This is a genomic window from Pseudomonas sp. F-14 TE3623, from assembly GCF_053629015.1.
In genome coordinates this window covers 571,904-628,597 of the sequence record NZ_JBRJHM010000001.1, presented here as the reverse complement: position 1 = coordinate 628,597, position 56,694 = coordinate 571,904, and the positions used below count along the sequence as shown (strand labels likewise).

Below are 56,694 nucleotides of genomic sequence, written 5' to 3'. Positions count from 1 at the left end.
AAGGAAATCGACCAGCGTCGCCGCGCTGAAGACGAATTACGTGAAACTCAGGTCGATCTCGAAAACCGGGTCGCACAACGCAGTCTGGAACTGGACGCCGCCAATCAGGCCTTGAGCAAGAGCGAAGCGCGGCTGGCGCTGGCGTTGAAGGCGAGCGAACTCGGGCTGTGGGACTGGAACCTGCAGACAGACGAAGTCCATCACACCCAACTCCAGGAGCTGTTTGGCCTGGAGCCGGAATTCGTGACAGCGATGCTCCGCCACCTCAAGCCCAGGCTGCACCCCGACGACTTGCCATCGCTCAGGCGTGCGCTGGTCGAGCATTTGAAGGGTCGCAGCGAGGATTATCAGATCGAGTATCGGGTAAGGCATGGCGATGGCCATTGGATCTGGATCGAGGACCGTGGTCGAGCGGTGGAGCGCGCCGAGAACGGCCGGGTGATCCGCATGGTCGGCACCCGCCGCGATATCAGCGCCAGCAAGGGCCTGGAAGAACAGCGTCAACTGGCGGCGACAGTGTTCGAGGCGGCCAGCGAAGGCATTGTGATTTTCGACCCGAATTACGCGCTGATTGCCGTCAATCAGGCCTTCAGCCGAGTGACCGGCTACGACATCGACGACATGCTCGGGCGTAACGTAGTCGATTTGCCCTGCAGCCGCGATGCCCGCCGGCATTACACCGCGATTCATCAGGCGCTGGAACTGCACGGCACCTGGCAAGGCGAATTGGTCGAAACACGCAAGAATGGCGAGTTGTATCCGCAATGGCTGCAATTGAATGCCGTGCGCGATGCGCGGGGAAATGTGAGTCATATTGTCGGCTTCTTCGCCGATCTGTCCGCGCGGCGTGAATCCGAAGAGCGCATGCGCTACCTCACCCATTACGACGAACTCACAGGATTGGCCAACCGTTCGTTGTTCCGCGAACGGCTGCGCGAGGCTCATCAGCGGGTGCGTCAGGGCGGTCGGCGTAGCTTGGCGTTGCTGCACATCAATTTGGACCGTTTCAAGCTGCTCAACGATAGCCTCGGCCACGAAATCGCCGATCAACTGTTGCAGAAAATGTCCCGGCGCCTGGTCAATGCGCTGCCGGAAGCGGACACCATTGCCCGTTTGTCCGGCGATGAATTTGCGGTGCTGTTCGATGCCTATGGCAACCTGTCGAGCCTGGCGCGCGTAGCGACCCGATTGTCGGCCAAGCTGCGTTTGCCGATCACCGTCGAGGGGCATGAATTGGTGATGAGCGCGTCAATGGGCATCAGCCTGTTGCCGGACACCGCGCGGGAGATTACCGCGCTGGTCAGCCAGTCGAACATGGCCATGCAGCATGCCAAACACTTGGGCGGCAACAACTTCCAGTTCTATACAGACAGCCTGCAAGCCAGCACGCTCGAGCGTTTGCAGCTCGAGAACCAGTTGCGCAAAGCCATCGAAGAAAAGCAGTTGAAAGTGTTTTATCAACCGAAACTCTGCCTCCCCACCGGCCGGCTGAATGCCGCCGAGGCGTTGGTACGCTGGAATCACCCGACCCTGGGCCAGGTACCGCCGGGGGATTTCATCGGCCTGGCCGAGGAAACCGGGCTGATCAGCGCTATCGGCGAGTTCGTTTTGCGTCAGGCCTGCTGGCAAGCGTGTGAGTGGCAGCGTCAGGGCCTGGAGCCGATTCGAGTGTCGGTCAACCTGTCGGTGCATCAACTGCGTCAGGGAAAATTGGTCAGCCTGGTGCGCCAGGTGCTGGAGGAAACCGGTCTGGCGCCGCATTACCTGGAACTGGAACTCACCGAAAGCCAGTTGCTGGACAGCGTCGAGCACATCATTGCGACCTTCCAGCAGTTGCGCGACCTTGGGGTGAAACTGGCCATCGACGATTTTGGCACTGGCTATTCCTCGCTGAGTTATCTGAAGCGGATTCCTGTGGATTACGTGAAAATCGATCAGGCATTTATCCGTGGTCTGGGGGAGAGCAGTGAGGATGCGGCGATCACCCGGGCGATCATCGCCATGGCCCACGGCCTGTCACTGAAAGTGGTGGCTGAAGGTGTTGAGCGGCCGGAGCAGCTGGAGTTTCTGAAAACCGAGCGTTGCGATGAAGTGCAGGGGTATTGGGTCAGCCGTCCGGTCGAGGCCGCCGACCTGGCCGAGCTTTTACGTCGCGACGCCAACCCTTTGTAGCTGCAGGCTTCGCCAGCTGCTACAAAGGCCGAAAGGGCTACATGGAGCGTATGTCGCATGAAATGGGGACATTGAGTTACGCATTGAGCAGGCAAAAAGCCGATTCATGTAGTATAACTACAAGCGTGCTACATCCCCGGCACCTGCCAATAACAAAGAGTCCGCCCCTTTGAATCTGCTGCAACACATCGCCCAGTCACGCCACCTGTTACGCAAGTCGGAGCTCAAGGTCGCCGACCACGTGCTGCTTGACCCTGCGGCGGTGATGCACAGTTCCATGGCCGACCTGGCCCACAGCGTGGGCATCAGCGAGCCGACCATCGTGCGGTTTTGCCGCGCCATCGGTTGCTCCGGGTTTCAGGATTTGAAGTTGAAACTGGCGCAGAGCCTGGCGGCCGGCGCGAGTTTCGGGCAGTTCGCGATCCATGAAGATGATTCGGTCGCCGACTACAGCCTGAAGATCTTCGACACCACCCTGCACACCCTGATGGAGGTTCGCGAGAAACTCGATCCGGTGGAGTTGCAGAGGGCGGTGTCGCTGATGTCTCAGGCCCAGCGTGTCGAGTTCTATGGCTTCGGTGCTTCGGGCGCCGTGGCGGCGGATGCCCAGCACAAATTTTTCCGTTTACTGCTGACCGCGGCGGCGTATTCCGACCCGCACATGCAGGCGATGTCGGCGGTTACCTTGAAGCCGAGCGACGTGGCGATCTGCATTTCCCAGTCGGGGCGTTCCAAGGACCTGTTGATCACGGCCAACCTGGTGCGCGAAAGCGGCGCTTCGCTGATCACCCTGTGCCCGAGCCAGACCCCGTTGGCCGAGCTATCGACTGTCAACCTGGCGATCGATGTGCACGAAGACACAGAAATCTATACGCCGCTGACGTCGCGCATTGCGCACCTGGTGGTGATCGATGTGCTGGCGATGGGCGTGGCCATGGCCCGCGGTCCGAGCCTGGTCAATCACCTCAAGAGCGTCAAACGCAGCCTTCGCAGCTTGCGGCTGTCGCCAAAATCGGTGAAAGCGCTGGACGATTGATTCTTCTGTAAGGTCGTTCCGACCTTAATCGCGAGCAGGCTCGCTCCCACATTGATCATCGGTGTTGCACGAATTGTGTGTGCACCATGGAACCTGTGGGAGCGAGCCTGCTCGCGATGGCGTTCTCGAATACGGCAATTTTCATCTCTCTGTAACCCTCCCGCCGCCAAACCGTCATCCCCCGCACCTATCTTGTAACTCCCGTACTCGCCTTGGGAGACTCGAAATGGCTCAGCCCTACGAAGAACGCAACAGCGCCGTCAAAACCCGTCGTCAGCAAGAAGACCAGCGCCGCATGGAATTTCGCCGCGCGATCGAAGATCGCAGCGAACGCCGCCAGCTTCTGGCCGAAATTGGCGAATTTCCTGACGATCTGGAACTCAATTACTGGCAGGCGGCTCCCGCAATTTCCCGTCGAAACGCTCAACCAGCGCGCTGATCTGCATCCGCTCGCTGCGGATAAACGCAAGGAATGCGTGGGCCACCGGCGATAGCCGTTTGGCCTTGGCCTGCACCAGGCACCAACTGCGGTACAGCGGCAGCTCTTCGACTGGCAACTCGATCAATCCGCCGGTTGCCAATTCAAGGTTCAGGGCATGGCGCGTCAATAGCGCCAGGCCCAGACCCGCCAATACGCATTCACGCTGAGCTTCGGCCGAGGCCACCTCCTGGGTCTGGGTGAAATGCACGCGCTTCTCTTTGAAGTACTCTTCGCACGCGAGTCGCGTACCGGAGCCAGGTTCGCGCAACAGCAGCGTGTAGGGTTCCAGATCCTGCAAGCGCAACGGCCCCATGTGGCACAGCGGATGATCCGGCGGTGCTACAGCGACGATCGGATTGTTGAGGAACGGCAGGAATTCCAGCCCCATGTCCTGTGGGACCATCGACATGATCACCAAGTCATCACGGTTATCCGACAGGCGCCGGATGACCTGGCCACGGTTGACCACGGTCAAGTGCAGGTTCACTTCGGGATGCTGGCGTTTGAAGGCGGCAAACAGGTGCGGCACGAAATACTTGGCGCTGGATTCCACCGCCAGTTTCAGCTGACCCTGCAATGAGCCTTGCATGTCCGACAGCTGCATATCGAGGTTTTCCAGGCGCCCGAAAATGTCCCGGCTGGCGCGCTGCAGCGCTTCGGCCGCCTCGGTCATGTAGAGTTTTTTGCCGACGTAATCGAATAAAGGTTGGCCGATCAGCTCTTCGAGTTGACGGATCTGTAGGCTCACGGCAGGTTGTGTGAGAGACATTTCGTCGGCAGCGCGGCTGTAGGACCTTAAGTCGCACACCTCATTGAAGATCTGCAATTGACGCAACGTCATACGCATCAATGACTTACGCATTTTCTAGAGACCCTGAGCGGAGGCTGATGCCTCAACTATAAGTCTTTGCTTATGTGTAACCCAATTATTATTCATTTTTGTTAATCCTTTGCGAAGGCTAGTGTGGAGCTGCGACTGAATTGAAACATTTGGTCACGCGTCGACCTGGTTTGACAGGTCGTGAGTACCACCGGCTCAAGGGAACCTCCAAGTGATAAAAAAGATCCTGATCGCCAACCGTGGTGAGATTGCCGTACGAATCGTGCGTGCCTGCGCCGAAATGGGCATTCGCTCGGTCGCGATCTATTCCGACGCCGACCGCCATGCCTTGCATGTGAAGCGTGCGGACGAGGCCCACAGCATTGGTGCCGAGCCACTGGCCGGTTACCTGAACCCGCGCAAGCTGGTGAACCTGGCGGTGGAAACCGGTTGCGATGCGTTGCACCCCGGCTACGGCTTCCTGTCGGAAAATGCCGAGCTGGCAGACATCTGCGCCGAGCGCGGTATCAAATTCATTGGTCCATCGGCTGAAGTGATTCGCCGTATGGGCGACAAGACCGAAGCGCGCCGCAGCATGATCAAGGCTGGCGTACCGGTCACTCCCGGCACCGAAGGCAACGTGTCGGGCATCGAAGAAGCCCTGACCGAAGGTGACCGCATCGGTTACCCGGTGATGCTCAAGGCCACATCCGGTGGTGGCGGTCGCGGCATTCGTCGCTGCAACAGTCGCGAAGAACTCGAACAAGCCTTTCCACGGGTCATTTCCGAAGCCACCAAGGCTTTCGGTTCGGCAGAAGTGTTCCTGGAAAAATGCATCGTCAATCCGAAACACATCGAAGCCCAGATTCTCGGCGACAGCTTTGGCAACGTGGTGCACCTGTTCGAGCGTGATTGCTCGATCCAGCGTCGCAACCAGAAGCTGATCGAGATCGCTCCGAGCCCGCAACTGACCCCGGAACAGCGCGCCTACATCGGCGACCTGTCGGTGCGTGCGGCCAAGGCCGTGGGTTACGAGAACGCAGGCACCGTGGAGTTCCTGCTCGCCGAGGGCGAGGTGTACTTCATGGAGATGAACACGCGAGTGCAGGTGGAACACACCATCACCGAAGAAATCACTGGCATCGACATCGTTCGCGAGCAGATTCGCATTGCGTCCGGTTTGCCGCTCTCGGTGAAACAGGAAGACATCCAGCACCGCGGTTTCGCGTTGCAGTTCCGGATCAACGCCGAAGACCCGAAAAACAACTTCCTGCCGAGCTTCGGCAAGATCACCCGTTACTACGCGCCCGGTGGTCCCGGCGTGCGCACCGACACAGCGATCTATACCGGCTACACCATTCCGCCGTTCTACGATTCCATGTGTCTGAAACTGGTGGTCTGGGCGCTGACTTGGGAAGAAGCGATGGACCGTGGCTTGCGAGCTCTGGACGACATGCGTCTGCAAGGGGTCAAGACCACCGCCGCGTATTACCAGGAAATCCTGCGTAACCCGGAATTCCGTAGCGGTCAGTTCAACACCAGCTTCGTTGAAAGCCACCCTGAACTGACCAACTACTCGATCAAGCGCAAACCCGAAGAGCTGGCCCTGGCCATCGCCGCCGCCATCGCCGCCCACGCAGGCCTGTGAGGAATATTCCAATGTCCAAGAAAATCCACGTTACCGACACAATCCTGCGCGACGCCCACCAATCGCTGCTCGCCACCCGCATGCGCACCGAAGACATGCTGCCGATCTGCGACAAGCTCGACAAAGTCGGCTACTGGTCGCTGGAATGCTGGGGCGGCGCGACCTTCGACGCCTGCGTCCGCTTCCTGAAAGAAGACCCGTGGGAGCGTCTGCGCCAACTGCGCGCGGCATTGCCTAACACGCGTCTGCAAATGCTCCTGCGTGGCCAGAACCTGCTGGGCTACCGCCACTACAGCGACGACGTGGTCAAAGCCTTCGTCGCCAAGGCTGCGGTTAACGGCATCGACGTGTTCCGCATTTTCGACGCGATGAACGACGTGCGTAACCTGCGAGTTGCCATCGAAGCGGTGAAGGCTGCCGGCAAACACGCTCAGGGCACCATCGCCTACACCACTAGCCCAGTGCACACCATTGACGCGTTCGTGGCGCAAGCCAGGCAAATGGAAGCCATGGGATGTGATTCCGTGGCGATCAAAGACATGGCCGGCCTGTTGACCCCGTACGCCACTGGCGAACTGGTCAAGGCATTGAAATCCGAGCAATCGCTGCCTGTGTTCATTCACTCGCACGACACCGCCGGCATGGCCACGATGTGCCAACTCAAGGCCATCGAAAACGGTGCCGATCACATTGACACCGCGATCTCCAGCTTCGCTTCCGGTACCAGCCATCCAGGCACCGAATCGATGGTCGCTGCTCTTAAAGGCAGCGAGTACGACACCGGCCTGAACCTGGAGCTGTTGCAGGAAATCGGCTTGTACTTCTACGCCGTGCGCAAGAAGTACCACCAGTTCGAAAGCGAATTCACCGCCGTCGATACCCGCGTGCAAGTCAACCAGGTACCGGGCGGGATGATTTCCAACCTGGCCAACCAGTTGAAAGAGCAGGGCGCCCTGAACCGCATGAGCGAAGTGCTGGCGGAAATCCCGCGTGTTCGCGAAGACCTCGGCTTCCCGCCACTGGTGACACCGACCTCGCAGATTGTTGGCACCCAGGCGTTTTTCAACGTGCTGGCTGGCGAGCGCTACAAGACCATCACCAACGAAGTGAAGCTCTACCTGCAAGGCGGCTACGGCAAAGCGCCGGGCACCGTGAATGAAAAACTGCGTCGTCAGGCGATCGGCAGCGAAGAGGTCATCGACGTGCGTCCGGCCGATCTGCTCAAGCCGGAAATGACCAAGCTGCGTGCCGAAATCGGTGCCGTGGCCAAGTCTGAAGAAGACGTGCTGACCTACGCCATGTTCCCGGACATCGGCCGCAAGTTCCTTGAAGAACGCGCAGCCGGCACCCTCACGCCAGAAGTGCTGTTGCCGATTCCGGAAGTGGGCGGCGTGGCGTCGGCCGGCGGCGAAGGCGTGCCGACCGAGTTCGTCATCGATGTTCACGGCGAAACCTACCGCGTCGACATCACCGGTGTCGGCGTCAAGGCGGAAGGCAAACGCCACTTCTACCTGTCCATCGACGGCATGCCGGAAGAAGTGGTGTTCGAACCACTCAACGAATTCGTCAGCGGCGGTAGCAGCAAGCGCAAGCAAGCCACTGCACCGGGCCACGTCAGCACCACCATGCCGGGCAACATCGTCGATGTGCTGGTCAAGGAAGGCGACACCGTGAAGGCCGGCCAGGCCGTGCTGATCACCGAAGCGATGAAGATGGAGACCGAAGTCCAATCGGCCATCGCTGGCAAAGTCACCGCCATCCACGTGGCCAAGGGCGACCGGGTGAACCCGGGTGAGATTCTGATCGAGATCGAAGGCTGAGTTAACAGCCTCGATATACCGCTTTAAACCTCGGGGGGGCATGTGCTCCCCTTTTTTTTCGCCCGATATTCAACCTGCCAAATGTGGGAGCGACCTGTGACGAGGGGGCTCGCCCCCGTTCGGCTGCGAAGCAGTCGTAAACCCGTTAAATGCGGTTCAACTTTAAAATGCGGGGGACCCGACGGGGGCAAGCCCCCTCGCCACATAGGCTCGCTCCCACAGGTTCTGCATCAAGTTAGTGAGAGTGGGGCGGCTTTATCAGAATGCCATCCGCCACTGCCCCATTACGCCATGACTGCGATTGTCATTGCCGATCTCGCCGTTGTAACCGACACCCAACGTATGCCGTGTCGAAACTGCCAGTTCCAGCCCTGCATCAAGCATCAGGCTGTCGCGCTCCAGAGCGGCGCCCTCGACGATGTAATTTTTTCCGCCGGTAGCCAGTCGCTGTTGAGTCTTGCTGTCGACATCACCATAGGTGTGTTTCCAGCCCGCGCTGAATCGCGGCGTCAGTTGCATGCCATTATCCAGCGTATTGAGCTGTGCAAGACGCAGGCCGAAGGTGCTGCTGAAGTTGTTCTGCGTTTGCCCATGGACCTGCAGTGCCGCCGCACCGCCTTTTTCTATATAGCTGTCGCGCTGATACCGCTGGAAGCCAAGATTGGCAAAGGGCTCGGCGCTGATAGTGCCGCTGCCGAGGTTGTAACCGATCTCTGTAAAGGCTTGTTGAGTGCTGGCGTCGTAACTGCCTTTTGGGCGATCGCTGAAACCGTTGAAAGCTACCCGACGTTTGGTGCTGCCATCATGGTTGCTGTGAGTCGCGCCCAGACGCAATGCCAGCGGACCACTTTGGCGCAGGGCGTAAGCGCCCAGATGCCAACTTTCCAGATCGCCGTCCAATTGGCTGCCGTCCAGACGCGTCTGCGATTTACCGCCTATGACGCCCACACGCCATTGCTCATCGAGCGCCCAATCCGCGCCCAGCACCAAACCTTTGGTGGAGTGTTGCAAGGTGCTTCGGCCATGACTGCGATCCAGTGTGCCGCCGTGGCCCAGTGCTTGTAACCAGACCCTGCCAGTGGCTTCACCACCCGCCGCCAGACGCGGGGTTCCGCTCTGTCCGTTGAGGTTGCTGCTATCCAGTTGGCGCATGGCCGACAGCATGCTGCTGCTCACCGGATTGGCGCTGCTCAGGGTGGCATTGGCGAGATTGGCATTGCTACCGCCGGCCAGTTGTTCAATAGCTCGGGCAGCAGTGGTTTTGTTGGAGCCGAGCAGGGCGGTGACAGCGGCATTTACGGTAAGGGATGGCGGCTGCGCCGCCGGGCTGGCTTTGGGCTCTTCAATGCTGTGAGCGACTTCCCGACCGTTTTTGCTTGTCGCAAATCTCTCGATTGGCACTTCGTTACGTGCGTAGGTCAGGCCAACGCTCTTTTCGTCGTCGTAGTCCGGGGTAGCCGTCATGAACGCGAGATTATTTTCGATATTGCCGAAGCGTCCATCAACCTTGGCGGCCTCGATAATGGTGTACCGGCTGGTTTGCGGATAGTCACCCGGCGCCGCGACGATTTTCAGGGTCGCACCGCCGAGGCTGGCGGTACCACCGACTTTGATCGTTTCGCCACGACCATCGGTGTTGACCGCATAGGCCAGTACGGCCGTTTTGGAGAGTTCCATATTTCTCGTAATCGTTGGCGCCCCTTGAGTCTGGTTGGCAAAAAAATGCCCCTTCACGTTCAGGGCGCCGACAGTGCCATTGCCAGAAAAGATACCCCCCTGAAGAACTTCAACGTCCCCATCAATGGTTCCCGAATTTTTCAGGACACCACCGGAGAACACGGTTACCCCGGCTCCGATTCCACCATTGTTGATCAGTGTACCGTGGGCCAATGCACCGCCATGAATGCGACCGTCATTGGTAAGTGTTGCCTCGGGGCGAACCAAGGCCCCAACACTGAAATCCCCGGGCCCGGTGAGCGTCCAAGTGCCCTGTTTGACTTCGAGCCCCATCAATTTGCGACTTTTGCCTATCTGGCCACCGTTCGCGGAATCGAGTTGCAGTACGTTTTTACCGCCACCACCGTCGACAATCCCGCTGACACTTCCCCCTGGAAGCATGATGATCAGCTCATCGACATTTTTCCCTTGGACGGCAACGCCGTTTTTCTTTGCTTTGGTTTCCTTGTTGACGTTGATCCTGGCGGTAGTGGGGTCATTGATGAACGCATCGAGCATCTCCATCAATTCAGCGGGCGTCTGTGTGGCGAGTAGGTCAGGCTCGGCTGCTGTCTGGGCTAGTGCAGCGTTGGTGTAGCCCACTGCTAGAGCGATCGCTAAGGCCAGGTGTTGTGGTCGGAATCTGTATTGAACGGGCATCGAATTCGGCCTCTTTTGAATGGAGGCCAAACTCTAAGAGAGAGGCTATAGGTGCCGATGTCAGCTGCTTCCGACGGGCTTGCGGGGAGTGTCAGATGGTTGTGTAGAAAATGGCCAGCCGCTTGATACCGGCTGATTTTATCTGTTCGCGCTGATGCTTTTTCTTACATCGAATCAAGATACGGGGGCTATCGCATTGCCAAAAACGTATCTGCTGCACATTAAAGATAAAAAGGTCTCAGCCTTCGGCAGGTCCTACGGGGTGCGAGTCGGCCCAATGCAGGAGCTGCCGAAGGCTGCGATCTTTTGGCTTTTAACCTAGCTACGGCTCAAATACGCCTTCCCGTAATGCCGCTCCATCCGCGCCTGAATCAGTTCCAGCCCGATCGACATCAACCAATAAATAATCGCTGCCGTCGTGAGCATCTCGATATAGCGATAGCTCGAGCGCCCATACGATTGCGCCAGGAACATCACTTCCCAAACCCCCATCACCGAAATCAGTGATGAGTCTTTGAGCATGGAGATGAACTGGTTGGTGGTGGGCGGGATGATGGTGCGCATGGCCTGGGGCAGGGTGACGCGCCAAAAGATCACGGTTTCGCGCATGCCCAGAGCCAGCGACGCTTCGCGTTGGCCGTGGGGAACGCCGAGGATGCCGGCGCGGAAGATTTCGCTCAGGTAGGCGCCGTAGTTCAGCGACAGGGCGATGATGCCGGCGGCAATGGCGCCTGGCACGATGCCGAGTTGTGGCAGGCCGAGGTAGATCAGCAGGATCTGAATCAGCAGCGGTGTGCCGCGAAAGAACGAGGCATAGAAGCTCGCGATACCGAACGCCACCGCACTTTTCGACAGTCGAGCCAAAGCCGTGATGAAGCCGAGCAGCGATGACGTCACGATTGAGCACAGGCACAAGAACAACGTCAGCGCTGCGCCTTGCAGAAAGCCGTTGGGCGCCAGGTGCAGGCCGATCAGGTTCGGCAGTTTGTCGAGGATGATCGAGAACTTCAGGTCGAAGCTCAGGAAGAAACTCGCGAACAAGCCGAACATCGCCGCCCAGGTCAGATACAGCCGAGTACGGAAGCCGAAGACCCGTTGCAGTAATGACTCAGCCACTGGTTGCGGCGGCTGAGGTGGTTTGGGGAAAGAAGTCATTTGCTGATGTCGGCGCCGATCCATTTTTGCGACAGCTTGCTCAAGGTGCCGTCCTGTTTCAGCTGGGCAAACACATCACGTACTTTGGCGTCCCACTGGGCGTCGCCTTTTTCGATGGCCACCGAGTTCGGCTCCGAGTACAGCGGCTCACCGGCGAGCTTGAAGCGCTTGTCTTCGTTCAGGCGTGGTTGCGCGGTCACCAGGTTGGTGAGAATCGCATCCAGACGTACGCCAGCGCCCAGGCCCAAATCCTGGAACGCGACGTTGTCGGTGTCATACGGGGCGATCTGCACATTCTCGAACGGGTACTGCAGTTGAGTGTCTTCGGCGCCTTCGATCACCAGGTTTTTGTTCAGATAGCTTTCATAGCTGGAGGCGCTGGTGAGGCCGACTTTCTTGCCGCTCAGGTCCTTGGCGCTGTGAATGCTGTCGTCCTTGGCGTTGACCACAATCACGGCAGGGGAGGCGTAGTACTCGACCGGGAAATCGAAGACTTCGGCGCGGGCTTTGCTCGGGGTCATGGAGCAGATGCAGATGTCGTAACGCCCGCTCCAGCGACCGGCGGCGATCACATCCCAGGACGGCGTTTCGAGGCGCAGCTTGACGCCCAGTTTGTCCGCCACGGCCTTCGCCACGTCGACGTCGAAACCGTCGAGCTGGTTTTGATCGTTGAGGAACGAGAAGGGCGGATAGCTTTCCATCAACACACCCACCAGTTCTTTCTTTTGCTCGATGCGATCCAGAGTAGCGCCCGCAAAGGCTTGGGTAGAGGCAGCCAAAATCGACAGGCCCAGGGCCAGCAGCGGTTGAAATTTCACAGTTGATCCCTGAAAAAAAAGAGGTTGTTATTAACCGGGTGGTGCGTATTAAATAGTTATAAGAACGACTCTGATAGTGAGTTATTTTCATAAGCTTATGAGTGAAAAGCATATGGGCGCAGGGACGGTAATTCTGGATGGTGGGATGGGTCGTGAGCTGCAGCGCCGAGGGGCGCCGTTCAGGCAGCCTGAATGGTCCGCGCTAGCTTTAAGCGAAGCGCCGCAAGCTGTGGAGGCCGTGCACGCGGCTTATATCGAAAGCGGTGCCAACGTGATCACCAGCAACAGTTACGCGGTGGTGCCGTTCCATATTGGCGAAGAGCGTTTTGCCGCTGAGGGCCAGGCGCTCGCGGCATTGGCCGGTGAACTGGCCCGGCGTGCAGTCGATGCGGCGGGAAAACCGGTGCGCGTGGCCGGTTCATTGCCGCCGTTATTCGGCTCCTATCGCCCGGACCTGTTTGACGGCGCGCGGGTGACTGCACTGTTGGCGCCTCTGGTCAACGGCTTGGCGCCTCATGTCGACCTGTGGCTGGCCGAAACCCAGAGCTCGATTATCGAGGCACGGGCGATCCATGCCGGACTGCCGAAGGACGGCAAGCCGTTCTGGTTGTCGTTTACCTTGAAGGATGAAGACACTGACGAAGTGCCGCGTCTGCGTTCCGGTGAGCCGGTGGCTGAGGCTGCTGCGGTGGCGGCTGAGTTGGGCGTCGAGACGTTGCTGTTCAACTGCAGCCAGCCAGAAGTGATCGGCGCTGCGATTGATGCGGCGCGGGAAACCTTCGAACGCTTGGGGGTGAAGATTCACATCGGCGCGTACGCCAATGCCTTCCCGCCGCAGCCGAAAGAGGCCACGGCCAATGACGGTCTGGACCCGTTGCGCGACGATCTCGACCCACCGGGTTATCTGCAATGGGCGGTCGATTGGCAGAAGCGCGGTGCAAGTCATTTGGGCGGTTGCTGCGGGATTGGGCCGGAGCATATTGCGGTGTTGGCCCAGAAGTTAGCGTGATGCCATTCGCGGGCAAGCCTCTCAGTTAAGGCGCGGAACCTGTGGGAGCGGGCTTGCTCGCGAAAGCGGTGTATCAGGCGACATCAATGTTGACTGTGCCGCCGTCTTCGCGAGCAAGCCCGCTCCCACATGGATTGCTAACTGACTGGCATTGAGGCTTGCCCGCGAAGGCGTCCGTCCGGGCGCCGAAGATTACTGGCGGCACTCAACCAGAGTTTTCACCTGCCCCGATTCCGTTTGGTTCTCATCGGACAGCCACCGCTCGAACCCTGCGCCAATCGCTGGCCACTCCGAATCCAGAATCGAATACCACGCCGTGTCACGGTTCTGACCCTTGACCACCATGTGCTGACGGAACACCCCTTCAAAACTGAACCCCAACCGCTCTGCCGCATATTTGGAGCGGGCATTGCCGTTGTTGCATTTCCATTCCAGACGCCGATAACCCAAGGCAAAGGATTCCCTGGCCAGCAGGTAAACCGCTTCGGTGCTCTTTGGCGAACGCTGCATCGGTGCGCCGAAGGTCACATGGCCGATCTCGATGCGGCCCTGGGAAGGGACAATCGACATCAGGCTGAGAATACCCTGCACGTCGCCGCTGGCGCGGTCGATCACCGTGAAGAAATACGGGTCGCTGTTAGCCGCGTGGTTGTTCAGCCAATCGTTGAACGCACTGCGCTCCTGGAAAGGACCATAAGGCAAATAGTCCCAGAGTTTCGGATCTGAGCCCGGGCCTTCGAGGGCTTTCCACAAGCCGTCGGCGTGACGCGCCGGGTCAAGTTTTTCCAGGCGAATGAAACGTCCTTCGATCAATTGAACCGAGGGCGGCGGAACGCCTTTCCAGTCCGCGAGTGAAGTCGACATGCTGCTCTCCTTGAACCTTATAGGGCGTGGCGAAACTGGATGAAACCGGGACGCTCGGCGATGCGCTCATAGAGCTGGATCGCGGTGGCGTTGGTTTCGTGGGTCAGCCAATGGACCTTGCAGCACCCGTCGGCCTTGGCTGTGGTGTAGACGAATTCAATCAGTTGCCGACCGACACCAGTGCCGCGGGTTTCTGGCGTCACCAGCAAGTCTTGCAGGTAGCAGGAGTTTTCGATGCTCCAGTTCGAGCGGTGGTAGATGAAATGCACCATGCCCACCGCTTTGCCATCGGCCCAGGCCAGCGCCCCATGGGTCGGCTCGCTCGGGTCGAGCAGGCGCTGCCAGGTGCTCTGGGTGACTGCGTCGGGCAATTCGGTGTTGTAGAAGCGCAAGTAGGCTTGCCACAACGGCAGCCAGGCAGCGTGATCGTCGGCGGTGACCTGGCGGATGTCGATCTGACTCATGTGGGTTCCTTAACGCATCAAGTGGGCGAGGGCCTGGTCGTGCACATCAGGGCTGGCGGCCAGCCCCTCGCGCACACCGGCGATGTCTGCAGCATTGCGGTTCTGGCTGAGCTTGCGTTTGCCCTCCAGACGCTGGATCGGCAAGGCAAAACCGACGATGGCCTTGAGCATGCCATCAATGTAGTCGGTGGGGGCGTCGGCGACTTTCCATGGATGGGTGCGACCCGCTTCATGACGATCAGTCAGAGCGCTGACCAGATTGCGCAGGCGATCGGCGTCGGTGAACACTTCGGCCATGCCATAGGCGTGTACGGCGACGTAGTTCCAGGTCGGCACGACTTTGCCGTGCTCGGCTTTGCTCGGGTAAAACCCCGGGCTGACGTAAGCATCGGCACCGGCAAAAATCACCAGCGCCTCGGCGCCGTTCTGCAATTCCCGCCATTGTGGATTGGCCCGGGCGAAGTGCCCGTAGAGGGTGCCATTCGGGCCGTGGTCGACATTCAGCAGCAGCGGCAGATGACTGGCTTGCAGGCCCTGTTCACCCTGAGTGACCAAGACAGCAAGACGGGTGCCGAGTATCTGCTGGTGCAGTTCATTCAAATCATCGATGGCGAAATTGCTGGGCGTGTACATGGAAATTTTCCTTGGCGAATGCCTGCATCCTAGGCAGGCTATTGGTCTGTTGTAAGAGCCATTAATGACCAATTTCATAGGTCCATTACCATGTCGAATCCGCCGCTTCCCTCGTCGTTCAATCCCGCAGGTATCGAACTCGACCGCCGTCAGGGCCTGAGTCGTCAGCTTTATCAGGCGTTACGGGTGCGAGTGCTCGACGGACGACTGGCCAGCGGCACACGACTGCCGGCCAGTCGCGATCTGGCGGCGGCGTTATCGATTTCCCGTAACAGCGTGGTCCGTGCCTACGATCAGCTTTACGCTGAGGGCTTCATCGAGGGGCGTGTTGGCGACGGGACTTATGTCGCGCAATTGCCTCAAGCCGCGGTGTCGGTGAAAAAATTATCCACAAAAGTATCCACAGGGTTTTCAACAGGGTTACCCACAGCCTTATCCACAAATTGGCTGGATTTACCTGTGGTTTCATCCAGTAAAGTTATCCACAGCGGTGCTTTGGACCGGGTTGAAAAGAACCATTTGACCTTGCCTCCCAGTGGTCCACCTCGGGCATTTCGTGTCGGCGTTCCGGCCTTTGATCTATTTCCTTTCGAGGTCTGGGCCAAGCTGAACGCGGCTTTCTGGCGTAAGCCGGATTTAGAGCAACTGTGTTACGGCGACCCAGCGGGTGATGCACGATTGCGAGGGCTGATTGCTGCGTATTTGCGCAGTTCGAGGGGCATGCAGTGCTCCGCTGAGCAAATAGTGATCACCAGTGGCGCACAACAAGGGATTAGCCTTTGTGCACAGTTGCTGGTGGAGCCTGGCGACGGGGTGGGCATTGAAAATCCGGGGTATCGAGCGGCGGGTCATGCGTTCGCTGTTGCCGGCGCGCGATTGCACGGGATAGCGGTGGACAGTGAGGGCATTGATTGCACCGAATTGGCGGCGCTCAGCGATTGTCGATTGGCTTATGTCACGCCGTCGCATCAGTACCCGACCGGGGTGGTCATGAGTCTGGCGCGACGTCTTGAATTGTTGGCCTGGGCCGAACGCACCCAAGGCTGGATCGTCGAGGATGACTACGATGGCGAATACCGTTACAGCGGCGCGCCGCTCGCGCCGTTGGCTGCGCTCGATCGGCAGGGGCGAGTGCTGTATGTCGGAACCTTCGGCAAGGTCGCATTCCCGGCATTAAGACTGGGTTACCTGGTGTTGCCGCCCGGATTGGTTGAGGCGTTCTCCCAGCGTCGTGCGGTGGACGTGCGGCATTCGGAGGTCAGCACTCAAGCGGTAATGGCTGAGTTCATGGCGGCCGGGCACTTCCAGCGACACATCCGGCGTATGCGCCGTGCTGCCTTGAGTAGGCGTAACGTCTTGCTCAATGGCTGGCCTGTGGATATCCCGGGCGTCGGTAAGCTGCCTAGTGTGGCGGCTGGTTTGCACCTGACGGTACGTGTCGACAGCGTGGCTCGTGAGCGCGAATTGATCGAACAAGCCACCAGCGTCGGGGTGGAGGTCAATGGACTGAGCAGTTATTGGCTGCCAGACACGACGCTCCCCGAGGACCAGCGAGCGGGGCTGGTCCTGGGGTTCGCCGCAGTGCCGGAGACGGCTATCGAAATGGCATTGGCGAGGCTCAAAGAGGTCTGGAGCCCGGAGTGAGTCGCGCTCGCCCGGATCAGGTCCCGGACTTGATCTTGGTCCAGGCGCGGGTCCGTGCCCGTTCGGCATCACGAGGCAACGGTTGCAGGGTGTAGAGCGTGCTCATCGCCGCTTCGGTCGGGTACAGGTTCGGGTTGTTGCGAATCGCCGGGTCGACCATTTCCGTGGCGTCCTTGTTCGGGTTCGGGTAGCCGACGAAATCGCTGACCGGTGCGATGACCTGGGGTTGCAGCAAGTAGTTGATGAAGGTGTAGGCGTCTTCCGGGTTTTTCGCGCCTTTGGGGATCGCCAGCATGTCGAACCAGATCGGCGCGCCTTCTTTGGGCAGGCGCATGTCGACGATCACGCCATTCTTGGCTTCCTTGGCACGGTTGGCGGCCTGGGAGAAGCTGCCGGAGTAACCGACCGCTACGCAGATGTCACCGTTGGCAATGTCGGCCATGTACTTGGACGAATGGAAGTAGGTGATGTACGGACGAATCTTCATCAGCAGCGCTTCAGCCTTGGCGTAGTCCGCCGGCTTCTTGCTGTTGGGGTCCAGGCCCAGGTGTTGCAGGGCCAGCGGCAGGATCTCCGACGGCGAGTCGAGCAGGGCCACGCCGCACTGCTTGAGCTTGCTGATGTTCTCTTCCTTGAAGATCAGGTCCCAGCTGTCCACCGGTGCGTTATCGCCCAAAGCCGCCTTGATCTTGTCCGGGTTGAAGCCGATCAGGATGGTCCCGTACATGTACGGCACGGCGAATTTGTTGCCCGGGTCGTTGGCTTCGATCAACTTCATCAGCTTCGGATCGAGGTGGTTCCAGTTCGGCAGTTTGCTGCGGTCCAGCGGTTGGAACACCCCGGCTTCGATCTGTTTGGCGAGGAACACGTTGGACGGCACCACCACGTCGTAGCCGGAGTTGCCGGTCAGCAACTTGGCCTCCAGCGCTTCATTGGTGTCGAAGATGTCGTAGACCAGTTTGGTCTGGGTGTTCTGGGTCTTGAAATCTTCCAGCGCTTTGGGGGTGATGTAGTCGAACCAGTTGTATACCCGCAATGTGCGTTCTTCAGCGTGAACGGCACCACTGACTATCATGGCGCACAGGGTTGGAACGATCAGACGCTTGAGTCGATTCATTTGTTCTAATTCCTCATTGGGCGCTTTCAAAACCTTCGAGAACGTTCACGGCATTGATGCCGATTTCTTCTACCGCGTAACCGCCTTCCATCACGAACAGCGTCGGCTTGCCGAGGCCCGCGATGCGCGCGCCCATCGCCAGGTAATCCGGGCTGTCGAGTTTGAATTGGGAGATCGGGTCGTCCTTGAACGTATCGACGCCCAAGGACACGACGACGATGTCGGCGCCGTACTTTTCGATCTCTTTGCAGGCCTGCTCCAGCGCCGCGCTCCAACGGTCCCAGCCTGAACCGGCGGGCAAAGGGTAGTTGAAGTTGAACCCTTCGCCTGCGCCTTCACCGTGTTCGTCTTCGTAGCCGAGGAAGAACGGAAACTCGGCTTCCGGATGGCCATGGATCGAGGTGAACAGCACGTCGCTGCGCTCATAGAAAATCGATTGGGTGCCATTGCCGTGGTGGTAATCGACATCGAGGATCGCGACCTTTTTGTGGCCTTGATCGAGGAATGCCTGAGCGGCGATGGCGGCGTTGTTGAGGTAGCAATAACCGCCCATCAAATCGCTGGCGGCATGGTGCCCCGGTGGGCGGCACAAGGCGAAAGCACTGCGCGCTCCGCGCTGGATCACCGCTTGGGCCGTGAGGGCAACTTGCGCCGCGCTATACGCCGCTTGCCAAGTGCCGGCGGTAATCGGTGCGCCGCCGTCGAAGCTGTAATAGCCGAGCTGGCCGTGCAGGCTGGTGGGCATGATCCGGCGCAAGGTACGGGCCGGCCAGGTGTAGGGCAGCAAGTCGCCGTCGGTATTGAATTGGGTCCAGCGCGCCCAGGCCCCTTTGAAGAAGTCGAGGTAATCGCGGCTGTGGATGCGCTCGATCGGCCCGAGACCGAAATCCTGCGGCGCCTCGACCGGGCCCAGGCGGCGGTACTGCACGCGTGCCAGCACATGGTCGGCCCGCGAGGGCATTTCGAAGCAGGGCATCAATTGCCCGTCCATCAATTCACAACGGCCGTGGTGCAGGTGGTGATCGTCCGAGTAGATCGTCAGCATTCTTGTTCTCCGCAGGCTGATTCGGTTGAACACAGTCTTGCGGCGGGCGGCGTTTGGGAGAACGGCAGGAAAGGCCAAAAGGGGATTAATATGGCCAAAAGATTTGACCGAAATTCGCCCCTTAATGGCACGTCGGCGCCCTCGAATGATGCATCCAACCCTGTAGGAGCGAGGCTTGCCCGCGAAGCTTTTGGCATTCTTGAGAATGCCTTCGCGAGCAAGCCCGCTCCCACAGTGGATTTGCGTCGTGCGTCGATACTGTGTTCGCTGAAGGTCAAATGTGGGAGCGGGCTTGCTCGCGAAGACGGCCTGAAGGACGCCGCAGAACTCAAGGCCTGAACTGGCTCGGCGCCACACCACTCCAGCGCACAAACGCATGGCGGAAGCTCGCGGTCTCGCTGAACCCCAACGCCTCGGCAATCCGGTAGATCGGCAGTTGATCTTCGCAGAGCATTCGCTTGGCCTGCTCGAAGCGCAACTCATCGAGCAGTTCCTGATAGCTGCAGCCCAGGTCCTTCAGATGCCGCCGCAGTGTGCGCGCCGAGCAGTTCAACTGTTCGGCCAGTCCATCCAGGCCCGGCGCCGCGCTCAGTTGCGCTGCGAGTAGTTGGCGGATACGCCCGAGCCAGGCCTGACGCCCGGTGAATTCGGTGTTTTGCTTGCGGCAACGCTCGGCCATGGCCTGGTGCGTGATGGCGTCGGCCAGAGGCAGGGGTTGTTCAAGCCAGCGTTTGTCGAAAGCAAAGGCATTGGACACAGCATCGAACTGCAAGGGGCAGTCAAAACGCTCGGCGTAGCGCGCCTGATAGTCCGGCGCCGGGTGTTCGAAGCGGGCGCCGAGCAGAGGCAGAGGGTGGCCGAGCAGGTCTTCGCAGGTGACTTTCATCGAGACCAGGCAAAACTCGACATTGAACGGCGCCAGCGCCGGATTTTCCCGATAGTCGCCGGCGGTGAGCCAGATGCGCTCGTCCTCTTCTTCCAGGCTCAACTCGAACAGTGTTCCCAATAGCGCCGGATAGTGCAGCGCCAACCGCAAGGCGTCACCTAAAGTGGCGCTGGTGAGTAAGGCATACCCGAGCATGCCATAGGAAGAAACATGCATCCGCCGGCCCAACTCCAGGCCGATATCGCGGCGTAACGCGACGGCGTTGGCACAAACCAGCATCTCTTGGTTGGTGGTGATGCGCGTGTCCGCCCGGCTCAGATCCGCCGCGCTGATGCCGCTGCCGGCCAATAACGCCTCGCTGGACAGGCCTTCAGCCTTGAAGGTATTGAGCACCAGGGAGACGGCGTTGAGGGTGGTGAGATGGGAGTGGAGCATGGGTAGTTCCAGCGTTGGGCGTGCCGGAAGGGAGCAAGTTATATGCCGGTTATGACCAACCCTGTAGGAGCGAGGCTTGCCCGCGAAGGCGTCCTCAAGTACGCCAAAAGCTTCGCGGGCAAGCCTCGCTCCTACAGGGTTTTGTGTTGTGTCAGCTCAGTTCGCCGCACAGGTCGAGTTCAACCAGTCGCCGAACTTCAGTGGTCTCAAGCCCTGCACCCAGCAGTCCATGCAACTTGCCAAACGCCGCCTCGCGAGTCATGCCGCCACCGGACAACACACCGGCGTCACGCAAGCGGCTGCCCGCCTCATACACGTCGAGCTGCACACCACCTTCATGACATTGCGTCACCGCGACCACCACCACACCTTTGTCCTGCGCCCGTTCCAGGCTGGCGACAAACTCTGGGTTGTCGCTTGGTCCGGTACCGCTGCCATAACATTCCAGCACCAGACCCTGAATACCGCTGTTGAGCAGGCCATCCAGTTGATCGGCACCGATGCCTGGGAACAGCGGCAGTACCGCGACCTTCGCCAGCTGTTTAGGCTGGTTGTAGTTCAGCTGCGCCGGCACGGAAGTCGCCTTCACGCCGCCGCCCTGACGCTCCAGCCGCTTGAATGGATGACGACCGAAGCTGCGAACTTTCGCGCAACGGGTCGGGTCGAGCAGTTCGCCGTGGAAGTACAGATGAACGCCCGGTGCGAGGCCCTGGCCAAGAGCAACCAACGCACCGCTGAGGTTTTCCCAGGCATCGCTGTCGGTCACGCCGGCCGGCAGCATGGAGCCGGTGAACACCACGCGGGCATGCAGGCCGAGCAGTTGAAAGCTCATGGCCGCGGCGCTGTAGGCCAGGGTGTCGGTACCATGCAGGATCAACACGCTGTCGCAGCCCTGGACATCAACGGCGTCGACCACCGCTTCACGCAGTTGCTGCCAGTAGGCGGGCGTCATGTTGGCGCTGTCGATCAGCGGCGACATCTCGCGAAAGCGCCACTGCGGCACTACCAGCTCAGGCTGGCTGTGCAGATATTCGCGCATCCGCGCTTCGAAACCGGACGCCGGGGCCAAGCCGTGGGCACTGGCTTGCATGCCGATGGTGCCACCGGTGTAGAGCACCATGACGTGCTGGGCAGCAGGGAAAGTCGAGGAATTCATGGAGGTTCTCCGAAAACGATGTGGGAGCGAGCCTGCTCGCGATGGCAGCGATGGGGTCTCAAGCCCGAACCAAAACGGCAGCATCAAAAAAGCTGCCACAACATGCGACCGAGCATGACGCCGGTCGCAAGCTGTGTCACGCCGGGCGCAGGGGATGCGCCCGGTTTTTTACCGATCAGCGTTGCGCTGCGGTCACGCCTTGCGGCTCGGCTTCTGCTTTAGGAGTGGCGGTTTGCGGATTGGCTGGCCAGGCTTTCAGGTCCAGGTCCAGATCCGGGAACTTGCTCGAATCGAACACCGGGGTCTTGATACCGGCAGCACGCTGGTCATCGTAGTCACGCAGGATGCGCATGCCGACCTTGAACAGCAGGAACAGCGCGATCAGGTTCACGAACGCCAGCAGGGTCATGGTGATGTCGGCGAACGCGAATACCGTGCTGAGGTTTTCGATGGCACCCCAGAAGATCAACACCAGTACCAGCGCGCGATAGGCGATCAGTGCCTTGCGGTTTTCGCCGATCATGAAGCGCAGGTTGTTCTCGCCCAGGTAGTAGTTGTAGAGGATCGAGGTGAACACGAACAACGCCAGAGCCACGGAGATGAACATCCGGCCCCAGTCGCCGACCACGGCAGCCAGGGAGTTCTGGGTCAGGGCAATGCCGTCGCCTTCAAAGCCCGGGGTGTAGAAGCCCGACAGCAGGATCAGCAATGCGGTGCAGGTGCAGATCACGAAGGTGTCGAGGAACACGCTGAACGCCTGAACCACGCCTTGCGAGACCGGGTGCTCGACCGAGGCCACAGCAGCCACGTTCGGCGCACTGCCCAGGCCTGCTTCGTTGGCGAACACGCCGCGCTTCACGCCCATGACGATGGCGCTGCCGATCAGGCCGCCGAACGCCTGGTCCAGACCGAAGGCACTTTTGACGATGGTCATCAACATGCCCGGAACGTGGTCGAACTGCAGCACGATCACGTAGATGGTCACGCCGATGTACACCAGGGTTTTCACCGGTACCAGCAGGTCAGCGACCTTGGCGATCCGCTTGATACCACCGATGAACACCAGACCCAGCAATACCGCCAGGCCAAGGCCGGTGTACGTGGTGTCGAGGCCGAAGGCATTGTTCAGCGAGTGGGTTACGGCGTGGGCTTGCAGGCCGTTGAAGGCAAAGCCAAAGGTGATCAGCAGCAGGAACGCCATGATCATGCCCAACCAGCGTTTCTGCAGGCCGTGCTGAATGTAAAAGGACGGGCCGCCACGGAACTGGCCTTCGGAGTCGCAGCGCTTATAGAGCTGGCCGAGGGAGCATTCGAAGAAGCTGCTGGACATGCCGACCAGCGCGGTCACCCACATCCAGAACACCGCACCGGGGCCACCAAGGGTCACGGCGATGCCGACACCCGCGATGTTGCCCGCACCGACGCGACCGGCGAGGCTGAGCATCAGGGCCTGGAAGGAACTGAGCTGGCCAGCGCTGCTTTTCAGACTGTCACGGAACACCGCGAACATGTGAAAGAAATGGCGGAACTGGACGAAACGCGAGCGGATCGTGAAGTAGCTACCGAGCCCGACAATGAGCACGATCAGTACTTTCCCTGAGAGGAAGTCGTTGATGACTTCGAGCATGGATTATTCCTCGCTATTTTTTGTGTGTGCAGATAATGGTGGACCGACACATCGCGTTACACCGGCTTGCGCGTGGCACAACAAGTGGATCGAGGTTCGTTCCGGTTCCATATCGCGGGTTTTATTAGTTCGGGTTTCGCATGGGTTTGGGCCTCGTTACCGACGACCGCTCACGCGAAGAGGGCCGGCACTATACATAGGAGAGTGCCTTCCGTCTGCACGGTTGTGGTGCAAGCGATGAAACGAGAGCGCTGCAAAATCAAAAAATCGCAGCCTTCGGTAGCCTCTACAGGGGGGTCTCAAACCCGGTAAGAGCTGCCGAAGGCTGCGATCTAGGCGGAACTGAAAGCATTCAGCATATTCGAAAATCCGCAAAAGGGTTAAAAAAAAGGGCTTGAGGGAAAAAATCCCCAAGCCCTCAAAAGGTGAGAGGTGTCTAGTCCCTCGACCTGGTGAGCGTGCTCTTCAAAAGAGCGAGCGTTCGGTTAAGCCTTCAAAGGCACCAGACGCGGAGCGATCATGTTTTCCGGGCGCAGGATGTCGGCGAGCATTTCTTCGTCGAGCAAGCCTTCTTCGCGCACCAGTTCCAGCACGCCGCGGCCGCTTTCAAGAGCGATTCGGGCAATGCGGGTGGCGTTTTCATAGCCGATGTACGGGTTCAGCGCGGTGACCAGGCCGATCGAGTGTTCGACCAGTTCACGGCAGCGCTCTTCGTTGGCGGTGATGCCGACGATGCAGTGCTCGCGCAGCATGTCCATGGCGCGCTGCAGCAGGCGGATCGAGTCGAAGATCTTGAAGGCGATCAGCGGCTCCATCACGTTCAGTTGCAGCTGGCCGCCTTCGGCCGCGATGGTCAGGGCCAGGTCGTTGCCGATGATCTGGAACGCAACCTGGTTCACGGCTTCCGGGATTACCGGGTTGACCTTGCCTGGCATGATCGAGCTGCCTGGCTGACGCGCTGGCAGGTTGATTTCGTTGATGCCGGTGCGTGGGCCGCTGGACAGCAGGCGCAGGTCGTTGCAGATCTTCGACAGCTTGACCGCGGTGCGCTTGAGCATGCCGGAGAACAGCACGAAGGCACCCATGTCGGAGGTGGCTTCGATCAGGTCGGCGGCTGGAACCAGCGGTTGACCGCTGATCAGGGCCAGACGCTGAACGGCCAGGGCCTGGTAACGCGGGTCGGCGTTGATGCCGGTACCGATCGCGGTGCCGCCCAGGTTCACTTCGGTCAGCAGCTCAGGTGCCAGGGTCTTCAGACGCGCCAGGTCTTCGCTCAGGGTGGTGGCGAAGGCGCGGAATTCCTGGCCCAGGGTCATCGGCACGGCGTCTTGCAGCTGGGTACGACCCATCTTCAGAACGTGGCTGAATTCTTCACCTTTGGCGGCGAACGACTGGATCAGGCTGTCGAGGCTGGCCAGCAGCGCGTCGTGACCCAACAGCAGACCCAGACGGATTGCGGTCGGGTAGGCGTCGTTGGTCGACTGCGCCATGTTCACGTCATTGTTCGGGTGCAGGTACTGGTATTCGCCCTTGCTGTGGCCCATGGCCTCCAGCGCGATGTTGGCGATGACTTCGTTGGCATTCATGTTGGTCGAAGTGCCAGCGCCGCCTTGAATCATGTCCACCACGAATTCTTCGTGGAAATCGCCGCGGATCAATCGGGCACAGGCTTCGCTGATGGCAGCGTGCTTGGCTTCGCTCAGGTGACCCAACTCGCGGTTGGCGTCAGCGGCGGCCTGTTTGACCATTGCCAGACCGACAACCAGTTTCGGGTAATGCGAAATCGGAACACCGGAGAGGCGGAAATTATTCACCGCTCGCAGGGTCTGGATGCCGTAATACGCTTGAGCAGGTACTTCGAGTACGCCAAGCAGGTCTTTTTCTGTGCGGAAAGATGCAGCGGAGGACATGATAGAAATCATCTCGATATGGACCCGGTCTATGCCGGAACACCGCAAATGCTAGGCTTGTGAAGAATTTTGGGCCAATGCTGTTAAACACTAGCCTATGCATATTCGGCATAATGCCCGTGTGACGCCGCGTGCGCGGCGAGCGTGTGACCTAAATTGGTGCGTGTCCGGGAGGGCGTGATGAATCTGGAAAGCAAATGGCTCGAGGACTTTAGTGCTCTGGCCGCCACCCGCAGCTTCTCCCAGGCAGCTGAACGACGCTTCGTGACCCAGCCGGCATTCAGCCGGCGGATCCGCAGCCTCGAAGCCGCGCTGGGGTTGACTCTGGTCAATCGCTCCCGCACGCCGGTCGAACTGACGGCGGCAGGGCAGCTATTTCTAGTCACCGCGCGAACCGTGGTTGAACAGTTGGGTGAAGTGCTGCGCCACCTTCATCACTTGGAGGGCGGGCAGGGCGAGGTGATACAAATCGCTGCCGCTCACTCCCTGGCACTGGGGTTTTTCCCGCGCTGGATCGCACAATTGCGCAACGAAGGATTGAATATAGCCACGCGACTGGTGGCCACCAACGTCGGCGATGCGGTGCATGCGCTGCGTGAAGGCGGATGTGATGTGATGCTGGCGTTCTATGACCCGGACTCGGCGATGCAAATGGACCCGGAAATTTTCCCGTCGCTGCATCTGGGTGACACTGAAATGCTCCCGGTCTGCGCGGCCGATGCCGACGGCAAGCCGTTGTTCGACCTGGAAGGCGAAACCAGCGTGCCTTTGCTGGCCTATAGCGCCGGGGCATTTCTCGGGCGTTCTGTGAATTTGCTTTTACGTCAGCGAGCGCTGCGATTCACCACCATTTATGAAACCGCCATGGCTGACAGCCTGAAAAGCATGGCGCTGGAAGGGCTGGGCATCGCCTGGGTGCCGCAGCTAAGCGTGCGCGCCGAACTGGCTCGCGGCGAGTTGGTGGTCTGTGGCGGCCCGCAATGGCATGTGCCGCTGGAAATTCGTCTGTACCGCTGTGCGCTGGTGCGCAAGGCCAACGTTCGGTTGTTGTGGCGTAAGCTTGAAGGTGGCGCAGCCCAAGGCACGACGGGTATCTGAGACCAATGAAGATCCAATGTGGGAGCGGGCTTGCTCGCGAATGCGGTGTGTCAATCGAGATCAATATTGCCTGACCCAGCGCATTCGCGAGCAAGCCCGCTCCCACAGGGGGATTTGTGTTGATCTTTCGCTGACCTTTGAGTCAATAAAACCGGCACTTTGCGCCGTATGACAGATGGTCGTATCGGGGGCTGTTTATCTGCTTCATTGAGGTATACTGCGCGGCCTTCGGCCGGTTCGTCCGGCCATTTTTCGTACAATCAAGCCACGCATTCTGCGTGGCTTGTTGTTTTTTGACGCGCCTGCGGGCGCCCAGAGAGAAGAGGCACGACGATGAGCGCACTGGTTGGCGTGATCATGGGCTCCAAGTCCGATTGGTCCACCCTTAGCCACACCGCCGATATGCTGGAAAAGCTCGGCATCCCTTACGAGGTGAAAGTGGTCTCTGCCCACCGCACCCCGGACCTGCTGTTCCAGTACGCCGAAGAGGCTGAGGCCCGTGGCATCGAGGTGATCATCGCCGGTGCCGGCGGCGCGGCCCACTTGCCAGGCATGTGTGCGGCCAAGACCCACCTGCCAGTGCTGGGCGTGCCGGTACAGTCGTCGATGCTCTCGGGCGTCGATTCGCTGCTGTCTATCGTGCAAATGCCTGCAGGCATTCCGGTTGCCACCCTGGCCATCGGCAAGGCCGGCGCGATCAACGCAGCGCTGCTCTCGGCGAGCATCCTGGGCGCCAAGCATCCGCAATTTCATACCGTGTTGAAGAAATTCCGCGCTGAGCAGACAGACAGCGTCCTGGACAATCCAGACCCACGCATCGCCTGAGGTTGTTGACGATGAAAATCGGTGTAATCGGTGGCGGCCAGTTGGGTCGCATGTTGGCGCTGGCGGGCACTCCGCTGGGCATGAACTTCGCTTTCCTCGATCCGGCGCCGGATGCTTGCGCAGCCGCGTTGGGCGAACATCTGCGGGCCGATTACGGCGATCAGGATCACCTGCGTCAGTTGGCCGATGAAGTCGATCTGGTGACCTTCGAGTTCGAAAGCGTCCCGGCCGAAACCGTGGCATTCCTGTCGCAATTCGTCCCGGTGTACCCGAGCGCCGAAGCGCTGCGCATCGCTCGCGATCGCTGGTTCGAAAAGAGCATGTTCAAGGACCTGGGGATTCCAACTCCCGCGTTCGCCGACATCCAGTCGCAAGCCGATCTGGATGCCGCCGTGGCTTCCATCGGTCTGCCGGCCGTGCTGAAAACCCGCACCCTGGGTTACGACGGCAAGGGCCAGAAAGTCCTGCGCAAGCTTGAAGATGTGGCTGGCACTTTCGCCGAGCTGGGCAGCGTTGCCTGCCTGCTGGAAGGCTTCGTGCCGTTCACTGGCGAAGTCTCGCTGATTGCCGTGCGTGCTCGCGATGGCGAAACCAAGTTCTATCCGCTGGTTCACAACACCCACGACAGCGGCATTCTCAAGCTGTCCGTGGCCAGTACCGACCACCCGCTGCAAGCATTGGCTGAAGACTACTCCAGCCGGGTGCTCAAGCAGCTGGAGTACGTCGGCGTGATGGCGTTCGAGTTCTTTGAAGTCGACGGCGGCCTCAAGGCCAACGAAATCGCCCCGCGCGTGCACAACTCCGGGCACTGGACCACTGAAGGCGCCGAGTGCAGCCAGTTCGAAAACCACCTGCGGGCCGTCGCCGGTCTGCCGCTGGGTTCGACGGCCAAGGTCGGCGAGAGCGCGATGCTCAACTTCATCGGTGTCGTGCCGCCAGTAGAAAAAGTGATCGCGATCGACGACTGCCATCTGCATCACTACGGCAAGGCTTTCAAGGTCGGCCGCAAGGTCGGTCACGCCAATCTGCGCTGTGCAGACCGTGATACGTTGGCTGCGCAGATCCTCAAGGTCGAAGCGCTCATCGCCGAATAGTTTCATGTGGCGGCGGCGGAACCTTCAGGAGCCGCCGTTCTCTGATGGCAGGATGCCAAAGTCTGTCTAGGCTTCGGCTAGGTGTCCTGTCTCACCAAATCATTCAGAGGGAAATGCCATGGGAATTATCGGAACCATCTTTATCGGCTTGATCGTCGGCCTGCTGGCTCGGTTCTTGAAACCGGGCGATGACAGCATGGGCTGGATCATGACCATCCTGCTCGGTATCGGCGGTTCGCTGGCGGCCACTTACGGCGGCCAGGCCCTGGGCATTTACCGCGCTGGCGAAGGCGCAGGTTTCATCGGTGCGCTGGTGGGCGCGGTGGTATTGCTGGTGATCTACGGCCTGATCAAAAAAAGGACCTGATTGAAGTGACAAAGCCCTCTCTGCGCCATCGCCGGAGAGGGCTAGAATGCTCGGCGTTATACCGTCCTTTCCTTTGCCGAGCACTTTCATGCGCCATCTTCTATTGACTCTTCTCTTCCTGGGCAGTGGTTTGGTCCATGCCGGCGAACTGCCGGAAACCGATTGGCTCGAACTGATGCCCAAGTCGGACCAGAAGGCCCTCGAGGCCATGCCCGAGATCGATCACAACTCCCCGGAAGCCAATGGCACCTTTACCGAAAAGGGTGGCATGAAGCAGAGCAAGGGCTTGCCCGCGGTGATGTACTCGACCAAAACCGTGCCGTCGATGAACGACAAGCACATCCGCATTGGCGGTTATCCAGTGCCGCTGGAGTCCGACGCCAAGGGTCACAGCACGCTGTTCTTCCTTGTGCCGTATCCCGGCGCTTGCATCCACGTGCCGCCACCGCCACCTAACCAGTTGGTGCTGGTGCGTTATCCAAAAGGCTTGAAGCTGAATGACATCTACACGCCGCTGTGGGTGACCGGCACGCTGAAGATCGAGAAGGTCAACAACGACCTGGCGGATGCGGCGTATGCGCTGGATGCCGCGCAGGTGCGGGTGGTCAAAGAGTCGGATTTGTAAAAACGACAGTCAGCCGGCACAGATCAAAATGTGGGAGCGGGCTTGCTCGCGAAGGCGGTGTGTCAGGCAACATTAATGTCGACTGATACGCCGCTTTCGCGAGCAAGCCCGCTCCCACATTCGTTTTGTGGTGTTAAAGGGATTTGCTGGCGATGCTCACGCCCAGGGTATGACTTGCCCCCGGTGCCAGCGTCACCACATCACCCATCACATTCGCCGTTTCAATGCATAGCATGCGCTGCCAGCCATCGTCGGCCATGTCGCTGAACGCTGCGGCGCGGTCGATCCAGGGGTTCCAGATCACCGCAGAGCGCGAACCGCTGCTGGTCAGTTCAATGCGTCGTTCCCAGTGCGGGTCAACGATGCTCAGCTTCGGCGGGGTATTGAGATAGATGCGGTCGGTCTCGCCGGTAAAACGCAGATCACCGGTCTGGGTGACGGTTTTCCAGTCGTCCAGGGTTTCGATATAGCTCAAGCCATCCAGCCCTTCAACGTGCACGTTGCGCACATCGCTGACCGCGAAATAGCTGTGCAATGCCTGGCTGAGCGTGACGTGTTCGGCGCCCTTGTTTTCACTCGTCAGGCTGATATGCAACTGCTCATCCAGACGAATGCTCAGTTTCAAGTCCACCTGATGCGGCCATCCCGGCAGACCTTTTTCAGGGTAGGGCAGGACGAATTCCACCTTCAGGCTTTCGCCCTCGGTTTCGATGCCGAGCAATTCCCAATCCATCGCTCGCACCAGGCCATGGGCCGTTGGCGGTTCATTGCCGACGCGCATGGCCTGGACACTCTGCGGGTTACGCGACAGATTGCCGAACCATGGCCAGCACACTGGCACGCCGGCGCGGATGCTCTTGCCTGTCTTGAATACCGCCTCGTCGTTGAGCCAGATCAGCGGCGGCTCGCCGGCCAGTTGATAACTGAGGATGTGCGCGCCTTGCTGGGCCACCAGCAATTCGGCCTGACCGTGGCGGATGCGCCAGCAGTTCAGTTCATCCAGTTTCACGGCTTCAACGTTGGGCGTGCTCATGGGGCAACTCTCGATCGGGAACAATGACAGCAATGGACCGCAAAACGATCGCCGGGTTTAACGCACCCTTTTTTTACAGGCTCCGTTTTTACAGGCTCCGGTTTTTACGAGCTCTGGTTTAACGCGCTCTAGGCGGAACCGAGCGAGTGCGGCCGCTGCCGTCGATGGCGACGAACACGAAGACTGCTTCGGTCACTTTACGCCATTCGCTGGACAGTGGATCGTCGCTCCAGACTTCGACCATCATCTGAATCGAGCTGCGACCGATTTCCAGAGCCTGGGTATAAAAGGACAGCTGAGCGCCCACCGCGACCGGTACCAGGAACGCCATGCGATCGATTGCAACGGTGGCCACGCGACCGCCGGCAACCTTGCTGGCCATGGCGGTGCCAGCCAAATCCATCTGCGCTACCAGCCAGCCGCCGAAAATATCGCCAAAGCCGTTGGTTTCACGCGGAAGCGCAGTGATTTGCAGGGCCAGATCGCCTTGCGGGATTGGATCTTCTTGTTCGAGCTCTATCATGCCGGGGGTGCCTCTGACCCGTGACTCTTCATTAGTACTTCAGGTGAATAGCCGTCTTACGGCTCCACGCGCAGAGTGCCTGCGCACTAGAGCCTTGGAAAAACGATTCAGCCCCGAACATACTACGTTCGTCACGTTTTTCGTAAGGCGCCTAAAGGGAAACTCTGCGAAATCGGCTGACAGGTGCCAACGACGGTTTCGCACAGCAACCCCTTACAAGCCGTTGCAATGTTGCGAGTATATCGATCGGTAGACTCCGAGACGACTGTCTGGTTCTCATTTCGACCGTCAAATACGCGCCTCTATGTGCTTTTTCGAACTATTTGCTATCGTGCCGAACCTGCCCAAGCCTCTGCCAGCGTTGTCGAGGTTGCAGATCCGACTATAAGAGAAGCCCTTGCCATGACCACAGCGCCCTCCAGCATCGCGCAACCCACCCAATCCGCACGTCCGCTGACCCGCAACGACTATAAGACGTTATCGCTGTCTGCCCTGGGCGGCGCGCTGGAGTTTTACGACTTCATCATCTTTGTATTCTTCGCCACGGTGGTCGGCAAACTGTTCTTCCCCGCCGACATGCCCGAGTGGCTGCGCTTGATGCAGACGTTCGGCATCTTCGCCGCCGGCTATCTGGCGCGGCCGCTGGGCGGCATCGTCATGGCGCACTTCGGTGATCTGCTGGGGCGCAAGAAGATGTTCACCTTAAGCATTTTCATGATGGCAGTGCCGACCCTGATCATGGGCTTGCTGCCGACTTATGCGCAGATCGGCATGTGGGCGCCGATCCTGTTGCTGCTCATGCGGGTGATCCAGGGCGCGGCGATTGGCGGTGAAGTGCCTGGGGCGTGGGTATTCGTTTCCGAACACGTGCCGCAGCGGCACATTGGTTATGCCTGCGGCACGCTGACCTGCGGACTGACCGCCGGTATTCTTTTGGGCTCATTGGTCGCCACCGCGATCAACAGCATTTACACACCGGTTGAAGTGTCGGATTACGCCTGGCGAATCCCGTTCCTGCTGGGCGGCGTGTTTGGCCTGTTCTCGGTCTATCTGCGCCGCTGGCTCCACGAAACCCCGGTGTTCGCCGAACTGCAATTGCGCAAGGCCCTGGCCGAAGAGGTGCCGCTGCGAGCCGTGTTGCGCGACCACCGCGGTGCGATTCTGATTTCCATGCTGCTGACCTGGCTGCTGTCCGCCGGCATTATCGTGATCATCCTGATGACACCGACCGTGCTGCAGACCGTCTATCACTTCTCGCCGACTACCGCGTTGCAGGCCAATAGCCTGGCCATCGTGTTCCTGAGCCTGGGCTGTGTGGCCTCCGGTGTATTGGCTGACCGCTTCGGCGCCGGCCGGGTGTTCGTGTTCGGTAGCGCCGCGCTGCTGATCAGTTCGTGGACGTTCTATCACAGCCTGTTCAACCATCCCGACTGGCTGTTCCCGATGTATGCCCTGACCGGCCTGCTGGTCGGTACCATCGGAGCGGTGCCGTATGTGATGGTCAAAGCCTTCCCGGCGGTGGTGCGCTTCAGCGGGTTGTCGTTCTCCTACAACCTGGCCTACGCGATTTTCGGTGGCCTGACGCCGATGGTGGTGACGTTGCTCTTGAAGGAAAGCCCGATGGGGCCGGCCTATTACGTGGCGATTATTTGCGGCGTCGGGATTCTGGTGGGTGGGTATCTCTGGAAGAAAGGTCGTTAAGCCGACGCTTTCATCGACTGCACTGGCCCCATCGCGAGCAGGCTCGCACCCACATGGGTTCTGTATTCACCGCAGATCCCCTGTGGGTGCGAGCCTGCTCGCGATGAAGGCGACGCGAATCATCTTGTAAAACCAAATGCTGGCCTTTCATCCAATTGTCATATTTCAGCCATAGAGTGTTCACACGGCCTGCTGATACTTGGCCCCGACTTAACACACCTATCTGCTAGGAGTAAGGCATGAAACTGAAGCGTTTGATGGCGGCAATGACTTTTGTCGCTGCTGGCGTTGCGACTGCCAACGCGGTTGCCGCTGTTGACCCTGCTATCCCGAGCTACACCAAGACCACTGGTGTGTCGGGCAACCTGTCCAGCGTCGGCTCCGATACCCTGGCTAACCTCATGACCCTTTGGGCTGAGAACTACAAAAAAGAATACCCGAACGTAAATATTCAGATTCAGGCTGCCGGTTCTTCTACCGCGCCACCTGCGCTGACTGAAGGCACCGCTAACCTGGGCCCGATGAGCCGCAAGATGAAGGACAACGAGCTGCAAGCCTTCGAAACCAAGTACGGCTACAAGCCAACCGCTATCCCGGTTGCTGTGGATGCCTTGGCGGTGTTCGTACACAAAGACAACCCGATCAAGCACCTGACCATGGAACAGGTCGACGCGATCTTCTCTTCGACGCGCCTGTGTGGCGGTAAAACCGACGTGAAAACCTGGGGTGACCTGGGCGTGACCGGCGACCTGGCCAATAAGCCGGTTCAGCTGTTCGGTCGTAACTCGGTATCCGGCACTTACGGCTACTTCAAGGAAGAAGCCCTGTGCAAAGGTGACTTCAAGCCAAACGTCAACGAACAACCGGGTTCGGCTTCGGTCGTGCAATCGATCAGCTCCTCGCTGAACGGCGTCGGTTACTCGGGCATCGGCTACAAGACCGCCAGCGTGAAAACCGTGGCCCTGGCCAAGAAAGGCAGCACCGAGTTCGTTGAAGATACTGAAGAAAACGCCTTGAACGGCAAGTATCCGCTGTCGCGTTTCCTCTACGTTTACGTCAACAAGGCCCCGAACAAGCCTCTGGCCCCGCTGGAAGCCGAGTTCGTGAAACTGATTCTGTCCAAACAGGGTCAGGAAGTGGTTGTGAAAGACGGCTACATCCCGCTGCCAGCCAAGGTTGCTGCAAAAGCACTGGCTGACCTGGGTCTGCAGGAAGGCGGTAACGTCGCAAAAAAGTAAAACCCTAGGTCCGGGCTAAACCCGGACCTGTACAGGAGCGAGCAAGCCTCGCTCCTGCACAGGCTCAGGGTTGCCACGATGGCAACCCGGCCCTCCCAAATTTCCGATCCACTGCCAGTTTCCACAGGCGGCGGATTTGTTGCGTCACTGCATTGTCATCTTTCTGTCATACAGGATCGCTAGGGTGTGCGCATGAATGATCTGGCCAACTCCACCATGACTACAAATCCCCCCAAGCGAATTGACTTCAATACGCCTGAGCTGCAACGCAAGCGCCGTATTCGTGCGCTGAAAGATCGCCTGACCCGCTGGTACGTCCTCGTCGGCGGCCTCGCCGTTCTTGGCGCGATCACCCTGATCTTTTTCTTCCTCGGCTACGTCGTCGCGCCACTGTTCCAGGGTGCCGACCTGACCGCCAAAGACGCCATCACGCCCGCCTGGATGCAAGACGCCGGCAAGCCGCTGATGATTTCCCTCGAAGAGCAGAACCAGGTCGCCATGCGGGTTTCCGACAGGGGCCAGGCATTGTTCTTTGATATCGACACTGGCGCCGAACTGCGCCGCGTCGACCTGCCGATTCCGGCTGGCACCAGCGTAACCTCCATCGGTGAAGATCAACCTGGCCAGCCATTGGTGGCGGTGGGTTTGTCCAACGGTCAGGCGCTGGTGTTCCGTCACACGTATAAAGTCAGCTACCCGGATGGCAAGAAAACCATCTCGCCGGCCATTGAATACCCGTACGGCGAAACGCCAATCGTGCTGAACGAGGCGGGCGGCGCTCTGGAGCACGTCAGCCTCAACGCTGCCGATTCGACCCTGCTGCTGGCCGGCTCCACGGCTGCGCAGCTGCATGTCCTGTCGCTGACCAGCGAAGAAAACATGATGACCGGCGAAGTCACCAACGAGCAGAAGCGCGTTGAGCTGCCGCAAATGACCGAGCCGGTGAAGAACATCTTCATCGACCCGCGTCAGCAGTGGTTGTACGTGGTCAATGGTCGCGCTCAGGCCGACGTTTTCAGTCTGCGCGACAAGAGCCTGAACGGGCGCTACAAGTTGCTTGAAGACGGCAATGCCGAAGTCACCGCTATTACACAATTGTTGGGCGGTATCTCGCTGATCGTCGGTGACTCCAAGGGCGGTCTCGCCCAATGGTTCATGGCTCGCGACCCGGATGGTGAGCAGCGTCTGAAGCAGATTCGTACCTTCCAGATGGGCACTGCGCCGATCGTTGAAATCACCGCCGAAGAGCGTCGCAAAGGCTTCGTTGCCCTCGACGCGTCCGGCAAACTCGGCGTGTTCCACAGCACCGCTCACCGCACTTTACTGGTGGATCAGGTGGTCGACGGCCAAGGCCTTTTCGGCATGTCGCCACGGGCCAACCGCGTGATCGTGGAGCAGGGCGGCAAGCTGCAACCGTTGCTGCTCGACAACCCGCACCCGGAAGTCTCGTGGAGCGCGTTGTGGAGCAAGGTCTGGTACGAGAACTACGACGAGCCTAAATACGTCTGGCAATCGACCGCGGCCAATACCGACTTCGAACCCAAGCTGAGCCTCTCGCCGCTGACCTTCGGTACCCTGAAAGCTGCGTTCTACGCGATGCTGCTGGCCGCGCCACTGGCCGTCGCCGCTGCGATCTACACCGCGTACTTCATGGCCCCGGGCATGCGTCGCAAGGTCAAACCGGTGATCGAGCTGATGGAAGCGATGCCGACGGTGATCCTCGGCTTCTTCGCCGGCCTGTTCCTCGCACCTTATGTCGAAGGGCATTTGCCCGGCATCTTCAGCCTGCTGATGCTCTTGCCGATCGGCATTCTGGTGGCGGGTTTCGTCTTCAGTCGCCTGCCTGAATCCATCCGCCTGAAAGTGCCGGACGGCTGGGAAAGCGCGATCCTGATCCCGGTGATTCTGTTTGTGGGCTGGTTGTCGCTGTACATGAGCCCGTACATGGAAACCTGGTTCTTCGGCGGTGACATGCGCATGTGGATCTCCCACGACTTAGGGATTACCTACGACCAGCGCAATGCTCTGGTGGTCGGTCTGGCCATGGGCTTCGCGGTTATTCCGAACATCTATTCCATCGCCGAAGACGCCGTGTTCAGTGTGCCTCGCGGCCTGACCCTGGGCTCCCTGGCCCTCGGTGCCACGCCGTGGCAGACCATGACCCGCGTGGTGATCCTCACCGCCAGCCCGGGCATTTTCTCCGCGCTGATGATCGGCATGGGCCGTGCGGTCGGTGAAACCATGATCGTGCTGATGGCCACCGGTAACACCCCGGTCATGGAAATGAACCTGTTCGAAGGCCTGCGCACCCTGGCAGCCAACGTTGCGGTGGAAATGCCTGAGTCAGAAGTGGGCGGCAGCCACTACCGCGTGCTGTTCCTCTCGGCGCTGGTGCTGCTGTTGTTCACCTTCATCATGAACACCCTCGCGGAACTGATTCGTCAGCGTCTGCGCAAGAAATACTCGTCGCTTTAAGAAAGGTAGAAGTCTGTGAAACAGAACTCCCTGAATGGATGGTTCAAGAGCGGCGCCCCAGGCGTCTGGATCAGCGGTGGCGCGGTGTCCATTGCGGTCATCATGACCATTGGCCTGCTGGCGGTGATTGCCGTGCGCGGTCTGGGTCACTTCTGGCCGGCGGACCTGGTCCACGCCAGTTACGACGTGCCAGGCCAAGCCAATCACCTCGTCATCGGCGAAGTGGTGCAGAAGGAAGAAGTGCCACGCGAGCGCCTGAAAAGCGCTGGCCTGCCGGTGCCCGATCAGGGCCCGGAGTTCATGACCCGCGAGCTGATCAAGGTCGGCAACCGTGATCTGAACGGCACTGACTTCACCTGGATTGTCGGCGAGTGGCTGACCAACCAGAAGACTCCACCCGAGCTGATGGCTATCGAGCGTCGTGAGTGGGGCAACTTCTACGGCTACCTGGTCAACGTTAAGCAGGACGGCAAAGTCATTGCTGAAGGCGAGGCCGCATGGCCTGAGTTGCAGACGCGCGTGGATCGCGTCAACCAGCTCGCCGCACAGCTCAAGACCCTGGAAAAGGTCGACATCGGCGCGATCAACGCCGGCCTTGAACGTGTGCGTCTGCACGGTCGCAAACTGGAACTGGCCGGCCATCTCGACGCTGCCGCCCAAGCGGACCTGGAGTCCGAACGCGCCGAGCTGAATGCGCGTTATCAGGAAATCGAAGCGCGCCTGAATGATCTGCATGCTCAATTCAACCGCGACAGCCTGACCGCTCGCGACGCAAACGGTAAAGAGGTCGAAATCGGCATCGGTAAAGTGGTTCACGCCTACCAGCCGAACGCCATGGGCACCTTCACCAAGATCGGCTTCTACTTCAGCAAGGTCTGGGAATTCCTCAGTGATGACCCGCGTGAAGCCAACACCGAAGGCGGGATTTTCCCGGCGATTTTCGGCACCGTGATGATGACTCTGATCATGGCGATGATCGTGACGCCGTTCGGCGTTCTGGCGGCGGTTTACCTGCGTGAATATGCACGGCAAGGACCGATGACGCGGCTGATTCGCATCGCGGTGAACAACCTGGCGGGTGTTCCGGCCATTGTTTACGGCGTGTTCGGTCTGGGCTTCTTCGTCTATGTGCTCGGCGGTTCGGTCGACCGGTTGTTCTTCCCTGAAGCACTGCCGGCACCGACCTTCGGTACGCCGGGTCTGCTCTGGGCTTCGCTGACCCTGGCACTGCTGGCGGTGCCGGTGGTGATCGTGGCCACTGAAGAAGGCCTGGCGCGGATTCCTCGCACCGTGCGCGAAGGCTCGTTGGCCCTCGGCGCGACCAAGGCCGAAACTTTGTGGAAGATCGTGCTGCCAATGGCCAGCCCGGCAATGATGACCGGCATGATCCTCGCCGTGGCCCGTGCCGCCGGTGAAGTGGCGCCGCTGATGCTGGTGGGTGTGGTGAAACTGGCGCCGTCGCTGCCGCTGGATGGCAACTACCCGTACTTGCACCTGGACCAGAAGATCATGCACTTGGGCTTCCACATTTATGACGTCGGCTTCCAGAGCCCGAACGTCGAAGCCGCGCGGCCGCTGGTGTATGCCACGGCGCTGCTGCTGGTACTGGTGATCGCGACATTGAACCTGTCGGCCGTTTATATCCGTAACCATCTGCGCGAGAAATACAAAGCGCTGGATAGCTGATTTCCATGTGGGAGCGGGCTTGCTCGCGAAAGCGGTAGGTCAGGCAACATTGATGTTGAATGTGCTGACCTCTTCGCGAGCAAGCCCGCTCCCACACTAGATCGCGTCCAACCGAACATTTATTGGGCATGCTGCGAAGCGGCGTCCCGAACCGAATTTGTTAGCACAGGGAGCCTCCCATGCAGCACGAAGCACATACTCACGGCATCAACATGTCGGCCTTGGGCCGCGACAAACAGAGCCTGAGCCTTGAGCAGGAAACCGTGGCCATCGAAGTACCGGGCCTGAGCCTGTTCTACGGCGACAAACAAGCGCTGTTCGACGTCAGCATGAACATCCCGAAACAGCGCGTGACCGCCTTCATCGGCCCGTCCGGCTGCGGCAAGTCCACGTTGCTGCGCACCTTTAACCGTATGAACGACCTGGTGGATGGCTGCCGCGTCGACGGCGCGATCAACCTCTACGGCAACAACATCTATCGCAAGGGCGAGGACGTGGCCGAGCTGCGTCGCCGGGTCGGCATGGTGTTCCAGAAGCCTAACCCGTTCCCGAAAACCATCTACGAAAACGTGGTTTACGGTTTGCGCATCCAGGGCATCAACAAGAAACGCATCCTCGACGAAGCTGTCGAGTGGGCGTTGAAAGGCGCGGCGCTGTGGGATGAGGTCAAAGACCGTCTGCACGAGTCGGCACTCGGCCTGTCTGGTGGTCAGCAGCAACGTCTGGTGATTGCCCGCACCATCGCCGTGGAGCCGGAAGTGCTGCTGCTCGACGAACCGTGTTCGGCACTCGACCCGATCTCCACGCTGAAAGTCGAAGAGCTGATCTACGAACTGAAATCCAAGTTCACCATTGTTATCGTGACCCACAACATGCAACAGGCCGCGCGGGTTTCCGACTACACGGCATTCATGTACATGGGCAAACTGGTGGAATTCGGCGACACCGATACCCTGTTCACCAATCCGGCGAAGAAGCAGACCGAAGACTACATCACCGGTCGTTACGGCTAGGAAGCCGTGGTTGCTCATTGAACTGACGCTGCGGTCCACCGCACCTTACCGGACGCTCCAAGGACGCCAACATGATTAGTAAAGAAGGCCTTACCCATCACATCTCCGCGCAGTTCAACGCTGAGCTGGAGGAAGTTCGCAGCCACCTCCTGGCCATGGGCGGGCTGGTGGAAAAGCAGGTCAACGACGCGGTCACCGCGCTGATTGAGGCCGACTCCGGTCTGGCCCAGCAAGTGCGTGAGATCGACGACCAGATCAACCAGATGGAACGCAACATCGACGAAGAATGCCTGCGCATTCTGGCCCGTCGTCAGCCGGCGGCGTCGGACTTGCGTTTGATCATCAGCATCTCCAAGTCGGTGATCGATCTGGAGCGCATCGGCGACGAAGCCACCAAGATCGCCCGTCGTGCCATCCAGTTGTGCGAAGAAGGCGAAGCGCCACGCGGTTATGTCGAGGTTCGCCACATTGGCGACCAGGTGCGCAACATGGTTCGCGATGCTCTGGATGCGTTTGCCCGCTTCGATGCCGACCTGGCGTTGTCGGTGGCGCAATACGACAAGATCATCGACCGCGAATACAAGACCGCATTGCGTGAACTCGCTACCTACATGATGGAAGACCCACGCTCTATCTCGCGGGTCTTGAGCATTATCTGGGTGCTGCGTTCCCTGGAGCGGATCGGCGACCACGCGCGCAATATCTCGGAACTGGTGATTTACCTGGTGCGCGGCACTGACGTGCGTCACTTGGGCCTCAAGCGCATGAAGGAAGAAGTTGAAGGCACAAGTGCCGAAACCGCTAATGTTCCGGGCAAAGCTGACGATAAGTAAGATTGCCCAAGAAAAGCGCCCGGCCCTTTGGCCGGGCGTTTTTGTTTGTGGTTTTTGGATGAAAAAGCAGCACCCGCGAACGAAAAGTCCCGGCGTGACTGAAGAGTTTTGGCAAAGTGCCATCAGCCAGCGTTATGCTTGCCGGGATTTTTAAAGGGGTGTTGGATGAGCAAGATCAGTGTGTTGGTCGTGGACGATGCGTCGTTCATTCGTGACCTGGTGAAGAAGTGCCTGCGCAACTACTTCCCGGGAATCCGGACCGAAGATGCAGTCAACGGTAAAAAGGCCCAGGCCATGCTGGCCAAAGAAGCGTTCGACCTGGTTCTGTGCGACTGGGAAATGCCGGAAATGTCCGGTCTGGAACTGCTGACCTGGTGCCGCGAGCAGGACAACCTCAAGACCATGCCGTTCGTGATGGTCACCAGCCGTGGCGACAAAGAGAACGTCGTCCAGGCGATTCAGGCCGGGGTTTCCGGCTACGTCAGCAAACCGTTCACCAACGAACAGCTGCTGACCAAGGTCAAGCAGGCACTGAACAAGGTCGGCAAGCTCGACACCTTGATGAACAGCGCGCCGACCAAAATGAACTCGGCGTTCGGCAACGACTCCCTTAGCGCGCTCACTGGCGGCAAGGCAGCCGTGGTCGCGCCATCGGCGGCACCGGTCAACCCATTCGCCAAACCTGCCGCCGCCGCACCAGCCCCGGCTGCCGCACCGTCTCGCGGCCTCCTCAACAGCCCGCCGGTCAAGGCACCTGCTACCTCTGCTGCTGCATCGGCTGGTGGTCGTGGCCAAGGCCAACTGCGCCTGCCGAGTGGCACCCAGCAATGCGTGATCAAGGCCTTGAGCATTAAGGAAGCGCTGCTGGTAGTAAAACGCACCGATACCCTGCCGCAAGTCCTCGACAGCGCCGTGCTCGACCTGGAGCAGGGCGATAACGCTGAAATCGCCCGTCTCAACGGCTACCTGCACGCCATCGTCGCCTTCGAGCCGAAACCTGACAGCGAATGGCTGCAACTGACTTTCCGCTTTGTCGACCAGGATGCGCAGAAGCTCGACTACATCTCCCGCCTGATCGCCCGCGGTACCGCGCAGAAGCATTTCGTACCCGGCGCGTAAGCCTGGCGTTGCCTGACCCAAACTCATCGCGAGCAGGCTCGCTCCCACATTGAAATGCATTCCAATGTGGGAGCGAGCCTGCTCGCGATAGGGCCATCGAACTCGCCGCACCTCTCCCGAACAGCCCATTTTGAAACATCTGCCGACAACGCTGGTCCATTTCAGCTGCTAGGCTCCTTTCCAGGCCTTACTCGACAGAATCTTGCCCATGCTCGCGCGCCTGCTGTTTTTCTGTGGTCTGTTCCTGGCCTCCACCTCGGTTGTGGCCATGACGATCTACAGGTCCACCAATGCCAGTGGCGTGGTCTCTTACAGCGACCGCCCCACCAAAGGCGCGAAGGTGTTCGTTTTTCGGGACCGGATGGTCGAGCGCCTTGAGCGGCAGGTGTACCTCGATATCAAGAAGCAGAGGGGCATGGACAGTGTGTTTGTGCGCAACGATCTGTATGCGCCGGTCGAGATCGAGCTGAGTTTTGCCGGGTTGAATAACGTCAGCGGCGCGCCGAGCCGACCGATTCGTCGTGTTCTACCGGCGCGCAGTAACATTCGTCTGGCGCTGCTCAAGGCGACGAAGGCCGGAAGGCCGCTGACGTATACCCCGAGGTTCGAATATTCCCTGGGCGACCCTGCAGGGTCCGCCATGGCCTATCGATATCCGTTGCCCTGGCGTGGTGGGCCGTTTCGGCTGAGTCAGGGCGCCAATGGCCAATATAGCCATTACGGGCCGAAGAACCGTTATGCGATGGACATTGCCATGCCCGAAGGCACGCCGATCATCGCGGCGCGCGGCGGGATGGTGGTGAAAACCGAAAATGGCCAGACCGGGCGCGGCAATGATCCGTCGGGCAACTTCGTGCGTGTGTTGCACGATGACGGGACCATGGGCGTGTACCTGCACCTCAAGAAAGGCTCGGTCAGCGTACGGGAAGGTCAGCGAGTGGTGGTGGGCAGTGCGCTGGCGCTGTCGGGCAACACCGGCAATAGCAGCGGCCCGCACCTGCACTTTGTGGTGCAGCGCAATACCGGGTTGGGGCTGGTATCGATTCCGTACCAGTTCAATCAACCGGTAGGCGCGTTGCCCAATTTTGCGTTGGGCAAGCAGTGATGGGTTGGCTGGGCTGACGTATTCGCGAGCAAGCCCGCTCCCACACTTGTTATGCGTCGATCACATAAATAGGGTTCGACGCCGATCAAGTGTGGGAGCGGGCTTGCTCGCGAAGGGATCGACGCGGATCTGGATCAGGGCATTAATCCAGCATCAACACCTTCGCCAAAATAATCTTCGGCCCTTTCATCTTCTTGATGATGATGCGCAAGCCTTCGACTTCCAGCACTTCTTCCTCTTCCGGCACCCGTTTCAGGGTTTCGTAGACCAGCCCGGCGAGGGTTTCGGCTTCGATGTGGTCCAGATCGATGCCCAACAGGCGTTCAACCTTGAACAGCGGCGTATCGCCCCGCACCAGCAGTTTGCCCGGCTGATACGCGAGGATTCCGCGTTCGGCCTTGCGGTGTTCGTCCTGAATGTCGCCTACCAGCACTTCCAGCACGTCTTCCATGGTCAGGTAGCCGATGATGTTGCCGTCGGCTTCCTCGACCAGAGCGAAATGCGAGCCGCCCTTGCGGAACTGTTCCAGCAATTGCGACAGCGGCATGTGACGAGACACGCGCTCCAGCGGGCGGGTCAGCTCGGCGAGGTTGAACGACTCGGGAATGTGATCCAGGGCCGCCAGTTCCAGCAGCAAATCCTTGATGTGCAGCAGGCCGACGAACTCCTGGCGCTCGCTGTCATACACCGGGTAGCGGCTGAACTTGTGGCGACGGAACATCGCCAGGATTTCCTTGAGCGGCGCGTTGAACTCCAGCGTCACCAGATCTTCCCGGGAGTTGGCCCAGTCGACCACTTCCAGCTCGCCCATTTCCACCGCCGAAGCCAAAACGCGCATGCCTTGGTCGCTCGGGTCCTGGCCACGGCTGGAGTGCAGGATCAGTTTCAGTTCTTCACGGCTGTAATGGTGCTCGTGATGCGGGCCGGGTTCACCTTGGCCGGCGATCCGCAGGATCGTGTTGGCACTGGCGTTGAGCAGGTAAATGGCCGGGTACATGGCCCAGTAGAACAGGTACAGCGGCACGGCCGTCCAGAGCGACAGCAGCTCGGGTTTGCGGATGGCCCAGGATTTGGGGGCCAGTTCGCCGACCACGATGTGCAGGTACGAAATGATGAAGAACGCGGTGAAGAACGATACGCCCTTGACCACTTCGGCGGACTCTACGCCAATGGCGCTGAGTATCGGCTCGAGAAGGTGCGCGAATGCCGGTTCACCGACCCAACCGAGGCCCAGGGAGGCGAGGGTGATACCCAGCTGGCAGGCCGAGAGATAAGCATCGAGCTGACTGTGAACGGTGCGCAGAATGTGTCCGCGCCAGCCGTTTTTATCAGCGATGGCCTCGACCCGGGTCGAGCGCAATTTGACCATGGCAAATTCCGCCGCAACGAAAAAGCCGTTGAGCAAAACCAGGATCAGAGCAAAAAGAATCATGCCGAAATCGGCGAAGAGTGTCGCGAGGGTCAAGCCAGGGGATGGGTCCATGATGGAGTTTTGCGGGTTCCGTGTATTCAAAAAAGAAGGAAATGCGGTGCCTGAAGGGCAGGCACAAGTCAGCCAATGTAGCGGCTGACTGAGTGATTGCCTAGTGGCGAGTGCTGGCCGGTATCAGTCGGCGGCGCTGATGACGCGGGATTTGGTGACCTGGGCTGGCGAAAAATGGCAGGTAAACGTGCTGCCATGGCCCGGCACACTGCTGATTTCCATACGTGCCCGATGGCGCAGCAACACGTGTTTGACGATGGCCAGTCCCAGCCCGGTGCCGCCGGTGTTTGAGTTGCGGCTGGAATCGACGCGGTAGAAGCGTTCAGTCAGGCGCGGCAAGTGTTTGCTGTCGATGCCGATACCCGAATCCTGCACGCTCAGGTGTGCGCCTTGATCGTCGCCCCACCAGCGAATGCGAATATTGCCCTCGGCCGGTGTGTATTTCACTGCGTTGAACACCAGGTTGGAAAACGCGCTACGCAATTCGGCTTCGCTGCCCTTGAGCAGAATCGTCGGATCGGCTTCCAGGGTGATGTGCTGATTGCGTTGACCGGACAGCTGCTGAGCATCGCCCTTGATCGATTGCAGCAAGCTGTCGATGGCCACCGGTTGGTTATCCGACGGGTAATCAGTGGCTTCCAGTTTGGCCAGCAACAGCAAATCGTTAAGCAAGGTCTGCATGCGCCCGCCTTGCTGCTGCATCTGCTGCAGCGCACGGGTCCAGCGCGGGTTCACTTCCTCGACGTTATCAAGCAGCGTTTCCAGGTAGCCGCAGATCACCGTCAGCGGCGTACGCAGCTCGTGGGACACGTTGGCGATGAAGTCTTTGCGCATCTGTTCCAGCTGATGGATGCGCGTCACGTCGCGCACCAGCATCAAGTGTTCGTTGTTGCCGTAGCGGGTGATGTACAGCTGAATGCGCAGGCGATCATTGATCGGCGAAGGAATTTCCAACGGCTCGGCGTAGCTGTTCTGCTCGAAGTATTCCTTGAAGCGCGGATGGCGCACCAGGTTGGTTACGGGCTGGCCACTGTCTTGGGGAGTCTTGAGACCGAGCAGGGTTTCGGCGGCGCGGTTCCACCATTCCAGGTTGCCGTCGCTGTCGAGCATGATCACCGCGTCTTTCAGCGCCGCGGTGGATTCCTGGACCCGGTCAATCACTGCTTGCAAGCGCCCGCGCACCCGTTGGTCGCGGCGTTGCAGGTGGTAGATGCTGTCGAACACTTCGCCCCACAGGCCATAGCCATCGGGCGGAGCCTCATCGGGTTTGTGCAGGCGCAGCCATTCGTGCAGACGCAGCAGTTGCTTGAGGGTCCAGGCCAGATAAAGGCCCAGGCCCACGGCGAGGCTCCAGCCGTAGTAGCCGGAAATCAGACCGATCACCAAGCAGGCGGTGACCAGCAACAGCATGTGGCGAATCAGGGTGCCATGCCAGTTTTGGTTCACGGAAAAATGCGTCCTTGTCAGCGAGTCTGGCGGTCGGCTCAGGCCTTGGTGGAAAACCGGTAGCCAGTGCCGCGCACGGTTTGTACCAGATTTTCGTAGGCATCGCCGAGGGCTTTGCGCAGGCGACGGATGTGCACATCGACCGTGCGCTCTTCGACATAGACATTGCCGCCCCAGACCTGATCCAGCAACTGGCCGCGTGTGTAGGCACGTTCCTGGTGGGTCATGAAAAATTGCAGCAAGCGGTATTCGGTCGGGCCCATCTCGGCAGGTTTGCCGTCGATGGTCACTCGGTGGCTGATCGGGTCCAGCAGCAGGCCGCCGACTTCGATCGGCGATTCGCCATCGGTCGGGCCGGCGCGGCGCAGTACGGCTTTCAGGCGCGCCACCAGCTCGCGTGGGGAAAACGGTTTGGTGATGTAGTCGTCAGCGCCGACTTCCAGGCCCTGGATCTTGTTGTCCTCTTCGCCCTTGGCCGTGAGCATGATGATCGGGATATCCCCGGTCAGCTCATCGCGCTTGAGGCGGCGGGCCAGCTCGATGCCGGAAGTGCCGGGCAGCATCCAGTCGAGCAGGATCAGGTCCGGTTTGCGGTCGACGATAATGGCATGGGCCTGCTGCGAGTTCTCCGCCTCCAGGCAATCATAGCCGGCCATTTCCAACGCAACGGCGATCATTTCGCGAATGGGCGCTTCGTCGTCGACGATCAGAATGCTCCTGCCAACCATGCGTTAATCCTCTTGTCATTTAACTGTCTTGCGCCGCATTAGATAACGGAATTATTGCAGTCGTGTGACAGTATTTTAGCCGTCCTGCGATTGTCGTGATCCTGAACTAAGCTCTAAGTCCGAATCCTGACAACCACAAAAGGAAGGTTTCCATGACATCGCACACTTTTTCCTTCAAAACCCTGATGCTGGCCGCTGCCTTGATTTTTCCGACGATGGCTTTCGCCGCCGAACCGGCGATGATGAAAGGCGACATGATGGTCGACCATAAGGGTATGACCGTTTACACGTTCGACAAGGACACCGGCGGCAAGTCGATGTGTAACGATGATTGCGCCAAGAACTGGCCACCGATGATGGCCCCGGCAGGCGCCAAGGCCGAAGGCAAATTTACGCCAATCAAACGGGATGACGGCACGATGCAATGGGCTTATGACGGTAAGCCGCTGTATCTCTTTAAGAAAGATGAAAAGCCTGGCGAAATGAAGGGTGACGGCATGAAGGACGTCTGGCACGTCGTCCATGAGTCGCAAAAGTAACCGGCTCAAGGTTGTAGCCGCTGCCGAAGCCTGGGTTCGGTAGCGGCTACGCGAAGATGTGGGTTACTCAGCGAGTGGCGTAATCCAGCACAATCCCGACAAAAATCGCCAATCCGGCCCAGTGATTGTGCAAAAACGCCTGGAAGCAGCGCATCCGGTCCTTGCTGCGGGTGTACCAGAACTCCCACGCAAAACAACCCGCCGCCGCCAGCAACCCGAGGTGGAACCAGCCGCCGAGCTGGAATTTCGAACCCGCCAGCAGCAGGCATCCCAACGCCAAGCCCTGCAGGGTCAGAATAATCACCCTGTCGGCGTCGCCAAACAGAATCGCAGTGGATTTCACCCCGATCTTCAGGTCGTCATCACGGTCGGTCATGGCGTAATAGGTGTCGTAGCCCACGGTCCATAACAGATTGGCGATCCACAGCAACCAGGCCGCCGCCGGCAGTTCACCGGTTTCGGCGGTGAATGCCATCGGCATGCCCCAGGAGAAGGCCGCGCCCAGTACCACTTGTGGGTAATAGGTGTAGCGCTTCATGAACGGGTAGCTGAAGGCCAGGGCCAAGCCGCCCAGCGACAGCCATACAGTCATCGCATTGGTGCACAGCACCAGCAAAAAGCTCACGCCCATCAGCACTGCGAAGAACACCAGCGCTTCTTTCGAGCTGATCTTGCCACTCACCAACGGCCGTTGTTCGGTGCGTTTCACGTGGCCATCGACCTTGCGGTCTGCCCAATCGTTGATCACGCAACCGCCGGCACGGGTCAGTACCACCCCGAGCACGAAAATCACGATATTGGCCAATGAAGGCGATCCTTCACCGGCAATCCAGAGTGCCCACAACGTTGGCCACAGCAGCAAGTAAATGCCGATCGGCTTATCCATGCGGGTCAGCTGAATGAAATCCCAGGCCCGAGGATTAACGCGGTTCAGGGACTTGAGCAGGCTCTGGTACATCAGCAATTCTCCGGATGGGCGCGGGTGGCGTTCCACAAGGTCGGCAGGAAAATCTCGGCCACCAGCACACTCAAGGCGCCGCGGTCGAAACGCGAGCGCCGGCCCCACAGTCCCGGCGCCTGAGCATCCACCGGCAACCATGCTTGAGGATAGTGACAAACCTCGATGGCCCGGCGCTGAAATGCCTGATCACAAAACAGCAATTCGCCCAGCGAGCGGCTGCCCAATTCATCCATATGTAATCCGTCGCCCTGCAACGCGCTACGCGCCGCCACGCTGCGGGCAAACACCCAGGCTTCACCGTGACCGCGCAAATACACCTCGCGCACCCAGCCTTCACTGCCTTCGGCCAGCTCCAGCGCAGCACATTCATCGGCGCGCAGCGATTGCCAACCTTCGAACAGCGGCGTGACGCTGAAGCCATCATTCGACAGGCGGATCAAGCGCCGGGTCAGCGACCCTTCATCGAACAGCCAATCGAGCGTAGACGTGTCGGGGAGGGGCGTCAGTTGGCTTCGAGGGAGCCAAATCGGTGTCGCGGAGGGGGATTTTGAGTGCGGCACAGTGAGTCATTATTGGCAGCAAATGAGGCGGCGAGCTTACCATGTCAGGCACCGATATTGATTGATCCCGCCTGCCGTTACGCCGAACAGGCTTGCATCTGCCGGGCCCGATCAGTACAAAACGCCCCTGAGCCGGACGGCAACACTTTACCGATCGACCGTTCGCGCCGGCAAAAGCCTGAATCCTGAGGAAGTACCTGAATGAAAAAGTGGCAATGTGTGGTCTGCGGCCTGATTTATAACGAGGCCGAGGGCTGGCCGGACGACGGCATTGCGCCGGGCACGCTGTGGCAGGACGTGCCGGAAGACTGGCTGTGCCCGGACTGCGGCGTGGGCAAGATGGATTTCGAAATGATCGAAATCAACTAAGAATCCAAGGAGTAAGGGAATGAACGCACCTGTCGTGATCGTCGGCACTGGGCTGGCTGGCTACAACCTGGCCCGGGAGTTTCGCAAACTCGATGGCGAAACCCCGCTGCTGTTGATTACTGCAGATGACGGACGCTCTTACTCCAAGCCGATGCTCTCCACCGGCTTCGGCAAGAATAAAGATGCCGATGGCCTGAGCATGGCCGAACCGGGCGCCATGGCCGAGCAGTTGAAAGCCGAAGTGCGCACCCACACGCGCATCAGCGGTATCGATCCGGGCCATAAACGCCTGTGGATCGGCGAAGAAGCGGTGATCTACCGTGACCTGATCCTGGCGTGGGGCGCGGAAACCGTGCGGGTGCCGATCGAAGGCGACGCGGCGGATGCCGTTTTCCCGATCAATGATCTTGAAGACTACGCACGCTTTCGCGCGGCTGCGGCCGGCAAGCGTCGGGTATTGCTGCTGGGCGCCGGTTTGATCGGCTGCGAATTCGCCAACGATCTCATCCTCGGTGGTTACGAGGTGCAACTGGTTGCACCGTGCGAACAGGTCATGCCGACCTTGTTGCACCCAGCGGCGGCCGCTGCGGTCCAGGCCGGCCTGGAAAGCCTGGGCGCGCGCTTCCACCTCGGGCCGGTGCTCAATCGCCTGCAACGAGTGGCTGATGGCCTGGAAGCGCATCTGTCCGATGGCCAGGTCATCCCGTGCGATGTGGTGGTGTCGGCCATTGGTCTGCGTCCGCGCATCGACCTGGCGGCCGCTGCCGGGCTGCAGGTCAACCGTGGCGTGGTGGTCGACCGTCACCTGAAAACTTCTCACGCCAACATTTATGCCTTGGGCGACTGCGCCGAGGTCGATGGGCTGAATCTGTTGTACGTCATGCCCCTCATGAACTGTGCGAGAGCGCTGGCCCTAACCCTCGCCGGCAACCCTACAGCAGTGAGTTATGGCCCGATGCCAATCACCGTGAAAACCCCGGTCTGCCCATTGGTGGTTTCGCCGCCGCCACGGGGCGTGGAGGGCGTCTGGACGGTCGAAGGGCAGGGCGCGGACATCAAGGTGTTGTGCCGCGACAGCGCCGGCAAACTGCTGGGTTATGCCCTGACAGGCGCGGCGGTGATGGAAAAACTCGCCCTGAACAAAGAGCTTCCAGCCTTGCTGGCGTAAATAGCGGTCGTTCTGTCGGAATCACCCCGCTTTTGCCCCCACAAAGGTCGCGGGGAGACTGGCGCCGCTCTAAAGCGCGTGCCATTCTCACTCCCGTCTGCCGCAGAGTAGAGCACCTGCGGCGCCTTAGGCGCTGTTCCACGAGAACAGCACGGACATAACAACAAAAAACCGTCAAAGGGGCTTCACTAATGCGTAAACCAGAACTCGCCGCTGCAATTGCGGAAAAAGCAGACCTCACCAAAGAGCAGGCCAACCGCGTTCTCAACGCCGTTCTCGAAGAAATCACCGGCGCTCTGCACCGCAAAGACAGCGTCACGCTGGTGGGCTTCGGGACCTTCCTGCAACGCCATCGCGGTGCACGTACAGGCAAAAACCCGCAGACCGGTGAGCCAGTCAAAATCAAGGCCAGCAACACTGTTGCGTTCAAGCCAGGCAAGTCGTTGAAAGACAGCGTTAATCCGTAACACGCACCGACTTCCCGCATAGCGGGTTAGCGGGATAAAAAATGGGCACGCCAACGAGGTTGGGTGCCCATTTTTTTTGTTCTTCACGGCCTTGTGCTGGGCTTTGCGCAGGATGCGCCGACTCAGTTGACTGATCCACCCAGGCCTGCTTCCGCCCGTTGCATCAGTGACGCGCCCCTCGACCGACCAGCGGTTCAAAGCACCTCTTTTGCAAGCAACGTCGCCGAACTGGTCGAGAAAAAACTTCTAGAAACCTCGCAAGCTGAAACGTATCAGCTTCAGAAAAATATCAAATTATGCACAAATGCATTTTTTTCTTGACCCGGAAGATTGAGTCTCTTAAAGTTAATTTGCTGTATGCATATACAGTATTTTTTTGATCGAATATTTATTCGAATCCATTCATGGACGAGGTAATACCCTATGAAAAGCAACACTGAAAAATTCGGCAAAACGCCCCATCAATCCAGCCTCTGGACCCGCGCTGATGCGTTGAAAGTCCGTGCGGACGATCCCACCACCACTCAGCCGCTGGTCAGCGCGGATTTCCCGGTATTGAGCAACGAAGTGTTCATCTGGGACACCATGCCGCTGCGCGACTTGGACGGTAACGTGACGTCCGTCGATGGCTGGTCGGTGATCTTCACCCTGACTGCCGATCGTCATCCAAACGACCCGGAGTACATCGACGAGAACGGCAACTACGACATCACTCGCGACTGGAACGACCGCCACGGTCGGGCAAAGATGTACTACTGGTTTTCTCGTACCGGCAAGGACTGGAAACTCGGCGGCCGTGTGATGGCTGAAGGGGTTTCGCCGACCGCTCGCGAATGGGCCGGTACGCCGATCCTGTTGAACGACCAGGGTGAGGTGGACCTGTATTACACCGCTGTCACCCCGGGCGCGACCATCGTCAAGGTGCGGGGCCGGGTGGTGACCACCGAACATGGCGTCAGCATGGTTGGCTTCGAGAAGGTCAAGCCGCTGTTCGAGGCCGACGGCAAGATGTACCAGACCGAAGCACAGAACTCCTTTTGGGGCTTCCGTGATCCATGGCCATTCCGCGACCCGAAGGACGGCAAGCTGTATATGCTGTTCGAGGGCAACGTGGCCGGCGAGCGCGGCTCGCACAAGGTGGGCGAAGCGGAAATTGGCGATGTGCCGCCGGGTTATGAGAACGTCGGCAACTCGCGCTTTCAGACTGCCTGTGTCGGCATCGCCGTGGCCCGTGACGCGGACGGCGACGACTGGGAAATGCTACCGCCGCTGCTGACCGCCGTGGGGGTCAACGACCAGACGGAACGTCCGCACTTCGTGTTCCAGGACGGCAAGTACTACCTGTTCACCATCAGCCATACGTTCACCTATGCCGACGGTGTGACCGGGCCGGACGGGGTGTACGGTTTTGTCGCGGATTCGCTGTTCGGCCCTTACGTGCCGTTGAACGGTTCCGGCCTGGTGCTGGGCAACCCGTCCTCTCAGCCGTTCCAGACCTACTCGCACTATGTGATGCCCAACGGCCTGGTGACCTCCTTTATCGACAGCGTACCGACCGATGCAACCGGCACGCAGATTCGTATCGGCGGCACTGAGGCACCGACGGTGGGCATGAAGATAAAAGGGCAGCAGACGTTCGTGGTGGCCGAGTACGACTACGGCTATATCCCGCCGATGCTAGACGTCACGCTCAAATAATAGCGATACAGGGCTTTCAGGCAGCGGGTTTGAGGTCGATGAAAAAACCGTTGTGGATATGATCGAGATATCCCGCCTGATTCACTGCGACGTTGATCGCAAGCCCCATTGAATAATGTGTAGTAACAGCCCTTCGTTACTGGCTGCAAGGATGCAGCCAGTAACGGGTATCTTCCCTCCGCTACCGCCTCCTGTTCGTCAGGCCAGCATTTTGTCTTGCGTTTCCTTCAGATTCGCAGTCACCCGCGACACCCTTGCCTCTGGCTAACACCCCCTCTTGCGGGGTGTGTAAAGGGCTTCTACCTCCAAGTCATCCAACTCACCACCACAGTGAGCCAAACAGCGCCAGTCACGGCGCTATTCGCCATGCCTGGTGCACCAATAAAAAGGTTCTTCACGGTTTTCCGGGAAGAACCATTTTTTATGGGGGCGGAGTACTTTCTTTCCTGGTGGATCAACTGACTCGGCTTTGTTTCCTGGCGAGAATCGCCGCCATCTCCGGCTCATCCAGATGATCCAGCGCTCGTTCTACCAACAAATGCACGCCATCGGCCATGCGGCTGAGCGTAGCTCTCTCTGAATGAGGCTGCGACCGGTCCGCTACTAAACGAAATGGAGGCAGCTGTACGCAGGTTAGTAGACCGACGAGCTAAGAAATCGGCGCGCCCGAGAGCGCCCTACGCACAGCTACCATCAAGCGCAGGGTTAAGACCCTGACTGATGAGTACTTGTACGACTTAACTACGACGGGCTACTAAACCCGATCACTGATGGGCAGTGACGGGAATCAAGTTACCGACCGGCCCCAAGGCGCACAAGCCGGCGGATTCTGGCGTAGCCGTAGGCAACGACGCAAGGTGTTGTAGCTTTCACGACGTTACCTACAAGGCTTTTAAACAAGCACTGTCAGGCATTGGCGTGGGACCGACTGGAAAACCATTTTTGATCAGGATTGGGGTTGTCTGCGTAATCGTCAGGCAGAAAGCATTAGTACTTCCTTGTTGATTTGGCGACTGACCGGATAGCGAGAGAGCATGATGAGCGCGAGCTGGAAAAAATGGGCACACCAACTGGATCAGGTGCCCATTTTTGTTGGAGCAGAGATGAACTTCTAACGAACTCCCTCTACCAGTACCTTGTCTTTCTCGCCGCCCCAAGGATCGTCCAGCAGGTACCTGGCTGGAGCTTTGCTGTCTGATGGGACTAGAGTGATTTTGTAAAAGATTTCTTCACCTTCGCAAACCTCGAAGTACAACGCATAGTCGCGTTTCTCTAGATCAAGCTCGACCTTGAATTTTTCAGCAGCGGATGCAATTTCCACATGACCGGGATCCGTGACATGAAATGGCACGACGATGCAGCGCTGGGTGGAGGGGTCGAGGTTGAAACTGTCTTCCAGTTTCAGGTGCACGTTTGCCCCGAAAGCATCTTCGGGTAGAGGGTCAAACACAACATAGTCGCTATGGAGGACCGCACCCTGCGCCAAGTTAATCTTGCCCCATTGGCTTGAGGTTTCGTCGAAGTCCCGTGAGCGGAATTGAATTTGGCTGTGGGAGATTAATAGGTCCACAGTTTGAGCTATCTTTTTCATCTGTAAACCTCGATCGACATCCTGCTCGTTTTCTTCGACGCGTCGGCCCTAGAGCCCTAGACCTTGGTTAGGCTTTTTTCTCTAAATAGAACTTCAGATATTTTTTTGGTCTTTCTTGAAAGGCTCGTGCCTTACCGAAGCTATAGGCATCGTCAAAGTATTTATAAGCCTGTGAATAATCTTTCAGTTCAAAGTAGACCATTCCCAAGTTGATCAGCGGACCTGTATCGATATCTGACTCCCGGCCATCCAGGGTCTTTTGCGCCCAATCTTTAGCGGTCTCGAAGTCACCGTTGTCGAAGTGCAGGTTGAAAAAAGAACCTGTGACCCATGACGACAAAGGTGTCCATTCAAGTTTTGGCTCAGGAAGTAAGTCCCATGCTTTTTTGTACAAGGCCTGGGCTTCATTTTTTTTGTTTTGCTCATCGAGCTCATTGCCCGAGGCCATGATGGCCATTATTTCATCTGCCAACGTGGGGTTTTTATCTGCCAAGTTTTTCATATGATAGTTCTGTATTTATGGTAGATGTGACCACGCTGCCGTTTTCATTGCGCACTTCAATCAACCGACTCTCGGTGTCGTAACCGAAGCGCTGCACGCTCCGTTTAGTACTGCGTTCTTCGATCATCCGGCCAAACGCGTCATAGAGGTAACGTTTGTCCTGATAGGTCAGCAGTTCGTTGTGCACCACCAGCCCAGAGTCGCCCCTAAAAATGTCGATCATCATGGGGGCCAGAAGCCTAGGCCTGATTTTTATAAGGGACAAACGTGCGGTTGGCAATATAGAAACCCAAGCCTTTGTTGCTTTTGAATTTTTTCTCGATCATAGAATCGGCCAACTGCTGAGAGATCAGAAGGTCTCCCGACTCTGGCTCACGAGCGATCCCGCGCATTCCCGCAGCATTGTCCAGGAACCAGGTTTTAGTGAAATAGATGATCGATCCATCATCGTCCCGTTCAGCGACAGATTGCCCTTGATCTATCGCGTTGACGGTATTGATTGCATTCACTATGAAAAAAGTTTCGTCGACCTCTTCCCCATCTGCAATGACGACAGCAGGCTGAATGAGCTGAGCAGATTGATGGGTGAGAAAATCTGCAAGTCGCTCAGTGACTAGTGGGACTCCCCCAAGTAGCCATAGGCAGTCATACGTAAGCAGTTTTTCTTTCTTGCACGGAAAATAGACCTTTGGTTTGTCCATATTCAATGGGTAGGGTTTTCCCGCCAACAATGACAGGTAGTCAAAATTCGAACCGGCGGTTTCATAAGAACCGCTTTCGATGTCATACGAGCCGATCAGTTGTTCGCTGTAATAAGTAGGAGCTTTCCAACTTAAGATCATGTTTGATTTTCCTGGTCGTAATAAGCACCGGCCGTCCGGCCTTCGGGCAGCCCTCGCCACAGGGTATCTATGCTTTTAATGAAGTCTTTCCACCAGCAGCTTTTTCACCCTACTAAGGACCGTCCGACAGGTACCATCTCGGTGAACAGTTCTTTGGGGGCCTACTTGTTACCTGCCCCCAGAATTTTATTTGCCAAAGCCAGATCGAATTGTTTGTTTCCGAATATTGATTTGGTTGCGAGGACTTTTTTGAAGGCGTCTGAGTCCAGGCTCAGGTCATTTTTTTGCGCTGCAAATAATGCGGTCAGAAAGGGGTATGCATAGTTGTCAGGTTCGGCCAATACGTCACCAATTAATGAGGGCGTGCCAAGGATGCAGTTTTCTGCCTTTGACAGGTAAAATTTTATCAGTCGCTCGTTTATTTTTTGGACTGTTGCGCTTATTTCATCAGGAGATGGGGTTTTAATGATGCCGCCCAGCTCGTCACCAAACTGTTTTGTTTCTTCCGACAATGATCTTTTCGACAAGAAAGATGAGTTCAACAGTCGGCTCTGATAGGGAGGTGATTGGTTTGTGCAGAAGCTAAATGCCTCGCATGTATAAACCTCCAGGCCCGCATAATAGCCGTCGGCCTTGGTCAAATGCTGTATGTAAATCTCCCCGAGCTTTTCCTTGGAGATAAGTAGGCCAAGTTTATTTTTGCTTGCTTTCAGGTCCAAGTGGGGCGACGTTGTCTTTTTTAGCGCTTCCAGTAATTCTGCTTCCAAGCTTTTACGAATTTCTATGCTCATTATGTTCACTTGTAAATTAAAAGATTGAAGGTTGCATTGTGCTGTGTGCCTTTCCCACCCAGCGGCACCCCCGGCTTTCCTTTGGTATCAACCTTGAATGTACCCTGCGTGCCGGCCGAAGGTTTTATCGTGCCCCCTCCCAAATGTTGTGTTGTGTTGGCCGGCTTAGTCATGTCGAAGACTTTGGAGTCGGTTTGGTTGGGGGTCAACTTCCCGGTGCCGTGTTTCACTTCAAATACGTGCAGCTTTCCGTTTCGGTCCTTAGCTACGAAGTCAGCCCGGATACGTTTCCCATTGACCTTCATGGTGACTTCTTCTGCGACGACCTTAAACCCATTTCGCTTAAGGTCATGAATCGCCTTGGTTCGGCCTTTATTGCCACTGACTGCGCTTTTGCATGCCCATCCCCATGGGTCCATCCACGTCAGAGGGTTTGGCGCATATTGATAGAGGTTCAATCCCCCCACCAACCCAATCGGATCCGGCGTCGTAAACCGACCCACATCCGGGTCATAAAACCTGAACGTATTGAAATGCAGCCCCGTCTCCCGGTCCAGGTATTGCCCCTGAAACCGCAGGTTCTGCTCTTCAATGTAATACGGCTCGCGCACCTCTTCTAACGTGTTGCCCCACACCCGATAAGTCGCCTGCCAGACGTTGTGGCCGTCCGCCTTGGTGAGCTGTTCCGGCAGGCCGTTGAGGTCGTTGTGGTAATAACGGATTTTTTGCAGCGGGCCGGTGCCGTCGACACGGGCCAGCGGTTCGTAACCTTCGTCTTCGTAGAGGTAGAGGCTGGTCTGTTGATGGCGATGCTCCTGCAACAGACGCAGGCCGTCCCAGGTGAAGCATCGTTTCCGTGAATGTTGGGCTGGGTGGAGCCGCCATCTTGGATGGTAATAAATAACCCTAGAGTACGGCCGCCTCTCGAATGCTCTGAGTCTTCAAGTGTGGGTAAATACTTGCTCGTCAAGAGTTTGATCTCGTCAATCATTCCTCAGGATAAATTTTCAGTTTGCTATTGTCCGTAAGTACTTCAAAAATGGTTAGGGAATCACCTGCGTGATTGATCTCATAAGATCTTTCCGTGAAGGTGCTTCGCCATATTTTTTCAGTAATCGAAGTGATTTTATCGGCGTTATATTTATAAAGGGTTTCGGAGTATTCTCCCGTGTTGTTCAAGCAGTAATGCCCTGTAGCTTTGTCATTCAGAAACTTAATAAGGGAAACCGAGTCAAGGTTGGCCTCTAGGTTGCCGTTTAGCTCACTGCCGAATGTAAGCTCAAGGATTTGATCGGCCTCATGCAAAAAAAACCTTCTATAAACAATCCATTGCTTTTTAATTGTTACGTATTTCGCAAATTTCAACTCGCCTATTATGTTGTTATCTTTATTTAAGAAGTAACATTGCCTGTTTTTGTCTGGCTCGGAATCTTTTTTTAGAAAGCGTCCAGGCTTACATCCCTGGAGCTCCGACATATAGGGGGCCGGCGAATAGGAAGGCATGATCCCCATGCCCCAGATTGTCGTTTTGTAGTTTTTCTCCATAGACGATATAAGCTCTGAGTATTTATCCTTATATTCGTTGAGTCGTGCGCATAAAAAGTCCTTCATGGGGGAATCTCCTACTTTGCTAATGGAAAAACCTTTCCACCGTTGAGCTCCAAGTTGAGTTTATTTAAACCCGACTCGAATCCAGAT

Annotated in this window: 52 protein-coding genes and 3 pseudogenes (2 of these 55 only partly in view); 26 read left to right on the top strand and 29 right to left on the bottom strand. The window is 58.4% G+C overall.

Features of this window, described 5'->3' with window-relative positions:
* The 3 genes from AB7M29_RS02895 to AB7M29_RS02885 form a co-directional block, all read left to right on the top strand.
* Positions 1-2,172 carry the 3' portion of an EAL domain-containing protein gene (locus tag AB7M29_RS02895; protein ID WP_454246290.1) on the top strand. Its footprint begins 702 nt before the window's first position, so the window shows 2,172 of its 2,874 coding nt (coding positions 703-2,874); its start codon lies beyond the left edge, outside the window; the stop codon is at positions 2,170-2,172.
* A gap of 169 nt (positions 2,173-2,341) precedes the next feature.
* Positions 2,342-3,208, top strand: a complete 867-nt coding sequence (gene hexR / locus AB7M29_RS02890) for a transcriptional regulator HexR (RefSeq protein WP_007896526.1) — start codon at positions 2,342-2,344, stop codon at positions 3,206-3,208.
* A gap of 226 nt (positions 3,209-3,434) precedes the next feature.
* Positions 3,435-3,647 carry a PA3496 family putative envelope integrity protein gene (locus AB7M29_RS02885; RefSeq protein WP_052966071.1) on the top strand — a complete coding sequence of 71 codons (213 nt, stop codon included), beginning with the start codon at positions 3,435-3,437 and terminating at the stop codon, positions 3,645-3,647.
* Here AB7M29_RS02885 and AB7M29_RS02880 read toward each other — a convergent pair.
* Positions 3,589-4,551 carry a LysR family transcriptional regulator gene (locus AB7M29_RS02880; protein WP_217856951.1) on the bottom strand — a complete coding sequence of 321 codons (963 nt, stop codon included), beginning with the start codon at positions 4,549-4,551 and terminating at the stop codon, positions 3,589-3,591. The two genes, AB7M29_RS02885 and AB7M29_RS02880, sit on opposite strands and share 59 nt — an antisense overlap.
* A gap of 190 nt (positions 4,552-4,741) precedes the next feature.
* Between AB7M29_RS02880 and AB7M29_RS02875 the strand changes: the two genes are divergently transcribed.
* Both AB7M29_RS02875 and oadA read left to right on the top strand, forming a co-directional pair.
* On the top strand, positions 4,742-6,157 hold the full coding sequence (locus tag AB7M29_RS02875) for an acetyl-CoA carboxylase biotin carboxylase subunit (protein ID WP_007896523.1): 1,416 nt from the start codon (positions 4,742-4,744) through the stop codon (positions 6,155-6,157).
* A gap of 11 nt (positions 6,158-6,168) precedes the next feature.
* Entirely contained in the window at positions 6,169-7,977 is a 1,809-nt protein-coding gene (gene oadA, locus AB7M29_RS02870; RefSeq protein WP_454246289.1) for a sodium-extruding oxaloacetate decarboxylase subunit alpha, read from the top strand.
* A 258-nt stretch (positions 7,978-8,235) separates the two neighbouring features.
* On the opposite strand, the gene AB7M29_RS02865 is transcribed toward oadA, so the two are convergent.
* The 3 genes from AB7M29_RS02865 to AB7M29_RS02855 form a co-directional block, all read right to left on the bottom strand.
* Positions 8,236-10,353 (bottom strand): autotransporter outer membrane beta-barrel domain-containing protein, encoded by a 2,118-nt coding sequence (locus AB7M29_RS02865; RefSeq protein ID WP_454246288.1) that lies wholly within the window; start codon positions 10,351-10,353, stop codon positions 8,236-8,238.
* Positions 10,354-10,671: 318 nt separating this feature from the next.
* Positions 10,672-11,508, bottom strand: coding sequence for an amino acid ABC transporter permease (locus tag AB7M29_RS02860; RefSeq protein WP_052966075.1), 837 nt, complete (start codon positions 11,506-11,508; stop codon positions 10,672-10,674).
* Entirely contained in the window at positions 11,505-12,326 is an 822-nt protein-coding gene (locus AB7M29_RS02855) for an ABC transporter substrate-binding protein (RefSeq protein ID WP_454246287.1), read from the bottom strand. The genes AB7M29_RS02860 and AB7M29_RS02855 overlap by 4 nt, the downstream gene beginning before the upstream one ends.
* A 112-nt stretch (positions 12,327-12,438) precedes the next feature.
* Here AB7M29_RS02855 and AB7M29_RS02850 point away from each other — a divergent pair, with 112 nt between their 5' ends.
* Positions 12,439-13,335 (top strand): homocysteine S-methyltransferase family protein, encoded by an 897-nt coding sequence (locus AB7M29_RS02850; protein WP_454248693.1) that lies wholly within the window; start codon positions 12,439-12,441, stop codon positions 13,333-13,335.
* Positions 13,336-13,527: 192 nt separating this feature from the next.
* On the opposite strand, the gene AB7M29_RS02845 is transcribed toward AB7M29_RS02850, so the two are convergent.
* From AB7M29_RS02845 to AB7M29_RS02835, 3 genes are read right to left on the bottom strand one after another with little or no spacing between them, the layout of a single operon-like run.
* Entirely contained in the window at positions 13,528-14,199 is a 672-nt protein-coding gene (locus AB7M29_RS02845; RefSeq protein WP_454246286.1) for a GNAT family N-acetyltransferase, read from the bottom strand.
* 17 nt (positions 14,200-14,216) lie between these two features.
* Entirely contained in the window at positions 14,217-14,663 is a 447-nt protein-coding gene (locus tag AB7M29_RS02840) for a GNAT family N-acetyltransferase (protein ID WP_008073550.1), read from the bottom strand.
* 9 nt (positions 14,664-14,672) lie between these two features.
* On the bottom strand, positions 14,673-15,296 hold the full coding sequence (locus AB7M29_RS02835) for an FMN-binding negative transcriptional regulator (RefSeq protein ID WP_217856947.1): 624 nt from the start codon (positions 15,294-15,296) through the stop codon (positions 14,673-14,675).
* Between the two features lie 90 nt (positions 15,297-15,386).
* On the opposite strand from AB7M29_RS02835, the gene pdxR reads away from it, so the two are divergent.
* Positions 15,387-16,940: a MocR-like pyridoxine biosynthesis transcription factor PdxR gene (gene pdxR, locus AB7M29_RS02830; protein ID WP_454246285.1), complete on the top strand. Its 1,554-nt coding sequence runs from the start codon at positions 15,387-15,389 to the stop codon at positions 16,938-16,940.
* A 16-nt stretch (positions 16,941-16,956) separates the two neighbouring features.
* Here the strand turns inward: pdxR and AB7M29_RS02825 are convergent, their stop codons facing one another.
* The 6 genes from AB7M29_RS02825 to aspA form a co-directional block, all read right to left on the bottom strand.
* Positions 16,957-18,057 (bottom strand): polyamine ABC transporter substrate-binding protein, encoded by a 1,101-nt coding sequence (locus AB7M29_RS02825; protein ID WP_454246284.1) that lies wholly within the window; start codon positions 18,055-18,057, stop codon positions 16,957-16,959.
* 13 nt (positions 18,058-18,070) lie between these two features.
* A complete protein-coding gene (locus tag AB7M29_RS02820; RefSeq protein WP_217856945.1) occupies positions 18,071-19,102 on the bottom strand; it encodes a histone deacetylase family protein in 1,032 nt (343 codons plus the stop codon).
* A gap of 328 nt (positions 19,103-19,430) precedes the next feature.
* Entirely contained in the window at positions 19,431-20,423 is a 993-nt protein-coding gene (locus tag AB7M29_RS02815) for an AraC family transcriptional regulator (RefSeq protein ID WP_454246283.1), read from the bottom strand.
* A 151-nt stretch (positions 20,424-20,574) separates the two neighbouring features.
* Positions 20,575-21,579: an asparaginase gene (locus AB7M29_RS02810; RefSeq protein ID WP_217856943.1), complete on the bottom strand. Its 1,005-nt coding sequence runs from the start codon at positions 21,577-21,579 to the stop codon at positions 20,575-20,577.
* A 175-nt stretch (positions 21,580-21,754) separates the two neighbouring features.
* Complete coding sequence (locus AB7M29_RS02805) at positions 21,755-23,206, bottom strand: alanine/glycine:cation symporter family protein (protein WP_217856942.1); 1,452 nt, start codon at positions 23,204-23,206, stop codon at positions 21,755-21,757.
* A 485-nt stretch (positions 23,207-23,691) separates the two neighbouring features.
* Positions 23,692-25,116 (bottom strand): aspartate ammonia-lyase, encoded by a 1,425-nt coding sequence (gene aspA / locus AB7M29_RS02800; protein ID WP_052966087.1) that lies wholly within the window; start codon positions 25,114-25,116, stop codon positions 23,692-23,694.
* A gap of 180 nt (positions 25,117-25,296) precedes the next feature.
* Between aspA and AB7M29_RS02795 the strand changes: the two genes are divergently transcribed.
* The 5 genes from AB7M29_RS02795 (at position 25,297) to AB7M29_RS02775 (ending at position 29,125) form a co-directional block, all read left to right on the top strand.
* Positions 25,297-26,214, top strand: coding sequence for a LysR substrate-binding domain-containing protein (locus AB7M29_RS02795; protein ID WP_217856941.1), 918 nt, complete (start codon positions 25,297-25,299; stop codon positions 26,212-26,214).
* 333 nt (positions 26,215-26,547) lie between these two features.
* Positions 26,548-27,039, top strand: a complete 492-nt coding sequence (gene purE / locus AB7M29_RS02790) for a 5-(carboxyamino)imidazole ribonucleotide mutase (protein ID WP_003196369.1) — start codon at positions 26,548-26,550, stop codon at positions 27,037-27,039.
* A gap of 11 nt (positions 27,040-27,050) precedes the next feature.
* Positions 27,051-28,133 carry a 5-(carboxyamino)imidazole ribonucleotide synthase gene (locus AB7M29_RS02785; protein WP_217856940.1) on the top strand — a complete coding sequence of 361 codons (1,083 nt, stop codon included), beginning with the start codon at positions 27,051-27,053 and terminating at the stop codon, positions 28,131-28,133.
* A 118-nt stretch (positions 28,134-28,251) separates the two neighbouring features.
* Entirely contained in the window at positions 28,252-28,500 is a 249-nt protein-coding gene (locus tag AB7M29_RS02780) for a GlsB/YeaQ/YmgE family stress response membrane protein (protein WP_007896499.1), read from the top strand.
* Between the two features lie 88 nt (positions 28,501-28,588).
* Entirely contained in the window at positions 28,589-29,125 is a 537-nt protein-coding gene (locus tag AB7M29_RS02775; protein WP_454246282.1) for a DUF3299 domain-containing protein, read from the top strand.
* A gap of 133 nt (positions 29,126-29,258) precedes the next feature.
* On the opposite strand, the gene AB7M29_RS02770 is transcribed toward AB7M29_RS02775, so the two are convergent.
* Positions 29,259-30,158: a D-hexose-6-phosphate mutarotase gene (locus AB7M29_RS02770; RefSeq protein WP_454246281.1), complete on the bottom strand. Its 900-nt coding sequence runs from the start codon at positions 30,156-30,158 to the stop codon at positions 29,259-29,261.
* Positions 30,159-30,276: 118 nt separating this feature from the next.
* Positions 30,277-30,681 carry an acyl-CoA thioesterase gene (locus AB7M29_RS02765; protein ID WP_007896491.1) on the bottom strand — a complete coding sequence of 135 codons (405 nt, stop codon included), beginning with the start codon at positions 30,679-30,681 and terminating at the stop codon, positions 30,277-30,279.
* A gap of 402 nt (positions 30,682-31,083) precedes the next feature.
* Between AB7M29_RS02765 and AB7M29_RS02760 the strand changes: the two genes are divergently transcribed.
* From AB7M29_RS02760 to AB7M29_RS02725, 8 genes are all read left to right on the top strand, one after another.
* Positions 31,084-32,382, top strand: a complete 1,299-nt coding sequence (locus AB7M29_RS02760; protein ID WP_217856937.1) for an MFS transporter — start codon at positions 31,084-31,086, stop codon at positions 32,380-32,382.
* A 239-nt stretch (positions 32,383-32,621) separates the two neighbouring features.
* Positions 32,622-33,620 carry a phosphate ABC transporter substrate-binding protein PstS gene (locus AB7M29_RS02755; RefSeq protein ID WP_217856936.1) on the top strand — a complete coding sequence of 333 codons (999 nt, stop codon included), beginning with the start codon at positions 32,622-32,624 and terminating at the stop codon, positions 33,618-33,620.
* A 441-nt stretch (positions 33,621-34,061) separates the two neighbouring features.
* Positions 34,062-36,095: an ABC transporter permease subunit gene (locus AB7M29_RS02750; RefSeq protein WP_217857062.1), complete on the top strand. Its 2,034-nt coding sequence runs from the start codon at positions 34,062-34,064 to the stop codon at positions 36,093-36,095.
* Between the two features lie 15 nt (positions 36,096-36,110).
* A complete protein-coding gene (gene pstA, locus AB7M29_RS02745; RefSeq protein WP_454246280.1) occupies positions 36,111-37,781 on the top strand; it encodes a phosphate ABC transporter permease PstA in 1,671 nt (556 codons plus the stop codon).
* 179 nt (positions 37,782-37,960) lie between these two features.
* The gene (gene pstB, locus AB7M29_RS02740; RefSeq protein WP_095052363.1) at positions 37,961-38,794 is read left to right on the top strand and encodes a phosphate ABC transporter ATP-binding protein PstB; all 834 of its coding nucleotides are present in this window, start codon (positions 37,961-37,963) and stop codon (positions 38,792-38,794) included.
* Positions 38,795-38,865: 71 nt separating this feature from the next.
* Complete coding sequence (gene phoU / locus AB7M29_RS02735) at positions 38,866-39,627, top strand: phosphate signaling complex protein PhoU (RefSeq protein WP_007896483.1); 762 nt, start codon at positions 38,866-38,868, stop codon at positions 39,625-39,627.
* Positions 39,628-39,792: 165 nt separating this feature from the next.
* A complete protein-coding gene (locus tag AB7M29_RS02730) occupies positions 39,793-40,746 on the top strand; it encodes a response regulator (RefSeq protein WP_217856934.1) in 954 nt (317 codons plus the stop codon).
* Positions 40,747-40,954: 208 nt separating this feature from the next.
* Positions 40,955-41,851, top strand: a complete 897-nt coding sequence (locus tag AB7M29_RS02725) for a peptidoglycan DD-metalloendopeptidase family protein (RefSeq protein WP_454246279.1) — start codon at positions 40,955-40,957, stop codon at positions 41,849-41,851.
* A gap of 142 nt (positions 41,852-41,993) precedes the next feature.
* Here AB7M29_RS02725 and AB7M29_RS02720 read toward each other — a convergent pair whose 3' ends face one another.
* From AB7M29_RS02720 to phoB, 3 genes are all read right to left on the bottom strand, one after another.
* Entirely contained in the window at positions 41,994-43,334 is a 1,341-nt protein-coding gene (locus tag AB7M29_RS02720; protein ID WP_217856932.1) for a hemolysin family protein, read from the bottom strand.
* Positions 43,335-43,457: 123 nt separating this feature from the next.
* On the bottom strand, positions 43,458-44,744 hold the full coding sequence (phoR, locus tag AB7M29_RS02715) for a phosphate regulon sensor histidine kinase PhoR (protein ID WP_454248692.1): 1,287 nt from the start codon (positions 44,742-44,744) through the stop codon (positions 43,458-43,460).
* Between the two features lie 74 nt (positions 44,745-44,818).
* Positions 44,819-45,508, bottom strand: a complete 690-nt coding sequence (gene phoB / locus AB7M29_RS02710) for a phosphate regulon transcriptional regulator PhoB (RefSeq protein ID WP_008007735.1) — start codon at positions 45,506-45,508, stop codon at positions 44,819-44,821.
* 152 nt (positions 45,509-45,660) lie between these two features.
* Between phoB and AB7M29_RS02705 the strand changes: the two genes are divergently transcribed.
* On the top strand, positions 45,661-46,047 hold the full coding sequence (locus AB7M29_RS02705) for a COG4315 family predicted lipoprotein (RefSeq protein ID WP_454246278.1): 387 nt from the start codon (positions 45,661-45,663) through the stop codon (positions 46,045-46,047).
* A 67-nt stretch (positions 46,048-46,114) separates the two neighbouring features.
* Here AB7M29_RS02705 and ubiA read toward each other — a convergent pair whose 3' ends face one another.
* Both ubiA and AB7M29_RS02695 read right to left on the bottom strand, forming a co-directional pair.
* A complete protein-coding gene (gene ubiA / locus AB7M29_RS02700) occupies positions 46,115-47,005 on the bottom strand; it encodes a 4-hydroxybenzoate octaprenyltransferase (protein ID WP_454246277.1) in 891 nt (296 codons plus the stop codon).
* Positions 47,005-47,568, bottom strand: coding sequence for a chorismate--pyruvate lyase family protein (locus AB7M29_RS02695; RefSeq protein ID WP_454246276.1), 564 nt, complete (start codon positions 47,566-47,568; stop codon positions 47,005-47,007). The genes ubiA and AB7M29_RS02695 overlap by 1 nt, the downstream gene beginning before the upstream one ends.
* Before the next feature lie 201 nt (positions 47,569-47,769).
* Between AB7M29_RS02695 and AB7M29_RS02690 the strand changes: the two genes are divergently transcribed.
* From AB7M29_RS02690 to AB7M29_RS02670, 5 genes are all read left to right on the top strand, one after another.
* On the top strand, positions 47,770-47,937 hold the full coding sequence (locus AB7M29_RS02690) for a rubredoxin (RefSeq protein WP_186611382.1): 168 nt from the start codon (positions 47,770-47,772) through the stop codon (positions 47,935-47,937).
* A gap of 19 nt (positions 47,938-47,956) precedes the next feature.
* The gene (locus AB7M29_RS02685; protein WP_454246275.1) at positions 47,957-49,105 is read left to right on the top strand and encodes an NAD(P)/FAD-dependent oxidoreductase; all 1,149 of its coding nucleotides are present in this window, start codon (positions 47,957-47,959) and stop codon (positions 49,103-49,105) included.
* Between the two features lie 191 nt (positions 49,106-49,296).
* Positions 49,297-49,572 carry an HU family DNA-binding protein gene (locus AB7M29_RS02680; RefSeq protein ID WP_003213368.1) on the top strand — a complete coding sequence of 92 codons (276 nt, stop codon included), beginning with the start codon at positions 49,297-49,299 and terminating at the stop codon, positions 49,570-49,572.
* 63 nt (positions 49,573-49,635) lie between these two features.
* Complete coding sequence (locus tag AB7M29_RS02675; protein WP_454246274.1) at positions 49,636-49,893, top strand: hypothetical protein; 258 nt, start codon at positions 49,636-49,638, stop codon at positions 49,891-49,893.
* Positions 49,894-49,995: 102 nt separating this feature from the next.
* The gene (locus tag AB7M29_RS02670; RefSeq protein WP_217856925.1) at positions 49,996-51,270 is read left to right on the top strand and encodes a glycoside hydrolase family 68 protein; all 1,275 of its coding nucleotides are present in this window, start codon (positions 49,996-49,998) and stop codon (positions 51,268-51,270) included.
* Positions 51,271-51,724: 454 nt separating this feature from the next.
* On the opposite strand, the pseudogene AB7M29_RS02665 reads toward AB7M29_RS02670, so the two are convergent.
* The 9 genes and pseudogenes from AB7M29_RS02665 to AB7M29_RS02625 form a co-directional block, all read right to left on the bottom strand.
* Positions 51,725-51,835, bottom strand: a pseudogene (locus tag AB7M29_RS02665) (DUF6124 family protein); the annotation flags it as partial.
* Positions 51,836-52,381: 546 nt separating this feature from the next.
* Complete coding sequence (gene comJ / locus AB7M29_RS02660) at positions 52,382-52,861, bottom strand: competence protein ComJ (protein ID WP_454246273.1); 480 nt, start codon at positions 52,859-52,861, stop codon at positions 52,382-52,384.
* 67 nt (positions 52,862-52,928) lie between these two features.
* A complete protein-coding gene (locus AB7M29_RS02655; protein WP_217856923.1) occupies positions 52,929-53,363 on the bottom strand; it encodes a tetratricopeptide repeat protein in 435 nt (144 codons plus the stop codon).
* Positions 53,347-53,562: pseudogene (locus AB7M29_RS02650) on the bottom strand (hypothetical protein); the annotation flags it as partial. The gene AB7M29_RS02655 and the pseudogene AB7M29_RS02650, both read right to left, overlap by 17 nt.
* A 40-nt stretch (positions 53,563-53,602) precedes the next feature.
* Complete coding sequence (locus tag AB7M29_RS02645) at positions 53,603-54,205, bottom strand: imm11 family protein (RefSeq protein ID WP_454246272.1); 603 nt, start codon at positions 54,203-54,205, stop codon at positions 53,603-53,605.
* A 161-nt stretch (positions 54,206-54,366) separates the two neighbouring features.
* Entirely contained in the window at positions 54,367-54,996 is a 630-nt protein-coding gene (locus AB7M29_RS02640; protein WP_454246271.1) for a hypothetical protein, read from the bottom strand.
* Between the two features lie 5 nt (positions 54,997-55,001).
* A pseudogene (locus AB7M29_RS02635) lies at positions 55,002-55,841 on the bottom strand (RHS repeat-associated core domain-containing protein); the annotation flags it as partial.
* Between the two features lie 142 nt (positions 55,842-55,983).
* Complete coding sequence (locus tag AB7M29_RS02630; protein ID WP_217856920.1) at positions 55,984-56,607, bottom strand: hypothetical protein; 624 nt, start codon at positions 56,605-56,607, stop codon at positions 55,984-55,986.
* 11 nt (positions 56,608-56,618) lie between these two features.
* Positions 56,619-56,694, bottom strand: the end of a protein-coding gene (locus AB7M29_RS02625) for an RHS repeat-associated core domain-containing protein (protein WP_454246270.1). It continues 4,307 nt past the right edge of the window; the window shows 76 of its 4,383 coding nt (coding positions 4,308-4,383); its start codon lies beyond the right edge, outside the window; the stop codon is at positions 56,619-56,621.

Excerpts from the sequence above, each read along its gene's own strand:
- AB7M29_RS02885 (WP_052966071.1), top strand. The coding sequence starts at position 3,435 with ATGGCTCAGCCCTACGAAGAACGCAACAGCGCCGTCAAAACCCGTCGT.
- AB7M29_RS02880 (WP_217856951.1), bottom strand. The coding sequence starts at position 4,551 with ATGCGTAAGTCATTGATGCGTATGACGTTGCGTCAATTGCAGATCTTC.
- oadA (WP_454246289.1), top strand. The coding sequence starts at position 6,169 with ATGTCCAAGAAAATCCACGTTACCGACACAATCCTGCGCGACGCCCAC.
- AB7M29_RS02865 (WP_454246288.1), bottom strand. The coding sequence starts at position 10,353 with ATGCCCGTTCAATACAGATTCCGACCACAACACCTGGCCTTAGCGATC.
- AB7M29_RS02860 (WP_052966075.1), bottom strand. The coding sequence starts at position 11,508 with ATGACTTCTTTCCCCAAACCACCTCAGCCGCCGCAACCAGTGGCTGAG.
- AB7M29_RS02850 (WP_454248693.1), top strand. The coding sequence starts at position 12,439 with ATGGGCGCAGGGACGGTAATTCTGGATGGTGGGATGGGTCGTGAGCTG.
- AB7M29_RS02845 (WP_454246286.1), bottom strand. The coding sequence starts at position 14,199 with ATGTCGACTTCACTCGCGGACTGGAAAGGCGTTCCGCCGCCCTCGGTT.
- AB7M29_RS02840 (WP_008073550.1), bottom strand. The coding sequence starts at position 14,663 with ATGAGTCAGATCGACATCCGCCAGGTCACCGCCGACGATCACGCTGCC.
- AB7M29_RS02835 (WP_217856947.1), bottom strand. The coding sequence starts at position 15,296 with ATGTACACGCCCAGCAATTTCGCCATCGATGATTTGAATGAACTGCAC.
- pdxR (WP_454246285.1), top strand. The coding sequence starts at position 15,387 with ATGTCGAATCCGCCGCTTCCCTCGTCGTTCAATCCCGCAGGTATCGAA.
- AB7M29_RS02825 (WP_454246284.1), bottom strand. The coding sequence starts at position 18,057 with ATGAATCGACTCAAGCGTCTGATCGTTCCAACCCTGTGCGCCATGATA.
- AB7M29_RS02820 (WP_217856945.1), bottom strand. The coding sequence starts at position 19,102 with ATGCTGACGATCTACTCGGACGATCACCACCTGCACCACGGCCGTTGT.
- AB7M29_RS02815 (WP_454246283.1), bottom strand. The coding sequence starts at position 20,423 with ATGCTCCACTCCCATCTCACCACCCTCAACGCCGTCTCCCTGGTGCTC.
- AB7M29_RS02810 (WP_217856943.1), bottom strand. The coding sequence starts at position 21,579 with ATGAATTCCTCGACTTTCCCTGCTGCCCAGCACGTCATGGTGCTCTAC.
- AB7M29_RS02805 (WP_217856942.1), bottom strand. The coding sequence starts at position 23,206 with ATGCTCGAAGTCATCAACGACTTCCTCTCAGGGAAAGTACTGATCGTG.
- aspA (WP_052966087.1), bottom strand. The coding sequence starts at position 25,116 with ATGTCCTCCGCTGCATCTTTCCGCACAGAAAAAGACCTGCTTGGCGTA.
- AB7M29_RS02795 (WP_217856941.1), top strand. The coding sequence starts at position 25,297 with ATGAATCTGGAAAGCAAATGGCTCGAGGACTTTAGTGCTCTGGCCGCC.
- purE (WP_003196369.1), top strand. The coding sequence starts at position 26,548 with ATGAGCGCACTGGTTGGCGTGATCATGGGCTCCAAGTCCGATTGGTCC.
- AB7M29_RS02785 (WP_217856940.1), top strand. The coding sequence starts at position 27,051 with ATGAAAATCGGTGTAATCGGTGGCGGCCAGTTGGGTCGCATGTTGGCG.
- AB7M29_RS02780 (WP_007896499.1), top strand. The coding sequence starts at position 28,252 with ATGGGAATTATCGGAACCATCTTTATCGGCTTGATCGTCGGCCTGCTG.
- AB7M29_RS02775 (WP_454246282.1), top strand. The coding sequence starts at position 28,589 with ATGCGCCATCTTCTATTGACTCTTCTCTTCCTGGGCAGTGGTTTGGTC.
- AB7M29_RS02770 (WP_454246281.1), bottom strand. The coding sequence starts at position 30,158 with ATGAGCACGCCCAACGTTGAAGCCGTGAAACTGGATGAACTGAACTGC.
- AB7M29_RS02765 (WP_007896491.1), bottom strand. The coding sequence starts at position 30,681 with ATGATAGAGCTCGAACAAGAAGATCCAATCCCGCAAGGCGATCTGGCC.
- AB7M29_RS02760 (WP_217856937.1), top strand. The coding sequence starts at position 31,084 with ATGACCACAGCGCCCTCCAGCATCGCGCAACCCACCCAATCCGCACGT.
- AB7M29_RS02755 (WP_217856936.1), top strand. The coding sequence starts at position 32,622 with ATGAAACTGAAGCGTTTGATGGCGGCAATGACTTTTGTCGCTGCTGGC.
- AB7M29_RS02750 (WP_217857062.1), top strand. The coding sequence starts at position 34,062 with ATGCAAGACGCCGGCAAGCCGCTGATGATTTCCCTCGAAGAGCAGAAC.
- pstB (WP_095052363.1), top strand. The coding sequence starts at position 37,961 with ATGCAGCACGAAGCACATACTCACGGCATCAACATGTCGGCCTTGGGC.
- phoU (WP_007896483.1), top strand. The coding sequence starts at position 38,866 with ATGATTAGTAAAGAAGGCCTTACCCATCACATCTCCGCGCAGTTCAAC.
- AB7M29_RS02730 (WP_217856934.1), top strand. The coding sequence starts at position 39,793 with ATGAGCAAGATCAGTGTGTTGGTCGTGGACGATGCGTCGTTCATTCGT.
- AB7M29_RS02725 (WP_454246279.1), top strand. The coding sequence starts at position 40,955 with ATGCTCGCGCGCCTGCTGTTTTTCTGTGGTCTGTTCCTGGCCTCCACC.
- AB7M29_RS02720 (WP_217856932.1), bottom strand. The coding sequence starts at position 43,334 with ATGGACCCATCCCCTGGCTTGACCCTCGCGACACTCTTCGCCGATTTC.
- phoR (WP_454248692.1), bottom strand. The coding sequence starts at position 44,744 with ATGCTGTTGCTGGTCACCGCCTGCTTGGTGATCGGTCTGATTTCCGGC.
- phoB (WP_008007735.1), bottom strand. The coding sequence starts at position 45,508 with ATGGTTGGCAGGAGCATTCTGATCGTCGACGACGAAGCGCCCATTCGC.
- AB7M29_RS02705 (WP_454246278.1), top strand. The coding sequence starts at position 45,661 with ATGACATCGCACACTTTTTCCTTCAAAACCCTGATGCTGGCCGCTGCC.
- ubiA (WP_454246277.1), bottom strand. The coding sequence starts at position 47,005 with ATGTACCAGAGCCTGCTCAAGTCCCTGAACCGCGTTAATCCTCGGGCC.
- AB7M29_RS02690 (WP_186611382.1), top strand. The coding sequence starts at position 47,770 with ATGAAAAAGTGGCAATGTGTGGTCTGCGGCCTGATTTATAACGAGGCC.
- AB7M29_RS02685 (WP_454246275.1), top strand. The coding sequence starts at position 47,957 with ATGAACGCACCTGTCGTGATCGTCGGCACTGGGCTGGCTGGCTACAAC.
- AB7M29_RS02680 (WP_003213368.1), top strand. The coding sequence starts at position 49,297 with ATGCGTAAACCAGAACTCGCCGCTGCAATTGCGGAAAAAGCAGACCTC.
- AB7M29_RS02670 (WP_217856925.1), top strand. The coding sequence starts at position 49,996 with ATGAAAAGCAACACTGAAAAATTCGGCAAAACGCCCCATCAATCCAGC.
- comJ (WP_454246273.1), bottom strand. The coding sequence starts at position 52,861 with ATGAAAAAGATAGCTCAAACTGTGGACCTATTAATCTCCCACAGCCAA.
- AB7M29_RS02655 (WP_217856923.1), bottom strand. The coding sequence starts at position 53,363 with ATGAAAAACTTGGCAGATAAAAACCCCACGTTGGCAGATGAAATAATG.
- AB7M29_RS02645 (WP_454246272.1), bottom strand. The coding sequence starts at position 54,205 with ATGATCTTAAGTTGGAAAGCTCCTACTTATTACAGCGAACAACTGATC.
- AB7M29_RS02640 (WP_454246271.1), bottom strand. The coding sequence starts at position 54,996 with ATGAGCATAGAAATTCGTAAAAGCTTGGAAGCAGAATTACTGGAAGCG.
- AB7M29_RS02630 (WP_217856920.1), bottom strand. The coding sequence starts at position 56,607 with ATGAAGGACTTTTTATGCGCACGACTCAACGAATATAAGGATAAATAC.